Source organism: Pseudomonas sp. S2_A10, from assembly GCF_054668465.1.
The window spans coordinates 3527718-3585388 of sequence record NZ_CP162773.1; the positions used below are offsets into that span (position 1 = coordinate 3527718).

48 protein-coding genes (2 of these 48 cut by a window edge) are annotated in these 57671 nt (G+C 60.9%); 23 read left to right on the forward strand and 25 right to left on the reverse strand.

Features of this window, described 5'->3' with window-relative positions:
• Nucleotides 1–1785, reverse strand: partial view of a type I secretion system permease/ATPase gene (locus AB4N41_RS15915; RefSeq protein WP_252877675.1) — the 5' portion only. It extends 375 nt beyond the left edge of the window; 1785 of the gene's 2160 nt are visible here — the first part of the coding sequence; it begins with the start codon at nt 1783–1785; its stop codon lies off the left edge, out of view.
• A 161-nt stretch (nt 1786–1946) separates the two neighbouring features.
• Nucleotides 1947–3305, reverse strand: a complete 1359-nt coding sequence (locus tag AB4N41_RS15920) for a TolC family outer membrane protein (protein WP_016771146.1) — start codon at nt 3303–3305, stop codon at nt 1947–1949.
• Nucleotides 3306–3837: 532 nt separating this feature from the next.
• Here AB4N41_RS15920 and AB4N41_RS15925 point away from each other — a divergent pair.
• Nucleotides 3838–11685 carry a retention module-containing protein gene (locus tag AB4N41_RS15925; RefSeq protein WP_460137852.1) on the forward strand — a complete coding sequence of 2616 codons (7848 nt, stop codon included), beginning with the start codon at nt 3838–3840 and terminating at the stop codon, nt 11683–11685.
• 106 nt (nt 11686–11791) lie between these two features.
• Here the strand turns inward: AB4N41_RS15925 and AB4N41_RS15930 are convergent, their stop codons facing one another.
• The 3 genes from AB4N41_RS15930 to AB4N41_RS15940 all read right to left on the reverse strand — a co-directional run bounded on the left by AB4N41_RS15930 (nt 11792) and on the right by AB4N41_RS15940 (nt 15955).
• On the reverse strand, nt 11792–14812 hold the full coding sequence (locus AB4N41_RS15930; protein ID WP_252877677.1) for an Ig-like domain-containing protein: 3021 nt from the start codon (nt 14810–14812) through the stop codon (nt 11792–11794).
• 149 nt (nt 14813–14961) lie between these two features.
• Nucleotides 14962–15357, reverse strand: coding sequence for a YbaN family protein (locus AB4N41_RS15935; protein ID WP_056783699.1), 396 nt, complete (start codon nt 15355–15357; stop codon nt 14962–14964).
• A gap of 10 nt (nt 15358–15367) precedes the next feature.
• Complete coding sequence (locus AB4N41_RS15940; protein ID WP_101158594.1) at nt 15368–15955, reverse strand: UPF0149 family protein; 588 nt, start codon at nt 15953–15955, stop codon at nt 15368–15370.
• Nucleotides 15956–16361: 406 nt separating this feature from the next.
• Here AB4N41_RS15940 and recQ point away from each other — a divergent pair, with 406 nt between their 5' ends.
• From recQ to AB4N41_RS15955, 3 genes are all read left to right on the forward strand, one after another.
• Nucleotides 16362–18491: a DNA helicase RecQ gene (gene recQ, locus AB4N41_RS15945; RefSeq protein WP_024012058.1), complete on the forward strand. Its 2130-nt coding sequence runs from the start codon at nt 16362–16364 to the stop codon at nt 18489–18491.
• 132 nt (nt 18492–18623) lie between these two features.
• Nucleotides 18624–19058 carry a MarR family transcriptional regulator gene (locus tag AB4N41_RS15950; protein ID WP_016771142.1) on the forward strand — a complete coding sequence of 145 codons (435 nt, stop codon included), beginning with the start codon at nt 18624–18626 and terminating at the stop codon, nt 19056–19058.
• Between the two features lie 127 nt (nt 19059–19185).
• Nucleotides 19186–20994, forward strand: coding sequence for a FimV/HubP family polar landmark protein (locus AB4N41_RS15955; protein ID WP_252877678.1), 1809 nt, complete (start codon nt 19186–19188; stop codon nt 20992–20994).
• Nucleotides 20995–21122: 128 nt separating this feature from the next.
• Here AB4N41_RS15955 and AB4N41_RS15960 read toward each other — a convergent pair whose 3' ends face one another.
• A complete protein-coding gene (locus AB4N41_RS15960) occupies nt 21123–23312 on the reverse strand; it encodes a patatin-like phospholipase family protein (RefSeq protein ID WP_236167942.1) in 2190 nt (729 codons plus the stop codon).
• A gap of 71 nt (nt 23313–23383) precedes the next feature.
• Here AB4N41_RS15960 and AB4N41_RS15965 point away from each other — a divergent pair, with 71 nt between their 5' ends.
• The gene (locus AB4N41_RS15965; protein WP_252877679.1) at nt 23384–23671 is read left to right on the forward strand and encodes an Rdx family protein; all 288 of its coding nucleotides are present in this window, start codon (nt 23384–23386) and stop codon (nt 23669–23671) included.
• Here AB4N41_RS15965 and AB4N41_RS15970 read toward each other — a convergent pair.
• Complete coding sequence (locus tag AB4N41_RS15970; RefSeq protein ID WP_095180689.1) at nt 23665–24558, reverse strand: DMT family transporter; 894 nt, start codon at nt 24556–24558, stop codon at nt 23665–23667. The genes AB4N41_RS15965 and AB4N41_RS15970 overlap by 7 nt on opposite strands.
• A 72-nt stretch (nt 24559–24630) precedes the next feature.
• Nucleotides 24631–25395, reverse strand: coding sequence for an AraC family transcriptional regulator (locus AB4N41_RS15975; RefSeq protein ID WP_056783718.1), 765 nt, complete (start codon nt 25393–25395; stop codon nt 24631–24633).
• Between the two features lie 135 nt (nt 25396–25530).
• Here AB4N41_RS15975 and AB4N41_RS15980 point away from each other — a divergent pair, with 135 nt between their 5' ends.
• Nucleotides 25531–26346: a UDP-2,3-diacylglucosamine diphosphatase gene (locus tag AB4N41_RS15980; RefSeq protein WP_016771137.1), complete on the forward strand. Its 816-nt coding sequence runs from the start codon at nt 25531–25533 to the stop codon at nt 26344–26346.
• A gap of 110 nt (nt 26347–26456) precedes the next feature.
• Here AB4N41_RS15980 and AB4N41_RS15985 read toward each other — a convergent pair whose 3' ends face one another.
• Together AB4N41_RS15985 and AB4N41_RS15990 are read right to left on the reverse strand one after the other, a co-directional pair.
• Nucleotides 26457–27047 carry an HD domain-containing protein gene (locus AB4N41_RS15985; RefSeq protein WP_056783723.1) on the reverse strand — a complete coding sequence of 197 codons (591 nt, stop codon included), beginning with the start codon at nt 27045–27047 and terminating at the stop codon, nt 26457–26459.
• A gap of 14 nt (nt 27048–27061) precedes the next feature.
• Entirely contained in the window at nt 27062–27373 is a 312-nt protein-coding gene (locus AB4N41_RS15990; protein WP_041478979.1) for an Mpo1-like protein, read from the reverse strand.
• 165 nt (nt 27374–27538) lie between these two features.
• Between AB4N41_RS15990 and AB4N41_RS15995 the strand changes: the two genes are divergently transcribed.
• A complete protein-coding gene (locus AB4N41_RS15995; RefSeq protein ID WP_252868986.1) occupies nt 27539–28600 on the forward strand; it encodes an AraC family transcriptional regulator in 1062 nt (353 codons plus the stop codon).
• Here the strand turns inward: AB4N41_RS15995 and AB4N41_RS16000 are convergent.
• A complete protein-coding gene (locus AB4N41_RS16000; protein WP_024012066.1) occupies nt 28557–30011 on the reverse strand; it encodes a TrkH family potassium uptake protein in 1455 nt (484 codons plus the stop codon). The genes AB4N41_RS15995 and AB4N41_RS16000 overlap by 44 nt on opposite strands.
• 121 nt (nt 30012–30132) lie before the next feature.
• Here AB4N41_RS16000 and AB4N41_RS16005 point away from each other — a divergent pair, with 121 nt between their 5' ends.
• Nucleotides 30133–30699, forward strand: coding sequence for a nitroreductase family protein (locus AB4N41_RS16005; protein ID WP_056783730.1), 567 nt, complete (start codon nt 30133–30135; stop codon nt 30697–30699).
• 215 nt (nt 30700–30914) lie between these two features.
• Here AB4N41_RS16005 and AB4N41_RS16010 read toward each other — a convergent pair whose 3' ends face one another.
• The 6 genes from AB4N41_RS16010 to AB4N41_RS16035 all read right to left on the reverse strand — a co-directional run bounded on the left by AB4N41_RS16010 (nt 30915) and on the right by AB4N41_RS16035 (nt 35245).
• Nucleotides 30915–32255 (reverse strand): sensor histidine kinase, encoded by a 1341-nt coding sequence (locus AB4N41_RS16010; protein ID WP_252877680.1) that lies wholly within the window; start codon nt 32253–32255, stop codon nt 30915–30917.
• A 176-nt stretch (nt 32256–32431) separates the two neighbouring features.
• Nucleotides 32432–32884: a Spy/CpxP family protein refolding chaperone gene (locus tag AB4N41_RS16015; protein WP_095180696.1), complete on the reverse strand. Its 453-nt coding sequence runs from the start codon at nt 32882–32884 to the stop codon at nt 32432–32434.
• A 259-nt stretch (nt 32885–33143) separates the two neighbouring features.
• The gene (locus AB4N41_RS16020; RefSeq protein ID WP_016771129.1) at nt 33144–33821 is read right to left on the reverse strand and encodes a response regulator transcription factor; all 678 of its coding nucleotides are present in this window, start codon (nt 33819–33821) and stop codon (nt 33144–33146) included.
• A 7-nt stretch (nt 33822–33828) separates the two neighbouring features.
• Entirely contained in the window at nt 33829–34239 is a 411-nt protein-coding gene (locus AB4N41_RS16025) for a translation initiation factor 2 (RefSeq protein ID WP_016771128.1), read from the reverse strand.
• Nucleotides 34240–34347: 108 nt separating this feature from the next.
• Complete coding sequence (locus AB4N41_RS16030; RefSeq protein WP_016771127.1) at nt 34348–34647, reverse strand: YciI family protein; 300 nt, start codon at nt 34645–34647, stop codon at nt 34348–34350.
• 1 nt (nt 34648) lies between these two features.
• Entirely contained in the window at nt 34649–35245 is a 597-nt protein-coding gene (locus AB4N41_RS16035) for a septation protein A (protein ID WP_024012071.1), read from the reverse strand.
• A gap of 87 nt (nt 35246–35332) precedes the next feature.
• Here AB4N41_RS16035 and AB4N41_RS16040 point away from each other — a divergent pair, with 87 nt between their 5' ends.
• The 6 genes from AB4N41_RS16040 (at nt 35333) to rluB (ending at nt 40337) form a co-directional block, all read left to right on the forward strand.
• Nucleotides 35333–36196: a PHP domain-containing protein gene (locus AB4N41_RS16040; RefSeq protein ID WP_039761090.1), complete on the forward strand. Its 864-nt coding sequence runs from the start codon at nt 35333–35335 to the stop codon at nt 36194–36196.
• A gap of 13 nt (nt 36197–36209) precedes the next feature.
• Nucleotides 36210–36839: an L-threonylcarbamoyladenylate synthase gene (locus tag AB4N41_RS16045; protein ID WP_041478985.1), complete on the forward strand. Its 630-nt coding sequence runs from the start codon at nt 36210–36212 to the stop codon at nt 36837–36839.
• A gap of 123 nt (nt 36840–36962) precedes the next feature.
• The gene (locus AB4N41_RS16050) at nt 36963–37661 is read left to right on the forward strand and encodes a segregation and condensation protein A (protein WP_172828192.1); all 699 of its coding nucleotides are present in this window, start codon (nt 36963–36965) and stop codon (nt 37659–37661) included.
• 11 nt (nt 37662–37672) lie between these two features.
• Nucleotides 37673–38638, forward strand: a complete 966-nt coding sequence (scpB, locus tag AB4N41_RS16055; protein WP_130887182.1) for an SMC-Scp complex subunit ScpB — start codon at nt 37673–37675, stop codon at nt 38636–38638.
• Nucleotides 38639–38782: 144 nt separating this feature from the next.
• Nucleotides 38783–38974, forward strand: coding sequence for a DUF1289 domain-containing protein (locus AB4N41_RS16060; protein ID WP_252877681.1), 192 nt, complete (start codon nt 38783–38785; stop codon nt 38972–38974).
• Nucleotides 38975–39116: 142 nt separating this feature from the next.
• Nucleotides 39117–40337, forward strand: coding sequence for a 23S rRNA pseudouridine(2605) synthase RluB (rluB, locus tag AB4N41_RS16065; RefSeq protein ID WP_041478987.1), 1221 nt, complete (start codon nt 39117–39119; stop codon nt 40335–40337).
• Between the two features lie 196 nt (nt 40338–40533).
• Here the strand turns inward: rluB and AB4N41_RS16070 are convergent, their stop codons facing one another.
• Both AB4N41_RS16070 and AB4N41_RS16075 read right to left on the reverse strand, forming a co-directional pair.
• Entirely contained in the window at nt 40534–41499 is a 966-nt protein-coding gene (locus tag AB4N41_RS16070; protein ID WP_150636622.1) for a M29 family metallopeptidase, read from the reverse strand.
• 71 nt (nt 41500–41570) lie between these two features.
• Nucleotides 41571–41708 (reverse strand): hypothetical protein, encoded by a 138-nt coding sequence (locus AB4N41_RS16075; protein ID WP_003222780.1) that lies wholly within the window; start codon nt 41706–41708, stop codon nt 41571–41573.
• A gap of 892 nt (nt 41709–42600) precedes the next feature.
• Between AB4N41_RS16075 and AB4N41_RS16080 the strand changes: the two genes are divergently transcribed.
• Both AB4N41_RS16080 and arfB read left to right on the forward strand, forming a co-directional pair.
• The gene (locus AB4N41_RS16080; protein WP_056783743.1) at nt 42601–44013 is read left to right on the forward strand and encodes an amino acid permease; all 1413 of its coding nucleotides are present in this window, start codon (nt 42601–42603) and stop codon (nt 44011–44013) included.
• Nucleotides 44014–44236: 223 nt separating this feature from the next.
• Nucleotides 44237–44650 (forward strand): alternative ribosome rescue aminoacyl-tRNA hydrolase ArfB, encoded by a 414-nt coding sequence (gene arfB / locus AB4N41_RS16085; protein WP_016771119.1) that lies wholly within the window; start codon nt 44237–44239, stop codon nt 44648–44650.
• On the opposite strand, the gene AB4N41_RS16090 is transcribed toward arfB, so the two are convergent.
• From AB4N41_RS16090 to phhA, 6 genes are all read right to left on the reverse strand, one after another.
• Entirely contained in the window at nt 44647–45834 is a 1188-nt protein-coding gene (locus AB4N41_RS16090) for an MFS transporter (protein WP_041479047.1), read from the reverse strand. The genes arfB and AB4N41_RS16090 overlap by 4 nt on opposite strands.
• 112 nt (nt 45835–45946) lie before the next feature.
• Entirely contained in the window at nt 45947–46129 is a 183-nt protein-coding gene (locus tag AB4N41_RS16095) for a hypothetical protein (RefSeq protein WP_039761215.1), read from the reverse strand.
• A 70-nt stretch (nt 46130–46199) separates the two neighbouring features.
• The gene (locus AB4N41_RS16100) at nt 46200–46331 is read right to left on the reverse strand and encodes a hypothetical protein (RefSeq protein ID WP_016771117.1); all 132 of its coding nucleotides are present in this window, start codon (nt 46329–46331) and stop codon (nt 46200–46202) included.
• A gap of 347 nt (nt 46332–46678) precedes the next feature.
• Nucleotides 46679–47872 (reverse strand): amino acid aminotransferase, encoded by a 1194-nt coding sequence (locus AB4N41_RS16105; RefSeq protein WP_252877682.1) that lies wholly within the window; start codon nt 47870–47872, stop codon nt 46679–46681.
• A complete protein-coding gene (locus AB4N41_RS16110; protein WP_016771115.1) occupies nt 47872–48228 on the reverse strand; it encodes a 4a-hydroxytetrahydrobiopterin dehydratase in 357 nt (118 codons plus the stop codon). The genes AB4N41_RS16105 and AB4N41_RS16110 overlap by 1 nt, the downstream gene beginning before the upstream one ends.
• A 115-nt stretch (nt 48229–48343) precedes the next feature.
• Nucleotides 48344–49135: a phenylalanine 4-monooxygenase gene (phhA, locus tag AB4N41_RS16115; protein WP_130926714.1), complete on the reverse strand. Its 792-nt coding sequence runs from the start codon at nt 49133–49135 to the stop codon at nt 48344–48346.
• A gap of 393 nt (nt 49136–49528) precedes the next feature.
• On the opposite strand from phhA, the gene AB4N41_RS16120 reads away from it, so the two are divergent.
• From AB4N41_RS16120 to flgK, 7 genes are all read left to right on the forward strand, one after another.
• Nucleotides 49529–51091, forward strand: coding sequence for a sigma-54-dependent phenylalanine hydroxylase transcriptional regulator PhhR (locus tag AB4N41_RS16120; protein WP_016771113.1), 1563 nt, complete (start codon nt 49529–49531; stop codon nt 51089–51091).
• Nucleotides 51092–51435: 344 nt separating this feature from the next.
• Nucleotides 51436–52176: a flagellar basal body rod protein FlgF gene (locus AB4N41_RS16125; RefSeq protein ID WP_016771112.1), complete on the forward strand. Its 741-nt coding sequence runs from the start codon at nt 51436–51438 to the stop codon at nt 52174–52176.
• A gap of 45 nt (nt 52177–52221) precedes the next feature.
• On the forward strand, nt 52222–53007 hold the full coding sequence (flgG, locus tag AB4N41_RS16130; protein ID WP_016771111.1) for a flagellar basal-body rod protein FlgG: 786 nt from the start codon (nt 52222–52224) through the stop codon (nt 53005–53007).
• A gap of 51 nt (nt 53008–53058) precedes the next feature.
• A complete protein-coding gene (flgH, locus tag AB4N41_RS16135) occupies nt 53059–53754 on the forward strand; it encodes a flagellar basal body L-ring protein FlgH (protein WP_016771110.1) in 696 nt (231 codons plus the stop codon).
• A 27-nt stretch (nt 53755–53781) separates the two neighbouring features.
• Nucleotides 53782–54870: a flagellar basal body P-ring protein FlgI gene (locus AB4N41_RS16140; protein WP_024012083.1), complete on the forward strand. Its 1089-nt coding sequence runs from the start codon at nt 53782–53784 to the stop codon at nt 54868–54870.
• Between the two features lie 11 nt (nt 54871–54881).
• A complete protein-coding gene (flgJ, locus tag AB4N41_RS16145) occupies nt 54882–56198 on the forward strand; it encodes a flagellar assembly peptidoglycan hydrolase FlgJ (RefSeq protein WP_122602227.1) in 1317 nt (438 codons plus the stop codon).
• Nucleotides 56199–56223: 25 nt separating this feature from the next.
• Nucleotides 56224–57671 carry the 5' portion of a flagellar hook-associated protein FlgK gene (gene flgK / locus AB4N41_RS16150; protein ID WP_071171415.1) on the forward strand. The gene runs 598 nt beyond the window's last position, so only the first 1448 of its 2046 coding nucleotides appear in the window; it begins with the start codon at nt 56224–56226; its stop codon lies beyond the right edge, outside the window.

Consider the following 57671-nt stretch of genomic DNA (forward strand, 5'->3'; position numbering starts at 1 on the left):
TTCGGCGACTTCGAGCATGCGTGAGTCGCTGATGTAACGCGCGCCCAGGGTCAGGTTGTCGCGCAGGCTGCCAGCCAGCAGCGGCAGGTCGTGGGCGACATAACCGATCTGCTGGCGCAGTTCAGCTACGTCCAGTTGGCGCAGGTCGAGGCCGTCGAGCAGCAGTTGGCCTTCCTCAGCTTCATAAAAGCCCATGACCAGCCGCGCCAACGTGCTTTTGCCCGAACCGCTGCGGCCGATGATACCGACCCGCTCGCCGGCTTTCAGGCTGAAGCTGACCTCGCTCAGCGCCGGCGCATTCTGGCCGTTGTAGTGAAACGTCACGCCGCTGACGTCGAGGGCGCCTTGCAGCTGCGTGCGTTCCAGTGGCCGTTGTTTGCCGTCGCGCTCTTGCGGCAGGGCCATCAGCGCATCGGTGCTTTTCATCGTCAGTTGCGCTTGCTGGTAACGGGTGATCAGCCCGGCGATCTGGCCGAGCGGGGCGAGCACGCGGCTGCCGAGCATGTAGGTGGCGACCAGCGCGCCGACACTGAGGTTGCCGGCGATGATGCTGTAGACCCCGGCAACAATCGTCGCCATCCCGGAAAACTGCTGGATGAACAGCGTGCCGTTGGTGGCCAGCGCCGACAGGTTGCGCGCGTGGCTGTCGAGGCGGGTGAGGGCGCCGTGAGTGCTTTCCCATTTGTGCTGACGCTCGCTTTCGGCGCCGCAGGCCTTGAGGGTTTCCAGGCCTCCGAGGGTTTCGATCAGCACCGCCTGACGCTCCGCGCCGAGGCTCAGGCTTTTTTGCACGGTGTCACGCAGGCGCACCTGAATCACCATGGCGAAAATGATCGTGATCGGAAACGCCAACAGTGGAATCACCACCAGCCAGCCGCCGAGCAGGCCGATCACCACCAGCATCAACACCACAAAGGGCAAGTCGATCAGGCTGGTCAGGGTCACGGCAGTGAGAAATTCACGCAGGCCCTGGAAGTCGTGAATGCTCTGGGCAAAGCCGCCAATGGTCGCCGGCCGCGCTTTCATCGACATCCCGGTGATGCGCTCGAACAACGTCGCCGAGAGGATCACGTCGGTTTTCTTGCCGGCGGTGTCGAGCAGGTGCGCACGGACCACGCGCAGCACCAGTTCAAAACCGGTGCCGATCAGCAAACCGATCGACAGCACCCACAGCGTCGAGGTCGCCTGATTGGGCACCACGCGATCGTAGGTCTGCATGACGAACAGCGGCACCATCAGGCCGAGCAAATTGATCAGAAAACTGGCGAGAATCGCATCGCTGTACAGCCATTTCGACAGTTTAAGAGTGTCGCGAAACCACGCATTTACCCGTGGCACCAGCGGCGCGCGCAGGTCTTCGAGTTCGTGGCGCGGGCGGGCGAACAAGGCCTGGCCGCTGTAGTGTTCGCCAAGCTCTTCGCGACTCACCCATTGCTCGCCGCCGTCGGCTTCGCTGGGCAGCAGCAGGGCTTTGCCATCCTCGCCAAACCGCCGCAGCACAGCGGTGCGGCCGTCGTTGAGCAGCAGCAGGATCGGCAGGTTCAGCGGTGAAATGTCTTTCAGGTCACGGCGCAACAAGCGCGCCTGTAATCCGGCCCGCGCTGCTGCACGGGGCAGCAGATCGAGGCTCAGGCGTTGTTTGTTCAGGGGCAGCCCGGCGCTCAGGCTGGCACGACTGACCGTGGCGCCATGCAGTTTGCAGAGGATCAGCAGGCCGTCGAGTAACGGGTCGTCGAAGCTCAGGCGCGGATCGACCCCGGTGGCGCCGGGTTCCATGCTGGTCATAGTGATTGCCTCTGTTGAACGGGCTCGGTTATCGGATCGTTCCCACGCTCTGCGTGGGAATGCAGCCCGTGACGCTCCGCGTCACTGGACGCGGAGCGTCCCTTGAGGCATTCCCACGCAGAGCGTGGGAACGATCAGGGCAAAGTCAGTTCCTGCACCGTTTACTTCAGTTCCGGCAGGCGCGCCTGGTTTTTTACTTCGGTCGTGGCAATCGCATCAGCCGGCAGCACCACGCGCTGTTTGCTCAGCAACTGGCCCATGTTCGCCAGCACGCGGTACATCGAGTATTCCTCGGTGTAGCGGATTTCGGTGTAGCGGCGGTTGGCGTTGTACAGCTCGTTTTCGCTGTCGAGCAGGTCGAGCAGGGTGCGTTGGCCGAGGCCGAACTGGTCCTGATAAGCGGCGCGCACGCGTTTGGTGGTTTCGGCATATTCGCGAGCGGTCGGCGTCTGCTTCTTGGCGTTTTCCATGGCGTTCCAGGCCAGACGAATGTTCTCGTTGAGCTGACGCAGGGCGTTGTTGCGGATGTCCATCGCCTGGTTGATGTCGTGGGCATTCGCGGCCAGGCGTGCCTTGTCGCTGCCGCCACGGAACAGGTTGTAGTTCATCACCACACCGACACGCCATTCGTTGTCGTGGCCTTCATCACCCTGCACGTTGTTGTTTGCGCCGACTGCTGCTTCGGCATCGAAGCGCGGGTAGAACGGCGACTTGGCGACTTCGTACTGGCTCTCGGCGGACTGCACGTCAGCCTGGGCCGATTTCAGGTAAGGGTTGTTGTCGACCATGCTCTGCTGCGCTTCACGCAGGTCCGGCGGCATCTCACCGCGAGTCGAGGCCGGGGTTTCCAGCTCATCGGGCATGCGTCCGACCACGCTGTAGAAATTCGATTCGGCGTCGGCCAGATCGACTTCGGCGGTGTCGAGGTTGTTCTGCGCCAGTGCACGACGGGCAACCGATTGATCGGAGTCGGCGGTGCTGCCGATGCCGCGCTCGGTGCGCAGGCCGATCTGATCGTTGACACGCAAGTGCGCCTGCAGGTTGTTCTTGGCCAGCGTCACCAGTTCACGCCGCTTGAGCACTTCGAGGTAGACCTCGATGGTGCGCAGGGCCAGATCCTGTGCGGTGCCTTGCGCGTAGTAGGCGCGCGAATTGGACACGCCCTTGGTGCGCTCGACTTCGTTGGCGGTGTTGAAGCCGTCGAAGATCATCTGCCGCAAGCGCAGCTCCGACTGGGTGTAGTTGAGGATTTCGGTATTGTGATTACCGAAGGCGCGAGTGTTGGTGTTGTCGCTGTAGCCGCGCCCGTAGGCAGCGTTCAGATCGACCGACGGATAAAACCCGCCCTTGGCCACTTTCACCTGTTCATCCGCTGACAAGCGGGCGTCCACGCGCGACGCCAGTTCCGGGTGAGTGGCGATGGTGCTTTGAATCGCCTCGGTGAGGTTCATCGCCTGGGCTTGGGAAGTGCAAGCCATGGCCAGCAAAACCGCGCTGCAGAGGGGGGTTAAAACGCGCATGGGTGCATCTCCCTGGATCTCAATGTTGTGTTACCGTCGCCAAATATTTGACGTAAATTTTGGGTATAAGCGTTTCACTCTTGTAACAACAGAGCTAAGAACATCCTAGAGCGTAGCTAAGAAAAAATTTTCATAAGGTTTATTCCAAAAAAAACTTATGCGGTTTTTCAAAAGCAGCACATTGTTCAGCTCGAAAGCCTTTGTTTTATGCGCTTTAGGGAGCTCGAAAAGGCTTGAGGAAAGTTCCATTCACTTTGCGAGACACTGCGAAGTACTGCTGAAGGGGAGGGACGCGTAACGGCGAATGAGCGACAGATTTTTGTCACTCGGGTGATTCACCACCGTTACGTAGCGCTAGTGGGTCGGCGGATTGAACAGGGTTGGCAAGTGCTTGATAGCGCTGACAATTCACCTCAAACCGGGCCTGCGAAACGAACTGTCGAGGGTGCGAGCGTCGCCCCCGGCAACCCGATTGAGCCATGGGCTGCTTCGCGAACCTGTGCCGACGGTGGTCGGCAGCGGAGGATTTCACATGGCAGCGCTCATCGGTACGGTCACAAAAGTCATTGGTCAGGTGTTCGCTCAAGCGAGCGACGGCATCAAGCGTCCGTTGTTCGAAGGCGATCGTTTGTACGCCGGCGATCAACTGATCACCGGCGCGGAAGGCGCGGTGGCAGTGAAACTGCAAAACGGCGAGGAATTGACCCTCGGTCGGGGCAGCAGCATCACCATGACCGGGCAATTGCTGGCCGACCAGGCTGTGCCGGTGAACGTCGACGAAGCGCAGACCCCAAGCCAGGCGCAACTGACCGATGTCGAGCAAATCCAGCAAGCCATCGCCGCCGGTGAAGACCCAAGCAAAACTGCCGAAGCCACTGCGGCCGGCCCCAACGCGCCCACCGGCAATACCGGTGAACTGGGCGGCGGGCATAGCTTCGTTCTGCTGACCGAAGTCGGTGGCCGGGTCGATCCGATCATCGGTTTCCCCACCGCCGGCTTCAACGGCATTCCCGAATTTCCCGAGTATCGTCGCGACGCGGACATCGACAATGGCGACGACACGCCAGCGCCGGTCGTGGTGCCACCGCCACCGGTGAACAACCCGGTCATCCTGAACGGCCTCGACGCGGCGGGCGGCGAGCTGAACCTCAATGAAGCCAATCTGCCTGACGGTACAGCGGCCAATCCAGGCGCGCTGACGCAAAGTGGCAGCTTCACGGTCTCGGCAGCGGATGGTTTGAACAGCCTGAGCATCGGCGGCATCAACGTGATTGTTGGCGGCGTGCCGATCGGCTTTCCCCAGTCGATCACCACGCAACTGGGCAACACCCTGACCATCACCGGTTACAACGCGGCGACCGGCACGGTCAGCTACAGCTACACCCTCAACGGCAACGAAACCCACGCGGCCGGCGACGGCGTGAACAATCTCAGCGAACAGTTCACCGTGATCGCCACCGACAGCAATGGCGACAGCGCCACTGGCACGCTGGACGTGAATATCACCGACGACGTGCCCAAAGCGTTTGACGACGCCAACGGCATTGCCTCGGAAACCTTGCTGACCCTGACCGGCAATGTCCTCACCAATGACATACAAGGCGCCGACCGCGTACCCACCGGTCCAGTCACGCCCGGTACATTCACCGGTACCTACGGCACCTTGGTTCTGAACGCCGACGGCACCTACACCTATACCCTGAACACCAGCGATGCCGATTTCAAAGCCTTGACCGGCGGCGGTAACGGCACTGAAACCTTCGCCTACACCATCACCGATGCCGACGGCGATAGCAGCAGCGCCAATCTGGTTCTGCAGATCCACAACAACGACGATCCAGTCACCATCGACGGCCTGAACGTCGCTGGCGGCGAGCTCACGGTTTACGAAAAAAACCTCAGCGACGGCAGCGCTCCGGATACTGGCGCGCTGACGCAAAACGGCACGTTCACCATCACTGCACTGGACGGCGTCACCACGCTGACCGTCGGCGGCATCGCCGTAGTGACCAACGGCGTCGCCGCAGGCTTCCCGCAATCGATCACCACGCCACTGGGCAGCACGCTGACGATTACTGGTTTCAACGCTGCAACCGGTGTAGTGAGTTACAGCTACACCCTGGCCGACAACGAAGCGCATCCGAACGCCAACGGCGCGAATAATCTGCCTGAGCAGTTCGCAGTCACGGTGGTCGATGACAACGGCACGACGGCCACCGGCACCCTCGACGTGAACATCGTCGACGACCTGCCGAAAGCCAACGACGACAGCAACGGTACCGCCTCGGAAAGCCAACTGACCCTGACCGGCAACGTCCTGACCAACGACGTGCAAGGTGCCGACCGCGTACCGACAGGCCCGGTTACGCCCGGCACGTTCACCGGTACTTACGGCACCTTGGTTCTGAACGCCGACGGCACTTACACCTACACCCTGAATACCAGCGATGCCGATTTCAAAGCCTTGACCGGTGGCGGCAACGGCACAGAGACCTTCGCCTACACCATCACTGATGCCGACGGCGATTCCAGCACTGCCAATCTGGTTCTGCAGATCCACAACAACGACGATCCAGTCACCATCGACGGCCTGAACGTCGCCGGTGGCGAGCTGACGATCTACGAAAAAAACCTCAGCGACGGCAGCGCCCCTGACGCTGGCGCACTGACGCAAAACGGCACGTTCACCATCACTGCACTGGACGGCGTCACCACGCTGACCGTCGGCGGCATCGCCGTGGTCACCAATGGCGTCGCCGCAGGCTTCCCGCAATCGATCACCACGCCACTGGGCAGCACGCTGACCATCACCGGTTTCAACGCTGCAACCGGCGTGGTCAGTTACAGCTACACCCTGGCTGACAATGAAGCGCATCCGAACGCCAACGGCGCGAATAATCTGCCTGAGCAGTTCGCAGTCACGGTGGTCGACGACAACGGCACGACGGCCACCGGCACCCTCGACGTCAACATCGTCGACGACCTGCCGAAAGCCAACGATGACAGCAATGGCACTGCCTCAGAAAGCCAACTGACGCTGACTGGCAATGTCCTCACCAACGACATACAAGGCGCCGATCGCGTACCGACCGGCCCAGTCACGCCGGGTACTTTCACCGGTACTTATGGCACGTTGATGCTGAACGCCGACGGCACCTACACCTACACGCTGAACACCAGCGACGCCGACTTCAAAGCCTTGACCGGCGGCGGTAACGGCACGGAAACCTTCGCCTACACCATCACCGATGCCGACGGCGATACCAGCACTGCCAACCTCGTTCTGCAGATTCACAACAACGATGATCCGGTGCTGCTCAATGGCCTCGACGTCAACGGTGGCGAACTCACCGTCTACGAAAAAAATCTCAGCGACGGCACCAGCCCCAACACCCCAGCGCTGACCCAGAACGGCACTTTCACCGTCAGTGCTCTCGATGGTCTGCAGACCCTCACGGTTGGCGGCATCGCGGTGATCACCAACGGCGTGGCCGCAGGTTTCCCGCAATCGGTGATCACACCCCTGGGCAGCACCTTGACCATCAGCGGTTATGATCCGGCGACCGGCGTGGTCAGCTACAGCTACACCCTGGCCGACAACGAAGCCCATCCAACCGCCAACGGCGCCAACAGCCTCACCGAGAACTTCGACGTCGTCGCGACGGACACCGATGGCAGTACCGCCAGCGGCCAGATCAACGTCAATATCGTCGATGATTTGCCGACCGCGCATGCGGACGCGGCTTCGGTGGCGGAGGGCGGTACCGTCAGCGGTAACGTACTCAACAACGATGTCGGCGGCGCGGATGGCCCGGCGGTTACCGGCGCAGTGGTCGGCGTGCGTGTCGGTGCCGACACTTCGACGTCGGCCATCGGCGGGCTCAATTCGCAGATCAACGGCACCTACGGTTACCTCACGCTTGATGCCAACGGCAACGCCGTTTATCACAGCAATCCGAACACGGTGAACGGCCCGGGCGCGGTGGATGTGTTCACCTACACCGTGCGCGATGCCGACGGTGACGAAAGCACCACGACCATCACCATCGATGTCTACAACAGCTGCCTGAAAGCGGTCAGCGACACCGATGTCACCGTCTACGAAAAAGCCCTCGACCTGAACCAGGATGGCCAGGATCTGGCAGCGGGCAGCGTGGTCGGCAGCGATCCGAACAGCACTGGCGAAACCGCTTCCGGCACCCTGGTCGGCTCGGTCACTGGTGCGGTCGGAGCGATCAGCTATGCACTGGTCGGCAGCGCCACCGGTAATTACGGGCAGATCGTCCTCAATGCCAATGGCACTTACACCTACACCCTGACTTCGCCTGCGACCACCACGCCGCACGCCGACGATGGCGCCAACAGCCTGAGCGAAACATTCACCTATCAGGCCACCGATTCGCTGGGCAATGTCGTCACCAGCACGATCGTTGTGAGCATCGTCGATGACGTGCCGAAGGCGCTGAATGACAGCAATGCCGACAGCGCAACAGAAGCCCAGGTGACCCTGACCGGCAACGTCCTCGACAACGACGTGCAGGGCGCCGACCGCGTCGCCAGCGGCCCGGTAACCGCCGGTACTTTCACCGGCACTTACGGCACGCTGGTGCTCAACGCCAACGGCACTTACACCTACACGCTGGACGCCAACGACGCCGATTTCAAAAACCTCCAGGGCGGCGGCAACGGCACGGAAACCTTCGCCTACACCATCACCGATGCCGACGGCGACACCAGCACCGCCAACCTGGTGCTGAACATCCATAACAACGACGATCCGGTGTGCCTCGACGGCCTCGATGTGAAGGGCGGCGAAATCACCGTCTACGAGAAAAACCTCAGCGACGGCAGCAGCCCCAACACCTCGGCGCTGACCCAAAGCGGCAGCTTCACCGTGACCGCCCTCGATGGCCTGCAAACCCTCACGGTCGGCGGCATTGCGGTGATCAGCAATGGCGTCGCCGCCGGTTTGCCGCAATCGGTGGTCTCGCCACTGGGCAGCACCTTCACCGTCACCGGTTATGATCCGGCCACCGGCGTGGTCAGTTACAGCTACACCCTGGTCGACAACGAAGCTCATCCGAACGCCAATGGTGCCAACAGCCTCAGCGAGAGCTTCGACGTGGTCGCCACTGATACCGATGGCAGTACCGCCAGCGGTCAGATCAACGTCAATATCGTCGACGATTTGCCGACTGCCAACGCCGATACCGGCTCGGTAGCGGAGGGCGGCACGGTCAATGTCAGTGTGCTCGTCAATGACCTCAGCGGCGCCGATGGTGCCGCAACGGTGGTCGGCGTGCGCGCCGGCAGCAACACCGCGACATCAGCCAGCGGCGGGCTCAACAGCAACATCAACGGCAACTACGGCTACCTGACCCTCGACGCGGCGGGCAATGCGGTTTACCACAGCAACCCGAACTCGGTGAGCCCGCCGGGCGCGACCGACACGTTCACCTACACCATCCGTGACAGCGATGGCGATGAAAGCACCACGACGCTGACCATCAACGTCGCCGACAGCAAACTGGTCGCCTCGGTCGATCAGGATGTGACGGTCTATGAAAAAGCCCTCGACCTGAACAAGGATGGCCAGGATCTCGCCCCCGGCACAGTCACCGGCAGCGAACCGGGCAATACCGGTGAAACCGCCAGCGGCACGCTGGTCGGTTCGGTCAGTGGCGGCAGCGGCGCGATCACTTACACCCTGGTCGGCAACGCCACCGGTAGCTACGGGCAACTGCTGCTCAACGCTGACGGCACCTACACCTACACGCTGACCTCGGCGCCGAAAACCGCGCCGAACGCCAACGACGGGCCGAACACCCTCAGCGAAACGTTCACCTACAAAGCCACCGATGCACTGGGCAACAGCACCACCAGCACCCTCGTGGTCAACATCGTCGACGACATACCGAAAGCCGTTGCCTCGGATCGCTCGGTAACCGCAGTGGAGATCGATTCGAACATTCTCATCGTCCTCGACATCTCCGGCAGTATGGCTGATGCCTCCGGCGTGCCGGGCCTGTCGCGGCTGGCACTGGCCAAGCAGGCCATTGGTGCCTTGCTCGACAAGTACGATGATCTGGGCGATGTGAAAGTGCAGCTGGTGACGTTCAGCAGCAATGCCGCCGACCGCACCACCGTGTGGGTGGATGTCGCCACCGCCAAGACACTCCTCGCCGGTCTCAACGCTGGCGGCGGCACCAACTACGATGCTGCCGTAGCAGTGATGCAGACCGCGTTCAACACCTCCGGCAAACTCACCGGGGCACAGAACGTCGGCTACTTCTTCTCTGACGGCAAGCCCAACGAGGGCGACATCGGCACGGCTGACGAAGCCGCGCTGAAAAACTTCCTCGACGCCAACAACATCAAGAACTACGCCATTGGTCTGGGCAGTGGCGTGAGCAACGCCAACCTCGATCCGCTGGCCTACGATGGCATCAACCACACCAATACCAATGCGGTGGTGGTCACCGATCTCAATCAGCTCAACTCGGTATTGTCCGGCACCGTGCAGGGCGCGCCGGTCACCGGTTCGCTGCTGGGCGAGGGCGGTTCGTTCGGCGCCGATGGCGGTTTCATCAAGTCGATCGTGGTCGACGGCACCACCTACACCTACGATCCGAAAGCCCTCAGTGGCCAGGGTTCGTTGACCGCGAGCGGCGGCGCCAATCACGGCACCTTCAATACCGCCAACAACAGCGTCAGCATTGCCACCAACAACAGCGGCACGCTGGTGGTCAATCTTGATACCGGCGAATACAGCTACACCTCGCAGAAAACCACCGCAGTGGTGATCACCGAAAACATCGGCTTCACCGTCAGCGACAACGACGGCGATCTGGCCAGCTCCACCCTGACGGTGAAAGTGATCCCCAACGCGCCACCGGTGGCGATGGACGATCACGTCATCACCAACGTGCTGTCGGGCAATATCGTGGTGCCGGGCGAGCTGTTGCTGGCCAATGACACCGATCCGAACGGCGACACCCTCAACGCCACACCCACCAGTTTCAATACCGGTTGGGTGTCGAAAGCGGCGGACTTCACCGGCAGCGGCCTGATCGGCTTCACTGGGCAGACCAATAACGCAGCCAACCAGAACCTGGCCAACGTGCGCAGCGCCTTCAGCGCCAATGCCGCGACCATGACCGCCGTGCTGGTGGTCAGCGGTTATCTCGGCATGGTGAGCAACAGCAATGCCAACGATGAAGACCGCATTACCGTGAACCTGCGCCAGGGCGAAACCCTCAATCTGGATCACAATCTGGGTGCCGGGAAGATCAGCATGGAGTATTCGCTCAACGGCGGTGCCTGGATGGCGCTGGCGGACGGCCAGACCCTCAGCGCCTCGGCGGACGGCGTCTACCAGATTCACATCACCAACATTGGTAATGGTGGCGGCAACCCGAATGCGGCGGAGAACTACCAGCTGACCATGACCCTCAACTACGCCGCGGCCCACGACATCACGCCGGACTACCACGGCACTTACGCCGCCAACGACAACCACGGCGGCAGCGACACGGCCAACGTCAGCATCAGCTATCAGGACGGCCACACCCTGACCGGCACTGCTGGCGACGATGTGTTGGTGGCGGGCAGCGGCAACAACGTGATCAATGCCGGCGACGGCAACGACGTACTCACGGCAGGCTCCGGCAATAACGAAATGCACGGCGACGCTGGCAACGACTTGCTCTACAGCGGCGCGGGCAACGATCTGCTCGACGGCGGCACTGGCAGCGACTCCGCCAGCTACGCCCACGCCACAGCCGCCGTCACCGTCAATCTCGGTCTGCTGGGTGCGCAGAACACCCTCGGCGCCGGTACTGACACGTTGACCGGCATCGAAAACCTGCTCGGCTCCAACTTCAACGACAGCCTCACCGGCGACGGCAACAACAACGTGATCAACGGTGGCCTCGGCAACGACTTCCTCAATGGCGGCGCTGGCGATGACTTGCTGATCGGTGGCATGGGCAACAATACGCTGACGGGCGGGGCAGGGGCCGACACCTTCCAGTGGCTCAAGGGCAACAGCGGCCATGACCTGATTACCGATTTCACCCCCGGTACCGACAGGCTCGATCTGTCGCAACTGCTGCAAGGCGAAAACGCCAGTACCGCGTCGCTGGACGACTATCTGCACTTCACCGTCAGCGGCAGCGGCGCCTCGGTGATGACCAGCATCGACGTCAGCGCCATGGCCGGCGCCGCGCCGAACCAGACCATCGACCTGGCCGGCGTCAACCTCGCCAGCCACTACGGGGTGACCCCGGGCGCCGGCGGCATGATTGCCAGCGGTCACGACACAGCGACGATCATCAGCGGCATGCTCAATGATCATTCGTTGAAGGTGGATACGGTCTGAGCTGAGGTCTGAAACAACAAAACCCGCCGCCCCGGTTGAATCGGGACGGCGGGTTTTGTCTTTCTGCAGAGAAGTGTTGTCTGTGAATCGGATTTCGCGAGCAGACTTACCCGTAAATGGGATAGATACACCATGGCGCCCATCGGGCATTCAGGTCCGGATGGCAAACAATTCCGCCATTGGCATGCGCATATATCGACCGCGAGTTGCTCGGGCAGCCGCCTTCATCGCACATCCGGTATATGCCCCCAGCGGCTATTGGCCAATAAGGATCGGGTCCATATACCACTTGCATTGTGTGCAGTGCACCACCCATGGGTAGTGAGCCCGGAATGCTGTATCGCCAGTTGAGCGCCTCTTGGTGTGTCATGCCGTAGCCGCCGATAGCCAACTGATAAACATTCGTCACACTGACGTAATAAGAAAATGAGCTGAATCGGTCCTGTACGGTAATGTACGTATTGCCGTTACGTATGCCCGTGACTTTCCCGTTGCCGTCGACATAAGCCACGTTCGGATTACTGCTTCTGTAGGTGATCGGGTGGACGCCTGTAGACGGGACGGCGGCGCGGATTTGGGTATTGTTTGGAAAATCTGCACTGTGAGTGTGGCGCCATGCATAAACTCTCAGTCCTGACAGGGCCATGGCGCTGTTGTTGACTTGCAGCGCTGTGCGCAGCGTGAACGAGCGTAAAGGAGAGAGAAGACCGTCGCCATAGAGTGCTCGAATCTGCACGACTGTCAGTACATCGACAACGAGCCCCTTCAATAGCGTCGAAAATTTCCCTTCCTTGTCTGTGGTCAATGTCTCTATCGACTTGCCATTCACCAGAACTTCAACCTGCTGTTCTACGCTCGCAGTTCCCTCGACCGTGACATTCGGATCAACCGTCAGGTCGGTATGCGGAATCTCCCTGTTCTGCGAGTCCTTAATCAGTGTGATGACCGGCTGCAGCTCAACCAGAGATTCGATCTGATAGGTCTGGTGGGGAAATTCCACTGGATTGCCGCGCAACCCCAGGCGCACGGAAAATATCAATGTCGCCGTACTGCCGCTTTTGAGATTTTTCAACACTTCCAGCGTCGGCGTTGACAGTTCCCGTATCAGCCCGGCGCTGGTGACGCTCGCCTCCGCGTTCATGATGACGTGGCGAACAGGGTTGTCTTTGCTGTCGATGCCGATCAGCACCAGCGTCATGCTCTGGCCCGGCCGTTGTCCGTGCCAGAGGTTGACCGCCAATTTGTCTGCGCTGGTCAGTTTTTTTACGTCCAGGATTGCGTTATCAATGCCAATGATTCGCGGTCTCGGAAACCTGGGATCCTGATCAGCGATCAGTTTGAAAGAAATCTCAGTTTCCGGAGAAGATCCGATTTTCTTGCCGTCCTGATTCAGGTTGAATTTGAATCGCACGGTTTCACCGTGAAGCGCCACAATGAGGCGCCTGTCGAACGTAAAGCGGGCTTGTTTGGCCGAATCCAGATCTACCAGCGGGAAGCGATCAAATCCCAAGGGCAGTGGTGTGCACACCAGGCGAACCTTCTCGGTCTTGGCATCGAGATATTCCACCAGCATGCTCGGCAGCGCTGCCAAGGGATCAAGCGGATTAGTGAAAGGCGATACCAGTGAGGGCGGCGTGAGGACAAGCTCCTTGGGATCGCCGATCTTCAACTGCGCGATATCGGAAAAGACTTCACTTTCGCCGGGATTGGTGATGGTGGCCTGCACGGCCAGTCTCGCGCTGGCGTAGGGCTTGATGTACTCGTTCTCGGCCTCGAAAACGATGGGCTTTGAAGGATCCGTTACAAGCTGTCCCCAAGTAAACCGTACCAACTTGCCGTTGATGTCTGTGGTCTGCCAATGCAGCTTGACCTCTGCCCCTTGTTTCAAGGGCCAGAAACTGGCGACATTTATAAAGGCTTTGGCAGTGTCGACTGCCAGCTCACCTTCCACCAGTGGGGTGACCTCCGGTGCTCCCAGTGGCAAGGATTTACCCGCAACGGTGACGTCAGCAGGTTTGGAAAGTTTGGACTGACCTGCTCTGGTCAGAATATAAGTTGCCCGTAAACTTCCACCTATCACATTTTGAATGCGGAAATTTTCCACGGGAAAGTTCAGTGTCTTGCTGTCTACGGTCACCGTTAAAGAATAGGTATGAGTGACTGGCACGTTGTTTCGGGTGAATCCTTCCAGTGTCAGGGCGATCACATCGTTGATCGCAAAACTGCCCGTCAGGAGAATGTTCGTCGGGCCGCCTGCAAGCCAGTCATGGTGTATTACGTCGTCGGCATCGGACTGCTCGAAAATCGGCGCGGTCAGCAGGGTTATTACGGGCTTGAACGGCAGAATGAGCGGTTCCGAAAAACCACTGGAGTTCTCGACAATGTCATAAACGCTCCAGCGCACCACCAGATTGCTGGTTTGTTGCAATTTGCCGAGCAAGTCAGGCGTCAGCTTGAAAACGATGTCGGCCGAGTCGTCGGTAACGACAAAGTCCAGCCGCAGCGAACCAAATGTCAGCACGACCGTATCGCCGATCTGCTGATTGAAGTAATGCTTGACCGTGACTTCCATGCCCTCATCGATGACGTTCTGATCGACGATACTTTCCGATGCGATTGGCAGCTTGAGGCCCTGATTGGAAGGCTTGCCGCCGTCAATGTCCGCTTCGCCCGGAGCGGGATGTTTGAACCAGAGTTGTGAGTGTGGCGATTCCCCCGGGTTGCCGCTCAGTCTCGTGACTTTAATCCAGCAATCCAGCCTGACGTCGGTAAACGGCAGGAATTTCTCCTCGAGGGTTTCAGCTGTAATGTAAAAAAGTACGGTTTTAGGGGTCTTTCCATCGGCCTCAAAATCGTCCTCTGTAAGGGCGAAATCAATCACGGACGAAGGGGTGGTGACATCGGGTCTATCGAGGAAGACTTCGATCCGGTCACCGAGGGCTTGAGACAGATACGCCGGGAGACTGAAGCCCAATCCGTTAATGTTCTGAGCAATCATGGCGATGTTGATACCGTAGCTCTGGTCAGTTTGCAGCTTGTACAGGAGTGGTTGCGGCGGATAGAGGGCCAGCACACCGATACCGGAACGCGGCGCAGGAGGGAATATCAGGTATTGTGAGCTGGTCATGAATTTTCGCCTTCCATACGGGGCGCTTACCTGGGCTGTCAGCGCCGATACGGAAGAATTAAGCATGCGACGTTAAAGCGCGCACCTGTCAACTCTGACAGGTGCGGACTGATATCGGATGAACGGTTGTGCCGCCGACGGTGGAGCAATCAGCGTTTTTTCAAGGTCTTCTGCCGCACAATATAAACCGTCACCAACACCGCACTGGTCAGCATGAACCCACGCGCCCAAACCAACGGCACCAGATAACACGAGAACAGAATGCTCACCCACATCAGGCCGATCGCGTAGACCTTGCCTTTGAGCGGGATGCCGTTGCCTTCGAGGTAGTCGCGAATCCATGGCCCCAGCCGTGGATGTTCGACCAGCCAGCGATAGAAGCGCGGAGAGCTGCGCGCGAAGCAGGCCGCGGCGAGCAGGAGGAAGGGGGTGGTGGGCAGGACCGGCAGGAAGATGCCGATCACCCCCAATGCGACGCTGAGCCAGCCGATGGCCAGCAGGACGTAGCGCAACATCAGGGGGCGGTTGCCTATGGGGTTGTCCATAGGCCGGTTCTTAGTGATGACGAGGCTTGAGGATCGCCGGTTTTTCGTCGGGGGCCTGGCACAGCAGGTACAGCGCGGTCAGGGCTTCCGGGATCTGAACGATCATGTCGTCCATCAGGTTGGCGTCCTTGGCGATGTCTTCGAACTCAGGCTGCTCGTCGAACAGGCCGGAACCGACCATGATCGGCAGGAGCATTTCGCTGACTTCTTCTTCGGCGGTTTCGAACCAGGCCGCTTCGCGCAGGAACACGCCTTCCATGAAACCGATGCACCAGCCGCGCAATTCGGAATCGTCCGGCTCTTCGCCCAGATCCAGTTCGCACGGCAATTCGAATTCTTCATCCGAGGCCAGTTGACGAGCGATGTGCGCTTTGAGGCCGATCAGTGTGGCTTCGATTTCGGCACGCTGGGCTTCGTCGGCGTAATGCGGCTCTTCGGCGAACAGCGCGTCGATCCACTCGCGCTCCGGAACGTCTTCGGAGCAGATAGACAGCGCGGTCAGGTAACCGTGGGCGGCGACGTAATCCAGCGCCTCGTCGTGCAGCTCGTCGGCATCGAGGAAGACTTGCAGGCGGGTCAGTTGCTCAGCGAAGGACATTACGGGGCTACCTTGGGGAATAAACAATGCGGGAATTCTAGGCTTTCTTGCGCGCTCTAGCCAGCCGCTTGGCAGATTTGCCCGAATTACCGGCCTCACTGGAAAGATGAATAACCCTGTGGGAGCGAGCCTGCTCGCGAAGGCGGTGTATCAGGCACTTTTGCATCGACTGACAGGTCGCTTTCGCGAGCAGGCTCGCTCCCACAGGGTTTTGTGTGTGGCAGGTTTATCAGGTGTCTTCTCAGCGGCACCCTGTGCGGCGAAGGCCTCGGGTATACTGCCGCGTTTTGCGATCCCTGCCGGCGCTGCGCTGGTCATGCAATGTGTTCTTACGTTTTGTTTAAGCAGCCGAGGCTGCTCTGAACCAGCCTGAGCAGGGATGTATCGGTAGATTTTTGGAGTTTTTATGCTCGAACAGGCTCAACGCGTCCTCAAGGACATCTTCGGCTACGACAGTTTCCGTGGCCGTCAGGGTGCGATCATTGAGCGCGTGGCCAGCGGCGGTGATGCGCTGGTGCTGATGCCTACCGGTGGCGGCAAGTCGTTGTGCTTCCAGGTGCCGGCACTGTTGCGCGAGGGCCTGGCGGTGGTCGTTTCGCCGTTGATCGCGCTGATGGACGATCAGGTCGCCACCCTTGAAGAACTGGGCGTCGCCGCCGCTGCGCTGAACTCCACGCTGAGTGCCGAGCAGCAGCGTGATCTCGCCCTGCGGATCAAGCGCGGCGAAGTGAAAATGCTCTATCTCGCGCCCGAGCGTCTGGTGCAGCCACGCATGCTGGCGTTCCTGCAAAGCCTGGAAATCGCCCTGTTCGCCATCGACGAAGCGCATTGCGTGTCGCAATGGGGTCACGATTTCCGCCGCGAATACCTGCAACTGGGTCAATTGGCCGAGCTGTTCCCCAACGTTCCGCGCATTGCCCTCACCGCGACCGCCGACAAGCGCACCCGCGAAGAAATTGTCGATCGCCTGCACCTGCAGAACGCCGAGCGCTTTCTGTCGAGTTTCGACCGCCCGAACATCTTCTATCGCATCGTGCCCAAGGAGCAGCCGCGCAAACAGTTGCTGGCGTTCCTCGCCGAACGGCGCAGCGACGCCGGCATCGTTTACTGCCTGTCGCGCAAGAAGGTCGAAGAAGTTGCGGCGTTCCTCAGCGAGCAGGGCTTCCCGGCGCTGCCGTATCACGCCGGTCTGCCCAACGATCTGCGCGCCTATCACCAGAAGCGCTTCCTCAACGAGGAAGGCCTGATCATGGTCGCCACCGTGGCGTTCGGCATGGGCATCGACAAGCCCAACGTACGTTTTGTCGCGCACCTCGATCTGCCGAAATCCCTTGAGGCGTATTACCAGGAAACCGGACGCGGCGGCCGTGACGGGCTGCCGGCGGATGCGTGGATGGCCTACGGTCTGCAAGACGTGGTGATGCTCAAGCAGATGCTGCAGAACTCCGAAGGCGACGAGCGGCACAAGCGTCTGGAGCAGCACAAGCTCGACGCCATGCTCTCGCTGTGCGAAGAAACCCGCTGCCGCCGGCAGGCGTTGCTGGCCTATTTCGATGAAGACATGCCAGAACCGTGCGGGCACTGCGACAACTGTGTCGACGGCGTGCAGACCTGGGACGCCACCGAACCTGCTCGTCAGGCCTTGTCGGCGATTTTCCGCACCGGCCAGCGCTATGGCGTCGGTCATCTGGTCGACGTGTTGCTGGGCAAGGACAACGAAAAGGTGCGCAGCTTCGGCCATCAGCATTTGTCGGTGTTCGGCGTTGGCAAGGCGTTGAGCGAGAGCGAGTGGCGCTCGCTGTTCCGCCAGCTGGTGGCGCGTGGGTTGGCCGATGTCGATCACGAGGGTTATGGCGGTCTGCGTCTTAATGACAGTTGCCGGCCGCTGCTCAAAGGCGAAGTGAAGCTGGAACTGCGCCGCGACCTGAAACCGCAAGTCACCGCGAAAACGGGCAGCAAGAGCCAGGCCAGCCAACTGGTGCGCGGCGAGGAACGCGAACAGTGGGAAGCCTTGCGCGCACTGCGGCGCAAATTGGCCGAAGAACACGGCGTGCCGCCCTACGTCATCTTCCCCGACTCGACGTTGTTGGAAATGCTCCGCAGCCAGCCGACGTCTCTGGCGGAAATGGCCCGGGTCAGCGGCGTCGGCGCACGCAAGCTGGAGCGCTATGGCGAAGCCTTCCTCGAAGTGCTCGGCGGCGAGGCGGAGGCGCCGAAGGTGGTCGCCGATGTCCGTCACGAGCTGATCACCCTGGCCCGCGCCGGCATGACCCCGCTGCAGATCGCCGGGCAGTTGCAGTGCTCGGAGAAGAACGTCTACGCCATGCTCGCCGAAGCCATCGGCAAGCAGCAGTTGTCGCTGGAGCAGGCGCTGGATTTGCCTGAGGAATTAATGGGCGAAGTGCAGGACGCGTTCCTCGATGGTGAGGGCGAGTTGCCGTCCGTCGCCGAAGTCGCCGAGCTGTTCGCCGGGCGTGTGCCGGAAGGCGTGCTGTATTGCGTGCGGGCGGCGTTGCAGTCTGAATTCGAGATGTGAAACGACGTATGCGCCAAGCCCCGTGCAGTTGTAAAGATTCAGTACAGAGCCACTCTTGCCTATAACTGCCGCCCATGCTTAGCTGACTAATAATTAGATTTTCCGTATTTTCAGTCTAACCGTGAGTGTTTTATGCCGTTAACCGATCAACATCGCTTTGGTATGCAACTGGCCCAGATGTCCCGTGGCTGGCGTGCCGAACTGGATCGTCGCCTCGCCGGGCTGGGCCTGTCGCAGGCGCGCTGGCTGGTGCTGCTGCATCTGGCGCGTTTCGAAGAGGCGCCGACCCAACGCGAACTGGCGCAGAGTGTCGGCGTCGAAGGCCCGACCCTGGCGCGCTTGCTCGATAGTCTGGAGAACCAGGGACTGGTGCAACGCCAGTCCGTGATGGAAGACCGCCGGGCGAAAAAAATCGTGCTCTGCGCACCTGCCTTGCCCTTGATCGAACAAATCGAAACCATTGCCACGCAACTGCGCCACGAATTGTTCGAGGGCGTCGATGAGGCGGATTTGAAGGTGTGCATGCGCGTACACGGTCACATCCTGGCCAACCTGGAAAAATCTTGAGGCACATCCCGGTGGCGATTTTTTGAGAGATCGCGCTGAGCCGACTATAAGAACTACTGGGCAATATCGTGTTCGTACCGGATGTGCGAACGCATAGAAACCGGTTTTGCTTATTTAAGGGATGCTCATGCTCGCAAGTCGGCACGTGCTGCGCGGGGGCGCCAAATGGCTGCTGCTCGCTGGCGTTTTCAGCTATTCGACCTGGTCGATGGCGTTGGGGTTGGGCGAAATCACTGTTCACTCAGCCCTCAATCAGCCGTTCAAGGCCGACATCGCGCTGGTCGATGTCGGCACGTTGACGCAAAACGATCTCTCGGCCAGCCTGGCTTCGGCGGATGAGTTCGGCCGGGCGGGCGTCGAGCGGGTGTTCTTTCTCAATGACCTCAAGTTCACCCCGATCTTGCGCGGCAGCCGCCAGATGATCCGGGTGACGTCCGGCAAACCGGTCAACGAACCTTTCCTGAATTTTCTCGTGCAGCTCGATCAGCCCAACGGCCGTCTGCTGCGCGAGTACACTGTGCTGATCGACCCGCCGGGTTCGCCGGGCATTGTGCCCGCCACCGACGAGCCGGATCCGCGCCCGCAATCTTCTGAGTTTCCAACCGTCGAACCGGTTACCGCACCGCCCCAGGCTGCCCAGGGCAACCGCACGGCGACGCCTGTGCCGCCAACGCCGGCGCCGCCTGCCAATGATGCGCAGGCCGAGCAACTGGCCGCCAGCGTGCTGCTCACCCAGCAACTGCAAAAGACCCTCGACGAACAGAACCTCAGGCTGCAAGAGCAGCAAGTGCAAATAGCCGACGGCAAGAAGCAGATTGAAGATTTGCAAACCCGCTTGGCCGAAGTGCAGAAAGCACCGCCACCGCCCTTAGTCGCGCCGGCCCCGGCTACTATCTCGGCACCGGTGGAAGCGACAGATAATGCCTTGAACTGGCCTCTGCTTGGCGGACTGATATTGCTGCTCGGCGTGCTAGCAGCGTTGCTCATACACCGCCGTCAGCGACGTTCGACAGCAGATGGCACGCCGACGCCGCTATTGCCTGTGAGCGCCGAAGAAGACGTCGACGAGCCCGAGCTTGAACAATCTGTCGGTGCGCACGCGGCCGCCGATCATCGCGACGAACCCGGTGCCGGCGATGTGCTGGAGGCCGTGGGCATCTATCTGGCCTACGGCCGGCTCAGCGAAGCGGCCGGGCTGCTGCGCGATGCCTTGCACAAGGAACCTGAACGCACCGATCTCGGTTTGCAGTTGCTGGAGGTTCTTGGGCGCCAGGGTGAAAGCGCCGCTTACGAACAGCAGGAAAACCGCCTGCGTGCGCTTGGCGTCGATGAGCGCGAACTGATTGAAACCCGCGCTCGCCATCCCAAACTGGCAGGCGCCGCACCGGCGGCATTTGCAGCAACGCCAATCGCGCCTGAGCTGTCCGTGGCCACGGCAGCGACCGCAGCCGCGCCGCTCGCATCGTCGCCCGGCGCTCTCGAGGATGATTTCGAATTGAATCTGGGCGAACTGTCGATGGATTCAAATTGGGATTTGAACGACAGCCGCACCGATGCCGCCGCACCGCCGATCGATGATCCGGAGCTGGGCACCAGCCTGTCGGTGCTGCCTGTCGATTTTGACCTGCCACAGGCTGCATCTGGCGAAGAGGCCGAACTTGAATGGATCCCCGAACCCGACGCTCAGCCGCTCGACGATGACTTTCTCAATGAGTTCGGCGATCCCGAGCCGTCGCTGGTGCTGGAACCTTTGGATCTGCAACCACCCGAGTCCACCGAGACCGACACCGAGGCCGCCGGCAAGCTCGAACAGGCACAAACCTGCATCGACGATGGCGACATCGACAGCGCGATCGCGCTGCTCAATGAATTGCTCAGGGAAGGGGATGAGCCGTTGAAGCAGACGGCAAGGACGTTGTTGGCGGGGATTCGCTGAGCGCCAACGGATTTCGCGTTCATCCGAGACCGCTTTCGCGAGCAGGCTCGCTCCCACAATGGAATGCGCTCTCCCTGTGGGAGCGAGCCTGCTCGCGAAGGCGTCAGATCGGCCAACACCGTCTCAGGTCAGAACGTCTGCCCCAGATTCAGGTAAACCGCCTGCTCATCCGCATCATTCAACCCATACGTGAAGTTCAACGGCCCCAGTGGCGTGTCGAAGCCGATAAACACACTCGCGGCATTGATGTAGCCGCTGTCGAATTCATTGTCGTTGTTCCACGCCCGACCGCGCTCCAGCGAGGCGCCGGCGTACAGCGGGAAGTCCAGCGGCAGGTACGAGCGCGGCGTCAGGCGGCGGTAGTACACAGCGCGCATCAGGCTGACATTCTGCCCGGACAGCGCATCCTCACGGAATCCTGACAACTGCCGCGCGCCGCCGAGCAGGAAGCTCGATGTCACCACATTGGCATCGTCCAGCGTGCGGCCGTACCGTCCGCCGAGAATCAGCGTATCCGGCCCGTGGCTCATGGCCTTGTCGAAATTCAGTTCCCACTGGCGATAGCGCGTGTCCGAGCTCAGCCCCGGTTCGAACTGGGTGAAGGTCAGGCTGACGTCCTTGCCCTCGTGCGGAAAGTAGACGTTGTCCAGCGAGTCGTAGGAATACTTCACGGTATAGAAGCCTTCGTTGAAACTCTCGCTCGGCAGATCCTGATCGCCGATGCGTACGTCAGCTTTGCCCCAGGCCTGGCCGACGCCGAGTCGCACTTCACCGTTGTTGCCGATCTGCCGGCCGAGGTTGAGGCCGAAGCCGTAACGCTCGACGCGATACTGGGCGATCGGATCGTTATCCAGCACCGAGTCAACGTTCTGCGCCTCGAACGACCCGTAGGGCGCGACGAAGTAACGTGAGCCGACATCCAGCGGTTGATAGAACTCGCTGTACAGCTCCTGCTTGTCGCCGATCTGCGCGCGGGTCAGCCATTCCGCACCGAGGCGGTTGATGCCGTTGACGCGATAACTGGCACCAAGGTTGAAAGCACTGTCGCCGCGCATGTCGTCCGACAGATTGAGGCCTACCCGCAAGTAATCGGTGCCGCTGCGCTTGCCGCTGGCACTGATGACCAAGGTGTGATCCTGGCCTTTGTGCACCACGCGGTAACGCACTTGATCGAAGTAATCGAGGCCGTACAGCGTGCCCATGTCCGAATGCAGGCGGCCCAGGTCCAGCGGCGCGCCGATCGGTTGGCGGATGTAATAGCGAATCACGTCATCGTCGACTTTCGAGTCATTTTCGACGCGGATCCCGGTGATGATCGGCGTGCGCTGGCCCGGCTGCCGGGCGGCGTTCAGTTCCGCGTCCTGGGTTTGAGTCGGCTTGAGTTGCGCCAGCCGCGCATCGAGGATCCGCGTGGCGCGGTAACCGGCGTCGATCATCTCCTGAGCCTTGCCGAAATCGGTCACGCCGAACGCGGCCAGCGCAGGCTGGATCAACACGTCATTGGCATGCAGAGTCGCCAGTTGTTCCTCGGAATTGCGCCGGGTCATCAGAGTGATCGACTGATTGAGCACATCGACCACCGTGGTCAGTTGCTTGCGATTGCGCAGCGGCGTGCCGATGTCGACGACGATGGCGATGTCGACGCCCATTTCCCGCGCGACATCCAGCGGGATGTTGTCGGTCATGCCACCGTCCACCAGCAGGCGCCCATCGAGCTCGACCGGGGCGAACACCGCCGGGATCGACATGCTCGCGCGGATCACTTGCGGCAGGTGGCCTTTGCGAAACACCACTTTTTCACCATTGGCGATGTCGGTGGTCACGGCCCGAAACGGTATCGGCAGTTTGTCGAAGTCGCGGGTGTCGCTGGTGTGCGCCAACAGGCTTTCCAGCAACAGTGCGAGGTTCTGGCCCTGAATTACCCCCAATGGCAGGCCGAGACTGCCGTCGTCGCGGAAGCTGAGTTTCTGCTTCACCAGAAAATCGCGGTCGTCCTGCTTGCGTCGAAATGGCACGTCCTCACGCGGCGGCGCGTCGGACAGCGCCGCTTGCCAGTCGATGCTCAGGGCGAGTTTTTCCAGTTCGTCGATCTTGTAGCCCGAGGCGTACAGGCCGCCGACCACCGCGCCCATGCTGGTGCCGGCAATCGCGTCGATCCTGATGCCTTGTTCTTCCAGCGCCTTGAGCACGCCGATGTGCGCCAGCCCGCGCGCAGCGCCGCCGGACAGCACCAGGCCGACTTTCGGTCGTGGCGCTTCACTGGCGTGAACCAGCAGGGGAAGGAAACCAAGCAGCAGGCAGAACAGCAAACGGCGCATTGTGAGTCTCGGGGCAAGCGGTAAAGCCGGCTATTATAGCGGCGCCCTCTGTCTCAGGAGTTTCAGCGATCATGACCGTCGCCAAAGCCGAAGTTGTCATCACTTATTGCACTCAATGCCAGTGGCTGCTGCGCGCGGCGTGGCTGGCTCAGGAACTGCTCAGCACCTTCGCTGACGACCTGGGCAAAGTGTTGTTGGTGCCGGGCACCGGTGGGGTGTTTCATATCACTTGTGCGGGTGTGCAGATCTGGGAGCGCAAGACCGACGGTGGTTTCCCTGAGGCCAAGGTATTGAAGCAGCGAGTGCGCGATCAGATCGATCCTGACCGCGACCTCGGCCACAACGACCGCACTCAGTGAGAGGCGGCCTCGGCGGCGACGGTTGTCTTGTCGCTGCCGCCTGACATCCGCGCCGACACCACAATCGCGACGATGATCAACGCGCCACCGATGAGCATCCGCAGGGTCGGGGTTTCACTGAACAGCAGCCAGGCGAGGGTGATGCCGTAGACCGGCTCCATGGCGAACACCACTGCCGCCGTGCGTGCCTTGATCACCGCCAGACTGGCGACGAACAGGCTGTGCGCCACGCCCGTGCAGAACACTCCGAGCAGCGCGATCCACAACCAGTCCAGCGCTCGGACCTGACTCAACTGCGGCGCCGCGACCGGCAACAGACACAACGCCACGACGACGTTCTGGCACAACGCTGCCTGCACCGCCGGGATGCGCCCGGAACTGGCGCGGTTGGTCAGCGACAGCAGGGAAAACAGCAGGCCGGACAACACTGCCCAAAGCAAGCCGACGGTGGCGCCGCTGCCCAGATCAAATGCGGGCGTCACCAGCACCAGACCGATGCTGACCAATACCACCAGGACGATTTCATTGGCACGAATACGTTCGCGGAAGATCAGTCCTTCGAGAATCACCGTGAACGCCGGGAAACTGGCAAAGCCCAACGTGGCGATGGCCACCCCGGCGATCTTCACGGATATGAAGAAACTCACCCAGTGCCCGGCCAGCAACACGCCGCTGAGGGCGAGGCGCCGCCAGTCCACGGCCTGAAGTTTCTGCCAACCATGCTGGCTGGCGAAACGGGCAAAAAATGCCAGGGCGAGCACGGCGAAAGCTGCACGTCCAAATACGATCACAGCAGGGGATGCGGCAGCGAGTTTGCCGAACACACCGGTCAGGCCAAACATCAAAGCGCCGATATGCAGAGCGCCGAGGGCGGTACGCGGAGTCATTGCATTCCTTTTTTCAGGTTCAACTTCATGGGGCCATTGAACCGCGTCTCGGCCTGCAAGTCTGTCGGCAGGCTATCGTCTTTTGTCGCAGGAATCGCGCCGGAGATGTCCGGGCGACGAGCCGAACTCACGTAGGACTGCGGCCGAGAACGCACTTTGCGAGCTGTAACCGACGCGACTGGCTACTTCACCAATCGGTAATGCAGTGTCGCGCAGCAGTTGCACCGCGAGATGCAGGCGTCGACTGCGGATGTAATCCATCGGCGTCTGTCCGCATTCGGCCATGAACCGAGCGTGCAGGCGCGCGCTGGACAACCCGGCCACGCGCGCCAGGTCGGCCACTTGCAGCGGATAGCCGGCGTATTGCTCGATGTGCGCATCCAGCGCGGCGTAGGGCAGGCGACGCGCGCCGAGTTCGGCAGGTTGCGCGTGATTGAGACTGGCCAGCAGCAACACAGCGCCTTGCTGCGCGATCAACGGATCGCTGACCGGACTGTTCGCCAGCCAGTTGACCAATTGGCTCTGCCCCGAGTCCAGCGACAGCCGCCCCGGATGATCGAGCAAGCGCCGACTGGCCTCGGCATGCGCGCCCAGCGACTCCTGCACCCATTGCCCTTCAGGGATGTCGAGCACCAGGCAGCTGCTGCCTTGGGGACTGTCGCAGGCATGATGAGCGCCGGACGGAACCACCACAACACTCTGCTGACGCACTTGGCTGCCACAGCCCTCGACCTCGAAATCCAGCGCACCGGACAGCCCGAACACCAACTGCGGGTGCTCGTGGCTGTGCACAATCAAGTCGTGGGTGTACTGACGCAGGGTGAGGATCGGTCGCATGGCAGGTTGTCTCCGAAGTGGCCCTCAGTCTACACCGCCGTACGCCGGATGCGCTGTCACACGACTGACTCACGCTTGTCACGGTCGATTAACCGGGCGCGCGCAAGCTGGCGAAAACATCGCAGAGGGTTGCCCATGACCAGCGCCGAGCTCGCCCGACCCAGTCGCAAACAACGGGTGCGAACCCTGTGGATCTCCGATGTGCACCTGGGCACCCGGGATTGCCAGGCCGAGCACTTGTCGCAATTTCTCAAGGGCTACCACGCCGACAAGGTCTATCTGGTCGGCGACATCATCGACGGCTGGAAACTGCGCAGCGGCATGTACTGGCCGCAAGCCCACACCAACGTCATCCGCCGATTGCTGACCATGAGCAAGCGCGGCACCGAGGTGATTTACGTCACCGGCAACCATGACGAATTCCTGCGGCGCTATTCGAAACTGATTCTGGGCAATATCCAGTTGGTCGACGAGGCGGTGCACGTTACGGCGGACGGTCGGCATTTGCTGGTGATCCACGGCGATCAGTTCGATGTGATCACCCGCTATCACCGCTGGCTGGCGTTTCTCGGCGACTCGGCCTACGAATTCACCCTGACCCTCAACCGCTGGCTCAATCACTGGCGTGCCCGCTATGGCTACGGTTACTGGTCGCTTTCGGCGTACCTGAAACACAAGGTCAAGACCGCCGTCAGTTTCATCAGCGACTTTGAAGAAGCCATCGCCCACGAATGTGTGAAGCGCGAACTGCATGGCGTGGTTTGCGGGCATATCCACCATGCCGAAATTCGCAAGGTCGGTGGGGTGGACTATCTCAACTGCGGCGATTGGGTCGAGTCGTGCACGGCGTTGATCGAGCATTGGGACGGCACGATCGAGTTGTATCGACTGGCGGATGCGCAGGCGCGAGAGGCGGAGTTGAAAGCTGCCAAAGTTGCCGAGATCGCCTGAGCGAAAGATCACCCTGTGGGAGCGAGCCTGCTCGCGAAGGCGTAGTGTCAGACAAAGCTTATGTGCCTGATACAGCGCTTTCGCGAGCAGGCTCGCTCCCACATGTGTTCTCAGGCCGGGCTGTGTTCTTGCATCGCGGCTTTGTAAATCGAGTTCTTCGGCTGCGCAAACAGCCGTTCCATCATCGGCTCGAAGAAACTCAGCGGCAGCGTGTCATACGCCGGGTCAAACGCCGCCGCGTCGTATTTGGCGCAGAATTCGGCCGTGGCGTGGAACTGCGGATGGTCCTTGAACTGCTCGCGCAAGTGCCGATCCATGCCCAGGTGATGAAAGAAGTAATAGCCCTGAAAGATGCCGTGCTTCTCCACCATCCACAGATTTTCCGCACTCACGAACGGCTTGAGAATCGCTGCGGCGATGTCCGGATGGTTGTACGAACCGAGGGTGTCGCCAATGTCGTGCAACAGCGCGCAGACCACGTATTCCTCGTCACGCCCGTCGCGAAAGGCGCGGGTCGCAGTTTGCAACGAGTGGGTCAGGCGATCCACCGGGAAACCGCCGAAGTCGCCCTCAAGCAGCTTCAGATGCGCGAGGATCCTCGACGGCAGTTGTCTGGCATAGGCACTGAAGTCGGCGGCGATGATCGCCCAGTCTTCCTCGGTGCCATCCTTCATATGGGTGAAGCGAGCATGGGCATTCATGGGCAGACCCTCATTCAGAACGCCACGCGACCGAGAATCATGTCGCGGTACATGACGAAATCGCCGAGCAGGCTGTACAGCGGATGCTGAAACGTCGCCGGGCGGTTTTTCTCGAAAAAGAAATGGCCGATCCAGGCAAAGCTGTAACCCGCCACAGGCAGGGCCAGCAACAGCAGCCAGGCGCTTTTGGCGATGCTCAGGGCGAGAATGAATATGACCAGAGAAGTGCCGATGAAATGCAAACGACGGCAGGTGCTGTTGCTGTGTTCGGCCAGGTAATACGGATAGAACTCGGCGAAGCTGTTGAACTGCTTGATGTTTTCCACGACCGCGCTCTCTGTGGTGATTGTTCTGGCGACAAGTTGTTCGGCGGGGAGCTTATTTGAGTCTAGAGTGATCATTGGCGTGGGCCAGTGACAATCGGCGCCACTTTAGTATCCTTCGCAAATAGGGCGGTTATCTGCAGCCCGTCATGTAAAAGAATAACAACCATGAGCGAACGAACGACTTCTGCAAGCTGGGCGATGGGGATTGTCAAAGCACTGGAGATGGACGGCCTGGATTGCCGGGTACTGTTCAGGCAGCTGGGGCTTGATTTCAGTGCCCTGGAAGATCCGGATGCGCGTTTCCCGCAGGACTCCATGACCCGGCTCTGGCAGCGCGCGGTCGAGGTGTCCGGCAACCCGGCGATCGGCCTGAACATGGGCAAAGTGGTGCGCCCGGCCTCGTTTCATGTCGCCGGCTACGCGTTGATGTCGAGCAATACCCTGGCTGAAGGCTTCCAGCGTCTGGTGCGCTATCAACGCATCATTGCCGAAAGCGCCGACTTGAGCTTTCGCTTGCTCGATGAAGGTTACGCGCTGATTCTCACCGTGCACGGCGATCATCTGCCGCCGACTCGGCAGAGTGCCGAAGCGTCACTGGCCTGTGCACTGGCGCTGTGCGGCTGGCTGACCGGGCGCCCGCTGCACCCGGTCAAAGTGTTGGTTCAGGGCAATCAGCCGACAAACCTGCAACCTTATAAAGAAGCCTTTCACGCACCGCTGGTGTTCAACGCGCCGTACGACGCGTTGATTTTCGAACGGGCCGATATGGAGGCGCCGCTGCCGACCGCCAACGAAGCCATGGCGCTGTTGCATGATCGCTTTGCCGGGGAATATCTGGCGCGGTTTTCCGAAAGTCGCGTGACGCACCGGGCACGCCAGGTGCTGTGCCGTTTGCTGCCCCAGGGCGAGCCCAAGCGCGACACCGTGGCGCAGACGCTGCACCTGTCGCAGCGCACTTTGCAGCGGCGCTTGCAGGAGGAGGGCACCAGTTTTCAGCAGTTGCTCGACGACACCCGGCGCGAGCTGGCTGAGCAATATCTGGCGCAACCGAGCATGACCTTGCTGGAAATCGCCTACCTGTTGGGCTTTGCCGACCCGAGCAACTTCTTCCGCGCGTTCCGCCGCTGGTTCGACACCACGCCCGGCGAGTACCGCTTGCGCCTGACGCAGGTGCCGGACGCGGTCAATGACGCCAGAACGCCGGAATACACAGCACAAACACCGTAATGATCTCCAGTCGGCCGAGCAGCATGCCGAACGACAGAATCCATTTCGCCGCATCCGGCAGGGTCGCGAAGTTGCCGGCCGGGCCGATGGTTTCGCCCAGACCCGGGCCGACGCCGGACACGGTGCTGGCGGCGCCGGTCAGCGCGGTCATCCAGTCGACTCCGAGCAGCGACAGCAGCAGCGCGATCACGCAGATGGTGATGGCGAAGAAGAACGAGAAAGTCAGGATCGAACGGACAATTTCTTCGTCGAGGCGGTGACCGTTGTACTTCTGCTTGATTACCGCGCGCGGGTGGATCAGCTGATTGAGGTTGGCCTTGAGCAGGATGTAGGCGACCTGAAAACGGAAAATCTTGATCCCGCCCGCCGTCGAACCTGAGCAGCCGCCGACAAAGCCAAGATAGAAAAACAGCATCAGCGAGAAGTTGCCCCACAGGCTGTAATCACCGAGGGCAAAACCGGTGGTGGTGACCACCGAGGTCACGTTCAGCGCCACATGCCGCAGCGCTTCCAGCCAATGCAGCTTGGTGGTCCACCAATACCAGGTGCCGAGCACCAGCCAGGTCACCAGCAACATCGCCAGCAAACCCTGCACCTGTTGATCCCTGATCAACGCACGGCGATTGCCGCGCAGCGTCGCCACGTAGAGGGTGAACGGCAGGCTGCCGAGAATCATGATGACGATTGCCACCCAGTGCACTGCCGGTTGTGTCCACTTGGCCAACGACTGGTCAGAGGTCGAAAAACCACCGGTGGAAATCGCCGACATCGCATGATTGATCGCATCAAACGGGCTCATCCCCGCCCACCAGAACGCCAGGCTGCCCAGAATGGTGATACCGACGTAGGCCGCCACAATCAACCGCGCCACCATGTGCGAACGCGGCATGACCTTCTCCGAACGGTCGGAGGATTCGGTCTGGAACAGGCGCATGCCACCGATGCGCAGCAGCGGCAGAATCGCCACCGCCATGCCGATAAAGCCGATGCCGCCGATCCAGTGCAGCAGCGACCGCCACATCAGAATCCCCGGCGACATGTTGTCCAGGCCGTTGAGCACCGTGGAACCGGTGGCGGTGATGCCGGACATGCTTTCGAAAAACGAGTCGGTGTAACTGATGTGCTGGGTCAGTAGAAACGGCAGCGCAGCGAAAATGCACACTACCAGCCAGCTGCTGACCGTCAGCAGATACATGTCGCGCGGGCGCAGGTGAATGTGTTCCGGTCTGCCGGGTATCACCAGAGCGAGGCCGGCGACAAAGGTGATCATGCTCGCCCAGAGGAACGACGGCAGATCGCTGGTGCGCTCGAAAATCACCAGCGTGGCCATCGGCACGACCATGGCCACAGCCAGCGTGATCAGGAAGATGCCGATGATAAAACCAATGATCCGTAAGGTCGGCAACGCCATGAAATCCGCTCGGGCTGATTGAACAAGGGCGCCATTCTACCTGCGGGGCAAGGCATGTAAACCGGCAGGCGCTGCGCAGTTGCAGCTAGAATAGCTGCACATTTTTCAAAGGAGGTGGCCGATGCAGGCTCTCGACGCGTTGCTCAACCGTGTTTCCGTTCCCCGCCTGGTCGAACCGGCCCCTACTGCCGAGCAGCGCGAAGCCCTGTTCGGCGCGGCCTTGCGTGCCCCGGATCACGGGCATTTGCAGCCTTACCGCTTTTTGACCGTCGAAGGCGCGGCGCGTGAGCAAATGGGCGAGTTGCTGGCCGAGGCGGCCCGCCAGCAGGGCGGCGAAGTCACCGACGCGATGATCGACAAGGCGCGCAACGGCCCACTGCGCGCGCCGCTGGTGGTTGTGGTCATCGCGAAATTGCAGGAACACGTGAAATATCCGAAGGCCGAGCAACTGCTCACGGCCGGCTGTGCGGCCCACGGGATTTTGCTCGCGGCGTATGCGCAGGGAATTGGCGCGGTGTGGCGCACCGGGGATCTGGCGTACTCCAAGCATGTGGCCGAAGGCCTGGGGCTGGTGGAAGGCGAGGAGGTGATCGCGTTCCTCTATCTCGGCACGCCGCAGAAAGAGCCGCGCGTGGCGGAGAAGGTTGATCTGGCTGAGTTCGTCAGCGCCTGGCCAGGTAAGGTCTGAAGATCAAAAGCCCCTCACCCTAACCCTCTCCCAGAGGGAGAGGGGACTGATTGGGGGATGCTTTGGAATTACACCGACCTGAGCGTCCTTCGCTGAATCCAGCGTCGGGATACCGGACGTCTGGTTTCTGCGAATCCATAAGGTCGATGCACAACGGCAGACAACTCGGTCGGCCCCCTCTCCCCTCCGGGAGAGGGTTGGGGTGAGGGGCTTTTTCAGGGCTGGACCACGACTCCCGGTATCTGCGGCAATTCCAGACTCGCCACAAAGCCGCCCTGCGGATGATTGGCCAGCGTCAGCGTGCCGCCATGCCGTTCTGCCGCGCGTTTGGCGATCGCCAGCCCCAGGCCATGCCCGGCAGCCGTCTGCCCCGGCGCGCGATAAAACGGTTCAGCCAACTGGCTCAGATGTTCCGCCTGTACCCCCGGCCCATGGTCGCGCACGCTGATGACAATCCGCTCACCCTGCCGCGCTGCCTGCAAGTCGATCGGCTGATCGCTCGGGTTGAAGCGCTGGGCGTTGCGCAGCAGATTATCCACGGCGCGCTCGATCATCGTCGGCCAGCCTTTGAGATTCAGTTGTGACTCAGCTTGCAGGCGCACGGTCTGCTCGGGGGAGCTGAGCTGCGCATCCTTTTGCAGTGTGGCGAGCAACGCATTCAGGTCCACTTCTTCAGCGCTGGCATTGTCGGCATCGACTCGCGCCAGCACCAGAATTTCACTGATCAACGCCTCCAGCCGGTCGCATTCACGGGTCAGGCGTGGCCACAATTTCTCGCGCTCTTGCGGGTTGGCGCGCTCGGCCAAAGCCAACGCGATGCGCAGGCGCGCCAGTGGTGAGCGCAGTTCGTGGGAGACATCGCGCAGCAACTGGCGCTGACTGCCGATCAGGCTTTGCAGGCGCGCGCCCATGCGGTTGAAATCGGTGGCCAGCACGCCGAATTCGTCGCGGCGGTTGGCGAGTTTAGCCAGACTGTTCTGCTGATAAGTCGTCTGCCCCAGATCATGCACCGCGCCGCGCAAGCGACTGAGTGGGCGAGTGATGGAGAAAGTTACAAGCAAACTGAACAGGGTCAGCACCACCAGCGCAATACCCAGCGCACTCAGTGGCCAGAGCAGACTTTCGCGGTGCCAGGCGTCGAGTTCCGGGTGCGGGATGCGGTAGATGAACAGGTAGGTGTCACCGGTTTTTTCGCTGGTGATTTCGTCGGTCAGGCGCCGCCACGGCAGGCGGCGATCGTCGTTGTTCTGCCGCGCTTCGAATGCTGCGGCCCGGCGCGGGAAGGTGCCACGCACCACCGGATCGCCGGTTTCATTGAGCACCTGAACGTCGATGTGATACTGGCGTTTACGTTGTTCGAGGATATCCTGCGCGGCTTCCTCGCCTTGGGCTTCGTAAGTCTGCGTCCATTCTGCTGCCAGCGTGTTGAGGCCGGGATGGCGGCTGAGAATCCACGCGTCCTGATTGAGCATGTGCCCGAGCAGGATCGACAGCCCGGCTACCAGAGCGATGGCCAGCCAGAAGCTCGCAAGAATCCGCCAGAACAGTGAACGCACAGAAACTCCTCGAAAATCACTCCGTTCAAATGTGGGAGCGAGCCTGCTCGCGAAGGCGTAGTGTCAGTCAATCCATTGCTGGCTGATACACCGCCTTCGCGAGCAGGCTCGCTCCCACATTCGATTTGAATGGAACAGGCCCGACGATGTGAGTCGTCGGGCCCAGGGTCAAGCCATTATTGCGCCTTTTGTGCCTGCTGCGCTTTCCAGGCCTTGAACTCGGCCCACTCGGCGCGGCGTTCGGCGCGTTTCTTCTGGATTTCGTCGAACTGCTTCTGTTGCTCGGGTTTGAGCAGTGCGCGGACATCGGACTCGGCTTTCTTGTGGTTGGCCGCGATCTCGTCCTTCATGGCTTTCTGGTCGGCCGGCGAGAGTTTTTCCAGGTACTTGTCGACCACCTGCTTACGCTCGTGCATCTGCTCGCCCATGATCTTGCGAATCTGCTCGCGCTGTTCGCGGGTCAGGTCGAGCTGGCTGTACGGGCCTTTGTCGTGCATGCCACCGTGCATCTGACCGCCGTGGCGCGGGCCATCCAGCGGACCACCCAGCGGACCGCCATCCTGCGGCATGGCCATGGCCACGGTTGGCAGAGCGGCAGCGAACATCAGAGCGATAAGAGTCTTGCGCATGGTGTATCTCCTTGTCTCGTTCCCGGTACGTTCCGGATGAGTGCAGATTACGCAGATCAAGGTCAGCGGCGGTCAGCGCAGCGTAAAGCTTCGGTAAAGACGTTTCGCGCTCGGCCTTACACATTTCCAGTGCAGGAGGTGCTGAAGGCTGCGATCTGATCGTTCCCATGCTCTGCGTGGGAATGCAGCCGAGGACGCTCTGCGTCCTGCAGCCTGAAGATCGCCGCCTTGGGCAGCTCGTACACGAAACTAGATGGTTTTACAGGCTGTAGTAGTAACCACGGCTACGCAGCGCGACGATGCGTGGGCGGCCGTCGGGGTGGGGGCCGATTTTTTTGCGCAGGTTGCTGACGTGCATGTCGAGGCTGCGGTCGTACAGGGTCAGCTTGCGGCCGAGGGCCAGTTGCGCCAGTTCCTGTTTGTCCAGCGGCTCGCCGGGCTGCTTGAGGAGGGCTTCGAGCAGGCGGCTTTCGGAGACGGTCAGGGTCAGTTCTTTTTCGTCGATGCTGACTACGCCGCGCACCGGGCTGAAACTCAGGTCGCCCAGCTCAAGTTGTGTTGACACAGCGGCGGGATGGCTGCGGCGCAACACGGCACGCAGGCGCGCGGTCAGTTCGCGGGGGTCGCAGGGTTTGGCCAGATAATCGTCGGCGCCCAGTTCGAGGCCGAGGATGCGGTCCAGCGGTTCGCCACGCGCTGACAGCATCAGCACCGGCAGGTCGGCGTGGTCGTTGCGCAATTGCTTGAGCAGTTCCAGACCGCTGCCGTCGGGCAGCATCACGTCCAGCACCACCGCCGCCGGGGCGGTTTCGGCCAACGCCTTGCGGGCGCTCTGGCCGTCGTGGCAGGCGCGCACCTGGAAGCCTTCCTGGCTCAACCAGCTACTCAGGAGTTCGCACAACTCCTGGTCATCATCAATCAATAACAGCTCGCTCATGACTCACTCAATTTAGCCATTGCCGACGTTTTCGGCTTGCACCGCTGGCAAAGATACCGCAGAGCAGCGCCAATAGCGCTACTCCAGCGCCAGTGACGAACCACTGCTGTTGATCGGTCAGCAAACGCGGCAGCGGGCTGGCCTGGGCTTCCTTGAGTTGCAGCTTCAGACGCTGGTTCTCCTGGCGCAGCCGGGCGAGCTGGGCGCTTTCGCGGGTGTTGTCGGCATTTTGCAGTTGTTTGTTCAGTTCTTCGCGCTGCTGCTCACTGGCCTTGAGCCGCTGTTGCAGCTCGGTGATCTGGCTGCCGGCGCTCAATGACAATGGCGTTGAGCTGCCGCTTTCGGTGGTTTCCTCACCATGGGCGGGGGCCATGATCGACAACGTGAGCAACATCAGACACAACGGACCCTTGCGCATCGCGACACCTGTTTCCAAATGGATATTGGGCAGGTTGTCGGCAGGCAAACGAGAATAATGAGCGATTGAGAGCGCGATGAACCGAGAAGGTTCATCGCGTGGAAGGACTTAAGGCAGGACTTGCTTGAACGGCTTGACGATCACATTGGCGTAGACGCCGGCGGCAATGTACGGATCGGCATCGGCCCAGGCCTGTGCGGCGCTGAGGGAGTCGAACTCGGCGACGATCAGGCTGCCGGTGAACCCCGCTGCGCCCGGATCATTGCTGTCGACCGCCGGGTGCGGGCCGGCCAGCACGATGCGGCCTTCGCCCTTGAGCGCTTGCAGGCGTTCCAGATGCGCCGGGCGCGCGGACAGGCGAGCTTCGAGCGAGTTGGCAACGTCGGTGGCAATGATGGCGTAGAGCATGTCAGTCCTCGGTTTTTGGCGTTGTGGTATCGGTGTCATGCAGATGGCGCGACAGGTAAACGCCCTGTGCGACCAGGAACAGCACGGTCATGCCCAGGCTGCCGAACACCTTGAAGTCGACCCAGATGCTCTGGAAGGTGAAAGCGACGAACAGGTTGGCGGCGCCGCAGAACAGGAAGAACGCGATCCAGGCGATGTTCAGGCGGGTCCAGACCGGGTCGGGCAGGGTCAGCGCGTGACCCATGATGCGTTTGATCAGCAAGCGATCGCCGATGAAGTGACTACCGATGAACGCCGCAGCGAACAGCCAGTTGACCACCGGCGCTTTCCATTTCAGGAAGGTTTCGCTGTGGAAGGCCAGCGTCAGGCTGCCGAATACCAGGCAGGCGATCAGCGTCAGCCACTGGCTCTTTTCCAGCTTGCGCTGCTTGATGAACAGCGCGCCGTACACCACCAGGGAACTGATGATCAGCATCGCCGTGGCGCTGTAGATACCGCCTACGGTCACTTGCTGGCCGGCAATGTCGACGACCCGTGGATCAAGTTTGTAGACGATGAAGAACAGCAGAAGCGGGATGAAATCGATGAATTGTTTCACAGTGAGAGCCAGAAGCTGGATGTGGCGGCATAATAACAAACATATGGGCGCGTGATAGCGCCAGCTGATTTGAGGTTACAACTCCCCGTGAATGTTGATTTGCACTGCCACAGCACGGCCTCCGACGGCGCCCTGGCGCCTGCGGTTCTGGTTGCGCGAGCGTTCGAAAACGGCGTGCGAGTCCTGGCGTTGACCGACCACGACACTCTTGAGGGGCTCGCCGAGGCGCGTACTGCCGCCACCGAGTTGGGCATGCAACTGGTCAATGGCGTCGAATTGTCCTGCACCTGGGGCGGGGCGACCATTCACGTATTGGGCTACGGTTTCGACGTCAACGCTGCGCCGTTGGTCGAAGCGATCGCCAAATTGCACGATGGCCGCTGGCTGCGGTCGGAAGAAATAAGCCGCAAGCTCGCACTCAAGGGGATGCCCGGTGCCCTCGACGGCGCCCGGCAGATCCAGCAGGAACTGGGCGACAGCGGCAATGCGCCGGCCCGGCCGCATTTCGCTGACTGGATGGTGCGTGAAGGTTATGTAAAGGATCGCGCCGAGGCGTTCCGCAAATGGCTCGGCGCCGGCAAACTCGGCGACGTCAAACTGCACTGGCCGACGCTGGAAGACACTGTCGGGACCCTGCGCGCCGCCGGTGCCTGGGTCAGCCTGGCGCATCCATGGCACTACGATTTCACGCGTAGCAAGCGCCGAAAGCTGATTGCCGACTATATTCAAGCAGGCGGGCATGCTATCGAGGTGGTCAATGGCCATCAGCCCGCAGAACAGGTGGGCAGCCTGGCGATCCTTGCCCGTGAGTTCGGTCTGCTGGTCAGCGCCGGCAGTGACTTCCATGGCCCTGGCGGCTGGTCCGAGATCGGCCAGTACCGGCCGGTTCCCGAGGACCTTCCACCCCTGTGGTGTCGGTTCAAACATGACACAGATATTGCCGCCGTCTGAACAGGTAGAGAATGTGAGTCAATTTTTCCAGATACATCCGGAAAACCCGCAAGCGCGCCTGATCAAACAGGCGGTCGAGATCATCCGCAAAGGCGGGGTGGTGATTTATCCCACGGACTCGTCCTACGCCATTGGTTGCCAGATCGGCGACAAGACCGCCATCGAGCGTGTGCGACGTCTGCGTCAGCTCGATGAAAAGCACAACTTCGCGCTGATCTGCAGCGACCTGTCGCAACTGGGCAATTACGCCAAGATCGACACCGGCACCTTCCGCATTCTCAAGGCGCACCTGCCGGGGCCTTACACCTTTATTCTCAACGCCACCCGCGAAGTGCCGCGCCTGTTGCTGCATCCGAAAAAACGCACCATCGGCCTGCGCGTGCCAAGCCATCCGATCGCGCTGGCGCTGCTGGCCGAACTCGGCGAGCCGCTGATGAGCGTGACGCTGATCATGCCCGGCGATGAAGACCCACTTACCGATCCCTACGAAATGCGCCAGTTGCTCGAGCACCAGGTCGATCTGATCATCGACGGCGGCTTTGGCGGCATCAAGGCCTCGACGGTGATTGACCTGACTGGCGACGACCCGGAAGTGGTCCGCGTCGGTTGCGGCGATCCGACGCCGTTCATGGTCGAGGCCTGAATGTCCGCAGTGGAAACCGTGGTCGACCCCCAGGCCGGCGCCCAGCAGGAACTGCCGTTCGCGATGGTCTATGGTCAGGCGGTCATGGAAATGCCGCTGGACCTGTACATCCCGCCGGATGCGCTGGAAGTTTTTCTTGAAGCCTTCGAAGGCCCGCTCGACCTGCTGCTGTACCTGATCCGCAAACAGAACATCAACATCCTCGACATTCCGGTGGCGGAAATCACCCGCCAGTACATGGGCTACGTCGAGTTGATGCAATCGGTGCGTCTGGAGCTGGCCGCCGAATACCTGGTGATGGCGGCGATGCTCGCCGAGATCAAATCGCGCATGCTTCTGCCGCGCGCCGAAACCGTCGAAGATGAAGAAGACGATCCACGCGCCGAACTGATCCGCCGCTTGCAGGAATACGAGCGCTTCAAGGCCGCTGCCGAAGGTATTGATGGTCTGAGCCGGGTCGGTCGCGATGTGATCGTGCCCAAGCTCGACGCCCCGGAAGCGCGGGCGCGCAAGCTGTTGCCCGACGTCGCGCTGGAAGAGATTCTGATGTGCATGGCCGAGGTGCTGCGCCGTGGCGACATGTTCGAAAGCCACCAGGTCAGTCGCGAAGCGCTGTCCACCCGCGAACGCATGAGCGATGTGCTGGAACGGCTCAAGGGCGGCGGCTTCGTGCCGTTTGTCGAGCTGTTCACCGCTGAAGAAGGCCGCCTGGGTGTGGTGGTGACCTTCATGGCGATCCTTGAACTGGTCAAGGAATCCTTGGTCGAGCTGGTGCAGAATGAGCCGTTCGCCGCGATCCACGTGCGAGCCCGAGCCGAATAACGAGTCCCTGTATGAACCTGACTGAACCCCGCGAGCTGGCGTCCCTGCTTGAAGCCTTTCTGTTGGCCTCGGGAAAGCCGCAGTCCCTTGAGCGCCTGTATGAACTGTTTGAAGAAGGCGAGCGGCCGGAGCCGGCGGTCTTCAAGAAAGCCCTGACCCTGCTCGGCAAGTCCTGCGAGGGCCGCGCCTTTGAGCTCAAGGAAGTCTCGTCGGGCTATCGCTTGCAGATCCGCGAGAAGTTCTCGCCGTGGGTCGGCCGTCTCTGGGAAGAACGCCCGCAGCGCTATTCCCGTGCGTTGCTGGAGACCATCGCGCTGATCGCCTATCGCCAGCCGATCACCCGTGGCGAGATCGAAGACGTGCGTGGCGTGGCGGTCAACAGCAACATCGTCAAGACCTTGCTTGAGCGTGAGTGGATTCGCGTCGTCGGCTATCGCGACGTGCCGGGCAAACCGGCGATGTTCGCCACGACCAAGGCGTTTCTCGACCACTTCAACCTGAAAAACCTTGAAGACCTGCCGCCGCTGGCCGAGCTGCGCGAGATGGAAGCCGAACCGGTGCTCGATTTCGACGACGCGCCGGTGCCGCAGAGTCTGCAGGAACTGGCCGACGCCAGCGCCGAGCCGGAGGAGGAGAAGGAAGAAACCAGTTTCCATTCCCTGCTGCTGGAGCTGGACAGCATGGAAGAGGGCATCAAAACCGATTTCGACGATTTGCTGCGCGATGCGGTGGATGGCGAAGCGCCGGTGCCCGAGCCTGAGATCATCGAGCCGGTTGTTGAAGCTGAAGTTGAACTTGAAGCGGCGCCTGACGCCGAACCGGAAGAGGACATTCTCGGTGTCGCCGAGGCCCGCGAGAAACTCCTGGCCGCTGTTGCCGCCCTCGAACAGCCTGAACCGGAACTCAGCGAAGAAGAAGCCGAAGCCCGCGCACTGGCCGAGGCGATTGAAGCCGAACGGCGCGAGTTCGAAGACTGACGCCTATTGAGAAACCAGTGAAGACCCTTGTGGGAGCGAGCCTGCTCGCGAAGGCGGTGTGTCAGATACATCAATACTGAATGACACTGCGCCTTCGCGAGCAGGCTCGCTCCCACAGGGTGAAATGTCGTTCTGGAGATTGCGATGAGCTCAACCAAAGACACCTGTATCAGCCTCTGCAAATTCTCCGACGACATCTGCCTGGGTTGCGGTCGCAGCAAGCGCGAGATCAAGGCCTGGAAGAAGCTCGACAAGGACGACAAACGCACGGTGCTGGCCGAAGCCGCGCTGCGCCTGATCAAACTCGGTGGTGCCGGTCGGCGGAAAAAGAAATAACCGGCAATCGATCAGCTAGTCTCTGATGCGCGATGGCGCACATCCGCGTATGATTCGCGACCCTTCGCCGATCCCTTCGGCCTGGACCCAGTTTTCAATACTTCAGGCGCCGCCTGAACAGACCACACCGGGAGGTGCCCAGATGAGTGACATCAATCAGAAAGACGACCAGGAAATCGGCCCAGCAGGCGAAAAGCTGCAGAAGGTCCTCGCCCGTATCGGCGTCGGCTCGCGTCGTGACGTGGAATCCTGGATCAGCCAGGGCCGGATCAAGGTCAATGGCAAAGACGCCACCCTCGGCCTGCGCGTCGACATGCACGACGCCATCACCATCGATGGCAAAGTGATCAAACGCGAAGAGGCCGCCGAATCGGTGCGCCGCGTGATCATGTACAACAAGCCCGACGGCGAAATCTGCACCCGTGACGACCCGGAAGGCCGTCCGACCGTGTTCGACAAGCTGCCGCGCCCCAAAGAAGGCCGCTGGATCAACATCGGCCGTCTCGACATCAACACCACCGGTCTGCTGATGTTCACCACTGACGGTGAGCTGGCCAACCGTCTGATGCACCCGTCCTACGAGATGGACCGCGAATACGCCGTGCGTGTACGCGGTGAAGTCGACGATGAGATGATCGAACGCCTGAAGGCCGGCGTGGTGCTGGAAGACGGTCCGGCGCGTTTCACCGACATTCAACAGGCGCCGGGCGGTGAGGGTTTCAACCACTGGTACCACTGCGTGGTCATGGAAGGGCGCAACCGTGAAGTGCGTCGTCTGTGGGAATCGCAGGGTCTGGTGGTCAGCCGCCTGAAGCGTGTGCGTTTCGGTCCGGTGTTCCTCAACTCCGACCTGCCGATGGGCCGCTGGCGCGAAATGAGCCAGTACGAAGTCGACGTCCTCAGCGCCGAAGTAGGCCTGACGCCGGTGGCAATGCCGCAGCTGAACGCCAAGAGCAAGGACAAACTCGAACGCATGCAGCGCAAATCGTCGCGGCCGATGGCCAAGACCGAGCGCGTGCGTACTCTGCGTCCGGCCGCTGGCGCACCGACCGCGCCGCGCCCGAGCCGTGAGCCGCAGATCGAAGGCGAGCGCCCAGGTCGCAAGCCGGTTGCCCGTGATGGCGAGCGCGCACCGCGTCCGGCCAATGGCCGTACTGAGCGTGGCGAACGCGGCGCTCCTGCCGGTCGCGGTACGCCAGTGGCGGATCGTCCAGCCGACACCACCAACAAGCGCCCGGCCAAACCGGCGCCGAAGCGTCCGGGGATCAAACTGGTCGACGGCGACAAGCCCTCGGGCAAGCGTCGCGGCGCACCGGCTGGTTCCGGTCAGCGCCCGGGGTTCGGACGCAAGAAACCGGAATAAGGCAGCTGTGAGTTACTAGCTGCAAGCTGCAAGTTGAAGCAAAAACGCCAACCTTAGGGTTGGCGTTTTTTTTCGTCTGGCGAAACTCGTGTAGCGTCTGATTGGGCCTCTTCGCGAGCAGGCTCGCTCCCACATTGGAGTTGCGTCGAACATAAATCCCTGTGGGAGCGAGCCTGCTCGCGAAGGCGTCAGTCGCCTAAAACACAAATCGGCCATCGAAAACCGGCTTGTCATCCAGCGCCAACACCCCGCCCGAAAAGATCAGATCCAGGTGATGACTGCCCTTGGCGCCACCGCCCAATCCGAGATGCAGCCCACAATGCCGCTCCTCAAACCCGGCATTGCGCGCATACAGATCCTTCACGCCTTCGTTGGTGCCAATCCCCAACTCCTCAATCCGCCGGTTCGACGGGTTGGCATCCAGGTACTTGTTGAAATCCTGCTCCAGCCCCGGCACGTCGGTGGCGATGCGGCTGATGGTCGAGTTCTCGATCCACAGCTCCAGCGGCGATTCCAGCACGCCGTACTTGCGCGCGAAGGGGATGGTGCTGAGGAAGGTGCCCTTGAACTTCACATGGCCGTTGATAGCTTCGCTGTGGGTGGCGATTTCGCCGGGGGCGAGGTCAAAGTTGCCGACGCCGTTGATGTCGGTCCACTTCTTGATGCTGCTCATCGGCGTTTCGAACCATGAACCGTGGTCATCCTTGAAACTCAGCGTGGTCGCTTGGGACATGCGCTGGATCAAGTGACTGTTGAGTCCGGCGATGCGTTGCGGGGTGATGCTGAAGGTGTCGTAGAAATAGTCGCCGTAATCCTTGAACAGCAGCGACTTCTTCCAGTTTTCCGCCATCACCGCTTGCAGTGCGCGGACGAATTCCGGGCCGTCGGGGCGTGGGTTGGGCAGGGTGGAAGAGTCGTAGAAGAAAATGTACAGATCGCTGTCGGCAATTGCCTCGGACAGCGCTGCGGTACTTTCCAGGTCCAGACGCCGAGCGCTGAACTGGAAGCGCGGATGCTCGCCGGCCTGTTCGGCAATGGCGCCGGTCAGGGCTTCGTAATCGGCGGTGTGGCCCAGCATGACCTTCGCCGAGTCGAGGCCGGCGAGGGCAGGGTGATGTTCGAGGTAGTAAAGGAAATGCGAGATGGCGCGGGGCTTGTCCATGAATCCTCCCTGACTGACCGGGGAATGAAGCGGCAGGCACGACCGGCCGGACCGTGCCTGCCCGGGATGTCTTACAGAGGCCACATCGCCGTGCCGAACGGAACCACCGCGTCGGCTTGCATCATTTCCACAGCGGCCTCATGGGTTGGCGCTTCAAACCATTCGTCCAGTTGCAGTTCGGTATCCAAGTCTTTTTCCAGTGCTTGCATGGTCGATCTCCTAGAGAATTTCACGGTTTATGACTGACCGGTCGAGGTGGCCGGTGAGACGTGAAAAACCTAGTTGAGGCTTTTTCGTAATGCAAAATTTTATCCATTTAATTTTTAAATAGACTTTTTGTTCTGTTTTTCAGGATCGGTTTTCTTATTTGAAAACAAAAAACTAGGCCGGCGAAATTGATAGCAAGCTAGCTACCGTCAATATGCAGACGTCCTTCGGAAATTTCTGATTCGGAAAATATTCGTTACGCGTTGTAAACAAAACGTGACGAAAAGACCCCGCCGGAGCGGTGATTTCCCGCCTCCGCATCGGTTGTAAGGAAAAGCTTCCGTAAGCCGGGAGAACAGCTGCCGCGCAAGGCTCTGGCGCGCTTGTTTCCAGCCTTCAGGCAGGGTGTGATGCGCCCCATGCCTGTCGTGCAGGCGAATAACAAGAAGGAGGCGCAATGAACGCCGCGACTGATTTCCACTTCTCCCCGTGGGACGGTTTTTTCCTCGTCCCCGTCGATGGCCTGCAAAGGCCTGACTCATATTTTGCAGCCGCTCGGCACTGTCGAGGCGGACACGTGCAATCCCGGCAACCGACACGCTGATCAGGCGGGTCTGGCAGCAGGGGGTTAGCGGTGTACAATGCGCCGCGTTTTAACTGTGACCCTCTGCGTAATCGCAAAAATCTCGAGGCTATCCGCCTTGTTCACTCCGCCGCGCCACAAGCGTGCCGGGTTCGATTTCGTCACAGATAAAAACAAACAGGTGACGCATGACCGTTGTAAATGAGCTGAACTCCTGGTGCCTGCGCTGGGGTTTGATCGGGGCTGCCTGAAATCGCAACCTTGCAGCAACGTCTACTGAACATCATCAAACCTTGCGTGAGACCTTTTTCATGAGTGGACAACCCTCGCAATCAGGCGAGCTTAAACGCGGCCTGAAAAATCGCCATATTCAACTGATCGCCCTCGGTGGCGCGATCGGTACCGGATTGTTCCTCGGTTCTGCCGGGGTACTGAAATCCGCCGGCCCGTCGATGATCCTCGGCTACGCCATTTGCGGCTTCATCGCCTTCATGATCATGCGCCAGCTCGGCGAAATGATCGTCGAAGAGCCGGTGGCCGGTTCCTTCAGCCACTTCGCCCACAAATACTGGGGCGGTTTCGCCGGTTTCCTCTCGGGCTGGAACTGCTGGATTCTGTACATTCTGGTGGGCATGTCCGAGCTGACAGCGGTCGGCAAGTACATCCATTACTGGGCGCCGGACATCCCGACCTGGGTCTCCGCTGCTGCATTCTTCGTGCTGATCAACGCGATCAACCTGGCCAACGTCAAAGTCTTCGGTGAAGCCGAATTCTGGTTTGCGATCATCAAGGTTGTGGCCATCGTTGGCATGATCGCCCTGGGCAGCTACCTGCTGGTCAGCGGCCACGGCGGCCCGCAAGCCTCGGTCTCCAACCTGTGGTCCCACGGCGGTTTCTTCCCCAATGGGGTGAGCGGTCTGGTGATGGCCATGGCGATTATCATGTTCTCCTTCGGCGGTCTGGAAATGCTCGGCTTCACTGCTGCTGAAGCCGATAAACCCAAAACCGTGATTCCGAAAGCGATCAACCAGGTGATCTACCGCATCCTGATTTTCTACATCGGCGCGCTGGTAATCCTGCTGTCGCTGACCCCATGGGACAGTCTGCTGGAAACCCTCAACGCGTCCGGCGATTCGTACAGCGGCAGCCCGTTCGTGCAAGTGTTCTCGATGCTCGGCAGCAACACCGCCGCGCACATCCTCAACTTCGTCGTGCTGACCGCCGCGCTGTCGGTATACAACAGCGGCACCTACTGCAACAGCCGTATGCTGCTGGGCATGGCCGAGCAGGGTGATGCGCCGAAAGGTCTGGCGAAGATCGACAAGCGCGGTGTGCCGGTGCGTTCGATTCTGGCTTCGGCGGCAGTGACGCTGGTTGCCGTGTTGCTCAACTACCTGATCCCGCAGCACGCGCTGGAACTGCTGATGTCGCTGGTGGTTGCGACGCTGGTGATCAACTGGGCGATGATCAGCTACTCGCACTTCAAGTTCCGCCAGCACATGAACCAGACCAAGCAGACGCCGCTGTTCAAGGCGCTGTGGTACCCGTACGGCAACTTCGTCTGCCTGGCGTTCGTGGTGTTCATCCTCGGCGTGATGCTGCTGATCCCGGGGATTCAGATATCGGTATACGCGATTCCGGTGTGGGTGGTGTTCATGTGGGTCTGCTACCTGATCAAGAACAAGCGCAGTGCCCAGCAGGCGCTGCCAGTGATCGCCAAGTAACCGCTCAAGCAGAAACAGCAAGCCCGGCCAAGTGCCGGGTTTGTTTTTTTGAAATGGAAAAATCTGGCATCACACCGAACCCTGTGGGAGCGAGCCTGCTCGCGAAAGCGGTCCATCAGAAACATCTGCATCGACTGACACACCGCCTTCGCGAGCAGGCTCGCTCCCACAGAGGTTGAGTGAATCGGGTTATCCTGCACGCTCTGATTACGGACGCTTTTCCATGCTGGTGATTTCCAACAACGTGCATCTGCCGGATGCCGAGATCGAATTGACCGCCATCCGCGCGCAAGGCGCCGGTGGGCAGAATGTCAACAAGGTCTCCAGCGCCATGCACTTGCGCTTCGACATTCCCAACTCGTCGTTGCCGGAGTTCTACAAGGAACGCCTGCTGGCACTGCGTGACAGCCGTATCACCAGCGATGGCGTGCTGATCATCAAGGCGCAGCAATACCGAACCCAGGAAGCCAATCGAGCCGATGCGCTGGAGCGGCTGGTCGAGCTGATTCTCAGCGCCACCAAAGTGGAAAAGAAACGCCGCCCGACCAAGCCGACCCTTGGCTCGAAGAAGCGTCGGCTGGAGTCGAAAACCAAGCGCGGCAGTATCAAGGCCGGGCGCGGCAAGGTGGACTTCTAAACCTCGCGATACTTCGCCGTGTGCTTGTACAGATAGACACTCAAGCCAAGGCCGCTCAACGCTGCAAATGCGGCGAACAGGAAGATCGAAGCAAAACCGAATCCTGCTGCGATCGCCCCGGCCAGCGGCCCGGTGATCCCCAGCGACAAATCAATGAACAGTGAATAGGCACCGACCGCCGCGCCACGGCTCGAGGCCGGCACCAGATTCACCGCCTCCACGCCCAGCGCCGGGAACACCAGCGAGAAGCCGAAACCGCTCAGCGCCGCGCCCGCCAGTGCCCAATGCGCATCCGGCGCGATCCACAGCAACAACAAACCCAACGTTTCCACCGACAGGCAGGCAATCGCCACGCGGAATCCGCCGAGGCGGTTGATCAGGTTGCCGAACAGCAGCCGCGCGCCGATGAAGCTGGCGCCGAACAGGCTCAGGCACAGCACCGCGTTGTCCCAGTGCTGGGTCGCGTAGTACAGGGTGATGAAAGTGGCGATGGTGCCGAAGCCGATCGAACCCAGCGCGAGCCCGCAGCCGTGGGGGAAGACTTTGCCCAGCACATGCATGAACGGCAGGCGTTCACCGGCGACGATCGGTGCGGCGGTCTTCGGCCATGCCAGCGCCAGACCGAGCAGGGCGAGAAGGATGATGCTCACGCCCATGCTCCACAGCCCCAACCTGCTTACCAGCCATACACCGAACGGCGCGCCGATCGCCAGGGCGCCGTAACTGGCGATGCCGTTCCAGGAAATCACTTTCGCCGTATTCGCCGCGCCGACCCGTCCGATACCCCAGCCAATCGAACCGGAACCGACCAGGCTTTCCGCACTGCCCAGCACCAGACGGCCAATTAAGAGGCTGATCAGACTGAGCAGCGGCAGGTTCGGTGTCCACGCGGAAATCAGCATGAACACACCGCTCAAGCCGCAACCAGCGAGGCCAATCATCACTGCGCGTTTACTGCCCTGGTTGTCGATGATCTTGCCGGCATACGGGCGGCTGAGCAGGGTGGCAAGGTATTGCACGCTGATCACCAGCCCGGCGATCACGGCGCCGAAACCAAGGTCACTGTGGACATAGCCCGGCAACACGGCGAGCGGGATGCCGATGTTCAGGTAACCGATGAAGGTGAAGAGGACGATGGAGACTACTTGCAGCGTAACCGCCAGCGGACGCTGGGGCTCGGATATAGACGACATGGGTAACGATCCACGGGAGCAGCAGATTAGATAGGCTGCTCATGATACCGGCGTGAACCGTTCAGGGGCGGGGAAAAGTAAAACTATTTGCCGGGCGGCGCTTTCACGATTTCGCCGGGGCGACCAGTTGCGTGGTGACGAGGGCGGCGAGGGCGTTTTCTTCGCTGCCGAAACGTTCGAGCAGGGCAGCTTGCTTCTCGGGCGAGAGGCGATTCCAGATCTCGATCATCTTCTCGGTGGCGCCGATCAGCACGGCAGCTTGGCTTTCGGAGAATTCGTCGGTCATGGCGGGCTCGGGTTTCAGGCAGTGTGGAAAGCGCATGTTAGCGCTTTCCACACGGTCTGTACGGCGGGTCTTACTCTTCGCTGTCGGCCTTGCGGCTGTCAGCGGCTTCTTGCGGCTCGGGCTTTTCGGCGCCGGCGTGTTGCGGGGTCGTCTGCTCAGGTACGTGCAGGCTTGGGAAGGGGAGATTGGGAATCTCGTGCATGGGTGCGCTCCTCGCTAAGTCTGTTGATAGATCAGGTGCTCCGCGCTTTACAAAGCCTGCGCAGGATACAGCAGGAAAAATGACAATCAGACTTTTAATTCAAATTAATGCGACAGATGGCCGCAGGGAGGGGAGGCGACCACAAAAACCAAATGTGGGAGTGGGCTTTCGTGGCGAGGGGATTTATCCCCGATGGGCTGCGAAGCGGCCCCAGACCCTGCATTTGATCGTTCCCACGCTCCGCGTGGGAATGCAGCCGGGGACGCTCTGCGTCCCAAAGCGGACGCAGAGCGTCCGAAGAGGCATTCCCACGCAGAGCGTGGGAACGATCAGTCGGGCGGGGGGGATTATTTACAGGCGTCGGCGATGGCGTCCGCGAGTAATGCGAGGCGGGTGGCGTCGATGCCGGCGACGTTCGCGCGGCCGGAGCTGACCATGTACACGCTGTGCCGCTCGCGCAGGGTTTTCACCTGTTCCGGCGACAGGCCGGTGTAGGAGAACATCCCGCGTTGCACACCGATGTGCGCGAAGCGCTCGCGCAAACCGTGGGGTTCCAGCGCTTCGACCAGACCGCTGCGCAGCTGGGCGATCCGCAGACGCATCGCTTCCACTTCATCGGCCCAGCGCGCTTTCAGCTCTGGATCGGCGAGGATGGTCGCGACCACCGCCGCGCCGTGATCCGGCGGCGTCGACCACAGATTGCGGGCGATGTTGGCCAGTTGGCTGCGGATGTCGATGAGCTTGTCGGCGCTGGTCGCGCAGACGATCAGTGCCCCGGTGCGGTCGCGATACAGGCCGAAGTTCTTCGAGCAGGAACTGGTGATCAGCAGCTCCGGCACTTGCGCCGCGAACAACCGGGTCGACCACGCGTCCTGCTCCAGGCCATCACCAAAACCCTGATAAGCAAAGTCGATCAGCGGCAGCAGATCGCGGCTGCGCACCACTTCAAGCACGCGCTTCCAGTCGTCATGGCTCAGATCGAAACCGGTCGGGTTGTGGCAGCACGCATGCAGCAGCACCACGTCGCCCTTCGGCACTTCCTTGAGCACGGCGAGCATTGCTTCGACGTCGAGGCGATTGTCATTGCCCACATAGGGGTAGTGGCTGACCTTGACCTTGGCGGCGGCGAAAATGGTTTCGTGGATCGGCCAGGTCGGGTTGCTCAACCACACGCCTTTGCCCGGCAGGCATTGCGCGATGAAGTCGGCAGCCAGACGCAGGGCGCCGGTGCCGCCCGGGGTCTGGGTGGCGCCGGCGCGTTGTTCGGTGATCAGTTGTGAGTCGGCGCCGAGCACCAGTTCATTGATGACCTTGCCGAACAGCGGGTTGCCGTGACCACCGATGTAAGTCTTGGTGTCCTGACTTTCGACCAGTCGCGCTTCGGCGATTTTCACCGCTTCGGGAATCGGCGTCAGGCCCTGGGCATCCTTGTAGACGCCAACGCCAAGGTCGAACTTGCGCGGATTGGCATCCTGCGCATAGGCCTCCATCAAACCGAGAATCGGGTCGCCGGGGACCCGGCCGATGGCGTCGAAGTGCATTACTTGCGTCCTTCTGCGGTCTTGGCCACTTCGTCAGTGCGCGCGGCCATGATGAAGTCGTTGCGGTGCAGGCCTTTGATCGAGTGGCTCCACCAGGTCACGGTGACTTTGCCCCACTCGGTCAGCAGGCCCGGGTGGTGACCTTCGGCCTCGGAGATCTCGCCCACGGCGTTGGTGAACGCCAGCGCGTGTTTGAAGTTCTTGAACAGGAAAACTTTCTCCAACTGCATGATGCCGTCGCGTACTTCGATGTTCCAGTCAGGGATCTGCTTGATCAGGATCGGCAGTTCCTCGTCGCTGACTTGTGGCGCATCGGCGCGGCAGGCTTCGCAGTGGGCTTGGTTCAAAGTCGACATGGTGTATTCCTGAAAACGAGTGTGTTTTTTATTAAAGCGCGTGTGCCGCCAATGCCGTCACGCTAAAGCAAAGTGGCGGCGACGGACAGACGCAATTGTCAGCAAAAGTCGCGGTTCAGGCGGCTTTGGGTTTCGGCGGAAATTTCGGCGCGTGCAAGCCCAGCTGCATGCCCTGACGGACCATGGCCATGATGTCTTCATGGGCCACATCGAACAGGCGCTTGAGATTGGGCAGGACGAAGTACAACGGTTGCAGAATGTCGATGCGATACGGCGTGCGCATGGCTTCCAGTGGATCGAAGAACTGATGCTCAGGCTCGTCCGACAGGCAGTAAACGGTTTCTTTCGGCGAGGACAGAATCCCGCCGCCGTAGATGCGCTTGCCGTGCGGGGTGTCGACCAGACCGAATTCGATGGTCATCCAGTACAGCCGCGCCAGATACACGCGCTCTTCCTTGGTCGCCTGCAGGCCGAGCTTGCCGTAGGTGTGGGTGAATTCAGCGAAGTAGGGGTTGGTCAGTAGCGGGCAGTGGCCGAAGATCTCGTGAAAAATGTCCGGCTCTTGCAGATAGTCGAGTTCTTCGCGGGTACGTATGAAGGTGGCGACGGGGAATTGCTTGCTGGCAAGCAACTCGAAAAACGTCTGAAAGGGAATCAGCGCCGGCACCCGGGCAACCTGCCAGCCCGTGGTCTCGCCGAGGACTTTGTTGATCTCGGCCAGTTGCGGGATGCGGTCGTGGGGCAGACCGAGTTTTTCGATACCGTCCAGATATTCCTGGCACGCACGACCTTCAATCACCTTCAACTGGCGAGTGATCAGCGTGTTCCACACCGCATGTTCTTCGGCGGGGTAGTCGATAAAACCTTGCGCATCGGGCTCGCGAGCCACGTATTGCGTCTGCTTCATGCTGCTCTCCTGCTAGGAAATTCGTTTTTGTTATGTCCAGCGATGGCTAAAGGAATACCCGAGAGTGACAGGGCGTGCAGCATGTTGACCGGTGTGTGCGTAGGAAAATTCTGCGTATTTCGTAAAGTTATCGTTACGCTTTGTCGGGTAATGCGCATTTACGGTGATTGGCGGGTTTGAAAAGGGTCGGGGCTGTCACATAATCTTGACAACTATCTGCGTGCCCCGACAGAAACATCTGCCACGGGCGCGCCACAGAACCCTGTGGGAGCGAGCCTGCTCGCGAAAGCGGTCTGTCTGACACATCGATACTGGATGTGCTGGCGCCTTCGCGAGCAGGCTCGCTCCCACAAGGACATGTGTTTATCTTTCAAACCTGTCGGACCTTTTTCTATGCGCATCAAAGTCCACTGCCAGAATCGCATCGGCATCCTGCGTGACATCCTCAATCTGCTGGTGGCGTACGGGATCAACGTCGCACGCGGCGAGGTGGGTGGTGAGCATGGCAATGCGATCTACCTGCACTGCCCGAATCTGATCAACATCCAGTTCCAGGCGTTGCGGCCGAAGTTCGAGGCGATCGGCGGGGTGTTCGGGGTCAAACGCGTCGGGCTGATGCCCAGCGAGCGCCGGCACATGGAACTGAATGCGTTGCTCGGCGCGCTGGAATTTCCGGTGCTGTCGATCGACATGGGCGGTTCGATCGTTGCGGCCAATCGCGCGGCGGCGCAGTTGCTCGGGGTGCGTGTCGATGAAGTGCCGGGGATTCCGCTATCACGTTATGCCGAGGATTTCGATCTGCCGGAATTGGTGCGCGCCAACAAATCGCGGATCAACGGCATGCGGGTCAAGGTCAAGGGCGACATCTTTCTCGCCGACATCGCGCCGCTGCAATCGGAACACGACGACAGCGAGGCCATGGCCGGCGCCGTACTGACGCTGCACCGCGCCGACCGCGTCGGCGAGCGCATCTACAACGTGCGCAAGCAAGAGCTGCGCGGTTTCGACAGTATTTTCCAGAGTTCGAAAGTCATGGCCGCTGTGGTCCGCGAGGCGCGACGCATGGCGCCGCTGGATGCGCCGCTATTAATAGAAGGCGAAACCGGCACTGGCAAGGAATTGCTGGCGCGCGCCTGCCACCTCGCCAGCCCGCGCGGACAGTCACCGTTGATGGCGCTCAACTGCGCCGGACTGCCGGAGTCGATGGCCGAGACCGAGTTGTTCGGCTACGGCCCCGGCGCCTTCGAAGGCGCTCGCGCTGAGGGCAAGCTTGGCCTGCTCGAATTGACCGCTGGCGGCACGCTGTTTCTCGATGGCGTCGGCGAGATGAGCCCGCGTTTGCAGGTCAAATTGCTGCGCTTTCTTCAGGACGGTTGCTTCCGTCGCGTCGGCAGTGATGAAGAGGTGTATCTGGACGTGCGGGTGATCTGCGCGACGCAGGTGGACTTGTCCGAATTGTGCGCGCGCGGTGAGTTTCGTCAGGATCTCTATCACCGCTTGAACGTGCTGTCGCTGCACATCCCGCCGCTGCGCGAGTGCCTCGACGGTCTGACGCCGCTGGTTGAACACTTTCTCGACCAGGCCAGTCGGCAGATCGGCTGTCCGCTGCCGAAACTGGCCCCGGCGGCAATGGATCGCCTCAGCCATTACCACTGGCCGGGCAATGTGCGGCAACTGGAGAACGTACTGTTCCAGGCGGTTTCCCTGTGCGACGGCGGCACGGTCAAGGCCGAACATATTCGCCTGCCGGATTATGGCGTGCGTCAGCCGCTTGGCGATTTTTCCCTCGACGGAAGTCTGGACGAGATCGTCGGGCGCTTCGAGAAAGCGGTGCTGGAACGGCTGTATTCCGAGCATCCAAGCAGTCGGCAGTTGGGCAAGCGACTCGGTGTTTCGCACACCACCATTGCCAACAAGCTGCGTGAGTATGAGGTTGGCAAAACCTCCGAAAGCTAAATAGAGCCTTTGTGGCGAGGGGATTTATCCCCGATGGGCGGCGAAGCCGCCCCGCTTTTTCTTCCCGGCGACCTCATTTGCAGGCTTGGCGACTGCTGCGCAGCCGAACGGGGATAAATCCCCTCGCCACAGGATCTCCATCCCCCGCCGAACTCAGGATTGCCACTAACCGGCATGACACCGCCGGTTTTTCGTCTTCGACCCATTTCAGATTCCCCCTCCGATCCCCCCAAGTCCCCTGTTTACCGGGCCTTCGCCCGCCAATAAAAAGTTGGTCTGCAAATTGCTTATGGCTGAGCAGTACAGCGGTGGGCGGCAAACGTCCGGCATGCAGAGGAAACACTGTGGACAAGTACCTTTATGTGGCAATGACCGGCGCCAGCCAGAACGCACTGGCGCAGCGGGCGCATGCCAACAACCTGGCGAACATTTCCACCAACGGCTTTCAGCGCGACCTCGAGCAGGCGCGTTCGATGCCGGTATTCGGCGACAGCTTTCCGGCGCGCGCGTTTGCCATGAGCGAACGTCCCGCCACCGACTTCACGCCGGGCTCACTGGTGCAGACCGGACGTGAACTCGACGTCGCGGTATCCGGCAACGGTTTCATCGCCGTGCAAAACCCCAGCGGCGGCGAAAGCTACGTGCGTACCGGCAGCCTCAACATCGACGCCCTCGGCGTACTGCGCGCCGGCAACGGCATGCCGGTGATCGGTAACGGCGGCCCGATCGCCGTGCCGCCCGAGCAGCAGGTGGAAGTCGGCGAAGACGGCACCATCAGCATTCGCGCAATGGGCGAAGGCCCCCGCGTCATGGCCGAAGTCGACCGGATCAAGCTGGTCAACCCGGACATCAAGAACATGAACAAAGGTCTCGACGGTTCGATTTACACCAAGGACGGCCAGCCGGCGCAAGCCGACGCCAACGTCAAACTGGTCTCGGGTTTCCTTGAGTCGAGCAACGTCAATGCCGTGGAAGAAATGACTTCGGTGCTGGCCCTGGCCAAGCAGTTCGAGTTGCACGTCAAGATGATGAACACCGCCAAAGACGACGACCAGGCCATGGCTCGGGTCTTGCAGATCAGCTAATTATCAGAACGTCGCGCCGTAAAACAGGCGCACGAGGAGAATCGAATGCTTCCGGCTCTATGGGTTGCCAAAACCGGTCTGTCCGCCCAGGACACCAACCTGACCACCATTTCCAACAACCTGGCGAACGTTTCGACCACGGGTTTCAAGCGTGACCGTGCCGAGTTCCAGGACTTGCTCTATCAGATCAAGCGTCAGCCAGGCGCCCAGTCGACCCAGGACAGCGAACTGCCGTCGGGTCTGCAAGTGGGTACCGGTGTGCGCATTGTCGGCACCCAGAAAAACTTCACCGCCGGCAGCCTGCAAACCACCGAGCAGCCGCTGGACATGGCCATCGACGGTCGCGGTTTCTTCCAGATCCTGCAGCCGGACGGCACCACGTCCTACACCCGTGACGGTACTTTCCACCTCGACTCCAATGGCCAGATCGTCAACGCCAGCGGTTTCGCGCTGGAACCGGCGATCATCATCCCGAACGATGCGCAGACCTTCACTGTTGGCCGTGACGGCACCGTGTCGATCACCATCGCCGGCAACCCGGCCTCGCAAGTGATCGGCAACCTGCAGACCGCCGACTTCATCAACCCGGCCGGTCTGCAAGCAGTGGGCAACAACCTGTTCCTGGAAACCGCTGCTTCCGGCGCGCCGCAGATCGGCACCCCGGGCCTGAACGGTTTCGGTACCACGCTGCAGAACACCCTGGAAACCTCGAACGTCAGCACCGTTGAAGAGATGGTCAACATGATCACCACTCAACGCGCCTACGAGATGAACTCCAAGGTGATCTCCACCGCCGACCAGATGCTCTCGTTCGTAACGCAGAATCTGTAATCCAGTCTTTGGGGCGGCCTGAGGTCGCCAGCAACACCGTGAGGTAGGGTCATGAAGCGCTTTGTATCTGTTCTGGCATTGAGTGGGGTCGTCTCGCTCGCGGGCTGCGTCGCCCCGACGCCCAAGCCCAATGACCCTTACTACGCCCCGGTGTTGCCGCGCACACCGTTGCCGGCGGCTGCCAATAACGGCTCGATCTATCAGGCCGGCTTCGAGCAGAACCTGTACAGCGACCGCAAGGCGTTCCGGGTCGGTGACATCATCACCATCACCCTGAACGAGCGCACCCAGGCGAGCAAGAACGCCAACTCGCAGATGGACAAGAACAGCGATAACTCGATCGGTCTGACCTCGTTGTTCGGCTCCAGCCTGACCACCAACAACCCAATTGGTGGCGGTGACCTGAGCCTGAACGCTGGCTACAGCGCCGACCGTTCGACCAAGGGCGACGCCAAGTCCGGGCAGAGCAACAGCCTGACCGGTTCGATCACCGTGACCGTGGCCGACGTGCTGCCCAACGGCATCATCGCCGTGCGTGGCGAGAAGTGGCTGACGCTCAACACCGGTGACGAACTGGTGCGCATCGCCGGTATGGTCCGCGCCGATGACATCGCGACCGACAACACCGTGTCGTCGACCCGTGTCGCCGATGCGCGCATCACCTACTCGGGTACCGGCGCGTTTGCCGATACGAGTCAGCCAGGCTGGTTCGACCGTTTCTTCCTCAGCCCGCTGTTCCCTTTCTAGGTGGCGACTTTGAATTTCAAGAGCCTTATGGTGGCCGCGTTGTTGATGTCTGCGGCGTTCACCGCACACGCCGAGCGGCTGAAAGACATCGCCAGCATTTCCGGCGTGCGCTCCAACCAGTTGATCGGTTACGGCCTGGTGGTCGGGCTTAACGGCACCGGTGACCAGACGACGCAGACCCCGTTCACCCTGCAGACCTTCAACAACATGCTCTCGCAGTTCGGCATCAAGGTGCCGCCGGGATCGGGCAACGTGCAGTTGAAGAACGTCGCGGCGGTGTCGGTGAGTGCCGATCTGCCAGCGTTTGCCAAGCCAGGTCAGCAGGTCGACATCACCGTGTCTTCGATCGGTAACTCCAAGAGCCTGCGTGGCGGCACCTTGCTGCTGACGCCGCTCAAGGGTATCGACGGCAACGTCTATGCGATCGCTCAGGGCAACCTCGTGGTTGGCGGTTTCGACGCTGAAGGCCGCGATGGTTCGAAGATCACCGTCAACGTTCCGTCGGCCGGTCGCATCCCTGGCGGTGCGTCGGTGGAACGTGCGGTGCCGAGCGGTTTCAACCAGGGCAACAGCCTGACGCTGAACCTCAACCGCTCCGACTTCACCACCGCCAAGCGCATCGTCGACAAGGTCAACGACATGCTCGGCCCTGGCGTCGCCCAAGCCATCGACGGCGGTTCGGTGCGGGTCACTGCGCCACTGGATCCGAGCCAGCGCGTCGACTACCTGTCGATCCTGGAGAACCTCGAAATCGATCCGGGGCAAGCGGTGGCAAAAGTCATCATCAACTCGCGTACCGGCACCATCGTCATCGGCCAGAACGTGAAAGTGTCGCCAGCCGCCGTGACCCACGGCAGCCTGACCGTGACCATCACCGAAGACCCGATCGTCAGCCAGCCGGGCCCGCTGTCCAACGGCCAGACTGCCGTCGTACCGCGCTCGCGAGTGAATGCCGAACAGGAAGCCAAACCGATGTTCAAGTTCGGCCCGGGCACCACCCTCGACGAGATCGTCCGTGCGGTGAACCAGGTCGGCGCAGCACCGGGTGACCTGATGGCGATTCTCGAAGCTCTGAAGCAGGCCGGCGCATTGCAAGCCGACCTGATCGTGATCTGAGGCCGGACACCATGGATATGCGCAAAAGCGGTCTGGTCAGCAGCAGCGATTCGGGTTCCTACTCCGACCTCAATCGTCTGAACCAGCTCAAGGTCGGCGACAAGAACAGCGACGAAAACATGCGCAAGGTTGCGCAGGAATTCGAGTCGCTGTTCCTCGGCGAAATGCTCAAGTCGATGCGCTCGGCCACCGAAGCGCTTGGTCAGGACAACCCGCTGAACACGCCGGCGGCCAAGCAGTATCAGGAAATGTACGACCAGCAACTGGCGGTTTCCATGTCCCGCGAGGGCGGTGGTATCGGTCTGGCCGACGTGCTGATCCGCCAGATGTCGAAGAACAAACCGATGGCGCCGGGCGAGGCTGCAGCCGCGTCCGCCGCCAAGCAGCAGGAAGCGCTGGCCAAGGCCGCCGCCGTGCCGACGCCGATTGCCGCTGGCACCGTCGCCACCGGTCCGCTGTCCCGCGTCAACGGCGAGCGTCCGTTGTGGGCATCGCGCTCGGTGCATGCGCCGAACAACACCGATATTTCCCATCGCAACGACATGGCGCTGATCAACCAGCGGCGTCTGGCGCTGCCGCCGAAACTGGCCGATCGCTTGCTCGCCGGTCTGGTGCCGTCGGCGCCGAGCGTGGCCACTGCCAGCACTGCGGCGGCAGCGACCAACGCCTTGCCGCAACGGGCTGCGACCACCGCCGTCACAGGCTCAGGCGCGTTGTACAACGGCGATTGGCTGGCCCGTGCCGAAGAGCAGAAAGCTGCCGGCGGGCAGATGCAGGTCTACGGCCGCGCCATGGCGCAGATTCCGCTGGCACCGGCGAAGAAGGCCTTCAGTTCCGCCGACGAATTCGTCAATACCATGCTGCCGATGGCCAAGGAAGCCGCTGACCGCATCGGCGTCGATCCGCGTTATCTGGTGGCGCAAGCGGCACTGGAAACCGGCTGGGGCAAATCGGTCATGCGCGCTCAGGATGGCAGCAGCAGCCACAACCTGTTCGGCATCAAGGCGAGCAGCAACTGGAAGGGCGATTCGGCCCGCGCGATCACCAGCGAGTTCCGCAATGGTGCGATGGTCAAGGAGACGGCCGAGTTCCGTTCCTACGCCTCGTACAAGGACAGCTTCCACGATCTGGTGACGTTGCTGCAGAGCAACAATCGCTATCAAGAAGTGCTGAAGTCGGCCGATAACCCAGAACAGTTTGTACGCGAGTTGCAGAAGGCCGGTTACGCCACCGACCCGAACTACGCGACGAAGATTTCGCAAATTGCCAAGCAGATGAACAGTTTTGAAAACTACGCTGCGGCGGGTGTCTCCACCACGCCTTTATAAGGCACCAGGTAATAAGGTCTGAACCATGAGTTTGCTCAATATCGGGATGTCGGGACTATCGGCCAGCCAGTCCTCTCTGGCTACGACAGGCAACAACATTGCCAACGTCGACACCGCCGGTTATTCACGTCAGCAAACCGTGCAGGGCACCAAGTCCTCGCAGCAGTACGGCAGCGTTTTCATCGGCACGGGCACGACCCTGGCCGACGTGCGCCGGGTGTACAACTCGTATCTGGAATCGCAGCTGCACACCGCGACGTCGCTGGACAGCGAATCGGCTGCCTTCCTCAAGCAGGCGACGCCGCTGGACGCCATGCTGTCGGACACCAACACTGGCCTGACCGGTGTGCTGCAGAAATTCTTCACCTCGATGCAAGGCGTATCCACGTCGGCCACCGATGACACTTCGCGTCAGTCGGTGCTGACCGGCGCGCAGGCGCTGACCAGCCGCTTCAATACCCTGGCCAAGCAGCTCAACGATCAGAACACCACGATCAACGGCAGCCTCGGCGACATGACTGCCCAGGTGAACAAGCTCGCCACGGCGATCGCCAATCTCAATCAGAAGATCGGCGAAATCTCCACCAGCGGCGGGGCGCCGAACGACCTGCTCGACAGCCGTAACGAAGCCGTGCGTCAACTCTCCGAGCTGACCGGTGCGCAAGTCGTCGAGCGCGGCACCAGCTTCGACATTTATGTCGGCAGCGGCCAGCCGCTGGTCATCGGCAACACCACCAACAGCCTGAGCATGGTCGCGAGCAAGACCGACCCGTCGCGCATGTCGATCCAGATGGATCGCGGTTCGAGCACCATCGACATCACTTCGGTGATCAGCGGCGGCGAAATCGGCGGTCTGCTGACCTATCGCAAGGAAGTCCTCGACCCATCGCTCAACGAGCTCGGTCGCGTGGCCCTGGTGATTGCCGATCAGATCAACAGCCAGCAAGCACAAGGCATCGACAAGAACGGTGACTTCGGCGCGGCGATTTTCAACAACATCAACAGTGCCGCCCTGATCAGTCAGCGCAGCATTGCGAAGGATGGCAACAGCGCCGGTTCGGGCAACCTCGATGTGACCATCAAGGACACCGGCAAGCTGACCACCAGCGATTATCAGGTGACCTTCACCAGCGCTACCGATTACACCGTCAAACGTTCCGACGGTACTGATCTGGGCGCATTCAGCACCACGACCAATCCGCCGCCAGTGATCGACGGTTTCACCCTGGCCTTGAATGGCGGCGCGCTGAGCGCGGGTGACTCGTTCAAGATCACGCCGACCCGCAACGCGGCGGCGAGCATTCAGACGGTCCTGACCGATCCGAAGAAAATCGCTGCGGCAGGTCCGCTGACCGGCGTCGCCAGCGCCAACGGTCTGGGCACGTACACCCAGCCGACGCTCAGCGACAAGATCGATATCTACAACCCGACCGCCCAGGCTGACATGCAGGCGGCGCTGAAGAATTCAACGCC

Coding starts and splice junctions, on each gene's coding strand:
- AB4N41_RS15920 (WP_016771146.1), bottom strand. CDS start 3,305: ATGCGCGTTTTAACCCCCCTCTGCAGCGCGGTTTTGCTGGCCATGGCT.
- AB4N41_RS15925 (WP_460137852.1), top strand. CDS start 3,838: ATGGCAGCGCTCATCGGTACGGTCACAAAAGTCATTGGTCAGGTGTTC.
- AB4N41_RS15930 (WP_252877677.1), bottom strand. CDS start 14,812: ATGACCAGCTCACAATACCTGATATTCCCTCCTGCGCCGCGTTCCGGT.
- AB4N41_RS15935 (WP_056783699.1), bottom strand. CDS start 15,357: ATGGACAACCCCATAGGCAACCGCCCCCTGATGTTGCGCTACGTCCTG.
- AB4N41_RS15940 (WP_101158594.1), bottom strand. CDS start 15,955: ATGTCCTTCGCTGAGCAACTGACCCGCCTGCAAGTCTTCCTCGATGCC.
- recQ (WP_024012058.1), top strand. CDS start 16,362: ATGCTCGAACAGGCTCAACGCGTCCTCAAGGACATCTTCGGCTACGAC.
- AB4N41_RS15950 (WP_016771142.1), top strand. CDS start 18,624: ATGCCGTTAACCGATCAACATCGCTTTGGTATGCAACTGGCCCAGATG.
- AB4N41_RS15955 (WP_252877678.1), top strand. CDS start 19,186: ATGCTCGCAAGTCGGCACGTGCTGCGCGGGGGCGCCAAATGGCTGCTG.
- AB4N41_RS15960 (WP_236167942.1), bottom strand. CDS start 23,312: ATGCGCCGTTTGCTGTTCTGCCTGCTGCTTGGTTTCCTTCCCCTGCTG.
- AB4N41_RS15965 (WP_252877679.1), top strand. CDS start 23,384: ATGACCGTCGCCAAAGCCGAAGTTGTCATCACTTATTGCACTCAATGC.
- AB4N41_RS15970 (WP_095180689.1), bottom strand. CDS start 24,558: ATGACTCCGCGTACCGCCCTCGGCGCTCTGCATATCGGCGCTTTGATG.
- AB4N41_RS15975 (WP_056783718.1), bottom strand. CDS start 25,395: ATGCGACCGATCCTCACCCTGCGTCAGTACACCCACGACTTGATTGTG.
- AB4N41_RS15980 (WP_016771137.1), top strand. CDS start 25,531: ATGACCAGCGCCGAGCTCGCCCGACCCAGTCGCAAACAACGGGTGCGA.
- AB4N41_RS15985 (WP_056783723.1), bottom strand. CDS start 27,047: ATGAATGCCCATGCTCGCTTCACCCATATGAAGGATGGCACCGAGGAA.
- AB4N41_RS15995 (WP_252868986.1), top strand. CDS start 27,539: ATGAGCGAACGAACGACTTCTGCAAGCTGGGCGATGGGGATTGTCAAA.
- AB4N41_RS16000 (WP_024012066.1), bottom strand. CDS start 30,011: ATGGCGTTGCCGACCTTACGGATCATTGGTTTTATCATCGGCATCTTC.
- AB4N41_RS16005 (WP_056783730.1), top strand. CDS start 30,133: ATGCAGGCTCTCGACGCGTTGCTCAACCGTGTTTCCGTTCCCCGCCTG.
- AB4N41_RS16015 (WP_095180696.1), bottom strand. CDS start 32,884: ATGCGCAAGACTCTTATCGCTCTGATGTTCGCTGCCGCTCTGCCAACC.
- AB4N41_RS16020 (WP_016771129.1), bottom strand. CDS start 33,821: ATGAGCGAGCTGTTATTGATTGATGATGACCAGGAGTTGTGCGAACTC.
- AB4N41_RS16025 (WP_016771128.1), bottom strand. CDS start 34,239: ATGCGCAAGGGTCCGTTGTGTCTGATGTTGCTCACGTTGTCGATCATG.
- AB4N41_RS16030 (WP_016771127.1), bottom strand. CDS start 34,647: ATGCTCTACGCCATCATTGCCACCGACGTTGCCAACTCGCTCGAAGCT.
- scpB (WP_130887182.1), top strand. CDS start 37,673: ATGAACCTGACTGAACCCCGCGAGCTGGCGTCCCTGCTTGAAGCCTTT.
- AB4N41_RS16060 (WP_252877681.1), top strand. CDS start 38,783: ATGAGCTCAACCAAAGACACCTGTATCAGCCTCTGCAAATTCTCCGAC.
- rluB (WP_041478987.1), top strand. CDS start 39,117: ATGAGTGACATCAATCAGAAAGACGACCAGGAAATCGGCCCAGCAGGC.
- AB4N41_RS16070 (WP_150636622.1), bottom strand. CDS start 41,499: ATGGACAAGCCCCGCGCCATCTCGCATTTCCTTTACTACCTCGAACAT.
- AB4N41_RS16075 (WP_003222780.1), bottom strand. CDS start 41,708: ATGCAAGCACTGGAAAAAGACTTGGATACCGAACTGCAACTGGACGAA.
- AB4N41_RS16080 (WP_056783743.1), top strand. CDS start 42,601: ATGAGTGGACAACCCTCGCAATCAGGCGAGCTTAAACGCGGCCTGAAA.
- arfB (WP_016771119.1), top strand. CDS start 44,237: ATGCTGGTGATTTCCAACAACGTGCATCTGCCGGATGCCGAGATCGAA.
- AB4N41_RS16095 (WP_039761215.1), bottom strand. CDS start 46,129: ATGACCGACGAATTCTCCGAAAGCCAAGCTGCCGTGCTGATCGGCGCC.
- AB4N41_RS16100 (WP_016771117.1), bottom strand. CDS start 46,331: ATGCACGAGATTCCCAATCTCCCCTTCCCAAGCCTGCACGTACCTGAG.
- AB4N41_RS16105 (WP_252877682.1), bottom strand. CDS start 47,872: ATGCACTTCGACGCCATCGGCCGGGTCCCCGGCGACCCGATTCTCGGT.
- AB4N41_RS16110 (WP_016771115.1), bottom strand. CDS start 48,228: ATGTCGACTTTGAACCAAGCCCACTGCGAAGCCTGCCGCGCCGATGCG.
- phhA (WP_130926714.1), bottom strand. CDS start 49,135: ATGAAGCAGACGCAATACGTGGCTCGCGAGCCCGATGCGCAAGGTTTT.
- AB4N41_RS16120 (WP_016771113.1), top strand. CDS start 49,529: ATGCGCATCAAAGTCCACTGCCAGAATCGCATCGGCATCCTGCGTGAC.
- flgG (WP_016771111.1), top strand. CDS start 52,222: ATGCTTCCGGCTCTATGGGTTGCCAAAACCGGTCTGTCCGCCCAGGAC.
- flgH (WP_016771110.1), top strand. CDS start 53,059: ATGAAGCGCTTTGTATCTGTTCTGGCATTGAGTGGGGTCGTCTCGCTC.
- AB4N41_RS16140 (WP_024012083.1), top strand. CDS start 53,782: ATGGTGGCCGCGTTGTTGATGTCTGCGGCGTTCACCGCACACGCCGAG.
- flgJ (WP_122602227.1), top strand. CDS start 54,882: ATGGATATGCGCAAAAGCGGTCTGGTCAGCAGCAGCGATTCGGGTTCC.